Genomic DNA, 56285 nt, shown 5'->3' on the forward strand with positions numbered 1-56285 from the left:
GCGGTGGAGGTGAAGAGGGTGCCAATGGAGGGGCTGGATTGTAAAATGCGTCAAAATTGGAATGGGGGAATGGAGGGTGTTGGGTGAAAAGGGCTGATGCTCATTAATAGGCAAGTAATAGGCTGGTGATAGGTCAGTGATAGATTTGTGATAGATTTCAATGGGGCGGTTTATCGGAAGTTTGCTTGTTTTCTGTGAATTTGCAAAATCGTAAAAACGTGGAACTGTAATTGCTGGGATTTGTGGTTGGTGAAGAGCCGTGAGGGTTTTGAGGTGCTTGGGGTAAAGAGGGTGCCAATGGAGGGGCTGGATTGTAAAATGCGTCAAAATTGGAATGGGGGAATGGAGGGTGTTGGGTGAAAAGGGCTGATGCTCATTAATAGGCAAGTAATAGGCTGGTGATAGGTCAGTGATAGATTTGTGATAGATTTCAATGGGGCGGTTTATCGGAAGTTTGCTTGTTTTCTGTGAATTTGCAAAATCGTAAAAACGTGGAACTGTAATGTCTGGGATTTGTGGTTGGTGAAAAGCCGTGAGGGTTTTGGGCGCGGTTGGGGTAAAGGGGGGCGAAGTATGTTGAAGTGTTTTTTTAAGGAGGACGTTGAAATTTCTTTAAAAAAAGCTTGTCTGGTATAAGTATTAAGGGAAGACTATGGGCGGGAAGTCAACTCAAACCCGCTAAAATTTGGACTGTTGAAAGAGAAGATTTTCGTGGGAATCTTACGTTTTGTAGAAACCATTGTTCCGTAGAAACTGTCGTTCTTTGAGGTGTGGGGAGAAAGGTCAGTTTTAAAATAGACAAAAATTCTAAACACAATTTGCTGTTTTAAGTTTTATGCCATAACGCTCCATAAGATAACGCCCCATAAGATTATGCTTTATAAGTTGCGTGAGAGGGGGGGATAAGACATGTGAAGATCATAAACTGTGAGAGGGGGATAAGTCCGTGTGAGAAGGGTTAGAAATCGTTTGGTTCTGGAGCTGTTGATATAGGCATGCTGTTTAGAGGTGTAAGGGAGGGGGATTGTTTGTTCTCAAAGCCTATGATTTTAGAGAGTATGGGCTATTCAAGAGGGTGTTTCGAGTATGGGTAGAGATTGGAGGGGGCACGGCTTCTTGGCAAAGCCTAGGTATTGATCATAAGTTTTGTTTATTCATATGGTTTTTTATGGCATCTAGGACTTGTTGGCTTATCTCTTGGTGGGTTAGCCATCGTGAACCTTTTGGCGTTGTTTTTTGTCCTAATTGAATGGGGATAAAATCAACCTTGTTTTTGCGTGCGCAATCGATAATCATTTGATCATGCGTGTTGGAACCAAAAATATGAAGAATACATGGTGGTTTAGGCAAAAGAGCCAATCGTTCAATTAATGCGCAAGAAAATGCATGGGCGGGTGAATGAATCCATAATATGCAATATTTTAGATCATGCCATTGCTTCACAGCTTCTAAAAATTGTGCCTTTGATGCTGCACAATCATAATCCAATGGCATGCACATATGCTGTTTTTGCAATGCCTCAAGCTGGACTTTATGGGAAAGAAAGCGTGCAGCAATAATCACTTCTCGCGGCTCTAATGATTGACACAAAGGGGAAAGCATCCCTGTCCCCCCTACCACTAAATAACGATAGTGCGCATTCTTTTTTTTCATGCTCCCTCCCTTGTTGCTTTAAATCACACCGCGTTGCTTTAAAAATGTGTACATTTCATCAGCAAGCCTTTCACAACGTGTTTGTATCTCTTCACTTATAACTTTCCAAGTACGACCTTCATCATCGGAGGAAAAATCTTCAGTGGAAGAGGCGATTTGACATTGGAGTGCATAACCATAAAGCGTGCGCACCACCGGCAATAAATGCTCACACGGTTGTGCACATTTTTTGGCAGTACTCCCATGAGAGATAAGCCCAACTGGTTTATTTAAAAAGGCATTATAGCTCAAATTATCAAGAGCATTTTTTAAAACACCCGAATAAGACCCTTGATAAACGGGGCTTGCTAGAATAACGCCATCAGCCGCTGCAATGGTTTTTACAAACTGGCGAACCGCAGCACTTGGATTAGCCTCTACCTGCTGATGATAATCTGGATCTGTCATCGGTAAGGGCTGTTCACGCAAATCAACCCAATGAAGTGATGCACCCCGCTTCATGAGGCAATCTGCTAAATAACTGGCTAAAGTTCGTGTTAATGAAGGTTGACGCACAGACCCCAAAATAATTGCTATATTCAACAGGATTCTCCTTTTTCACGATAAGTCTTATGCAAGGCTTATAAAGAATTGTAAGTAAAATGACGCATACCATTATGCTGTCCATAAAGAGCAGTTGTGATGATACCGCATGGTCATAGAATCAAGTCATGCTAACAAGATTGTTGACAAAACAACACCTCAAAACCACATCTCAAACTTGCAAGCGAATGTCAGTGCTTTCATTAATATTAAAACGCGTGATCTTTAAAATAGTGGCTGTCTCGCTGTGTTAGAAGCGCTTTTATGAGTATATTCTAAGCGATTGGCTTGCAAGATCCCCAATGAAAAATGGAAGATATCGTCATATTTTGATTTATATATTTTGAATGATTATTGATCCTTTTTAATTGGAATAAGAGAGTTGTAAGATTTTCTCATTTCAAATGCTCTTATTGCGCGATCATTTGCACATCAATGGAAGTGACTTTTTTTATGTCTAAAGTGGGGGGGCGGAAAACAAGGGGGCGGAAAAAAATTGAGAAAAGAATAAAAATGTTTCTATCTTTTCAAGGGATAAGGGCTATCGTAGAAGCTAGGTATGGCTGTTGTAAGGGGGCAAGTGGGTAAGGTTGTTGTAGGGGAGTGGTATGGTGGTTGTAAGGGGGTAGCGGTAAGGTTGTTGTAGGGCGCGGGTATGGTGGTTGTAAGGGGTAGCGGTAAGGTTGTTGTAGGGCGCAGCGGTATGGCTGTTGTAGGGCGCAGCGGTAAGGTTGTTGTAGGGCGCGGGTATGGTGGTTGTAAGGGGGTAGCGGTAAGGTTGTTGTAGGGCGCAGCGGTAAGGTTGTTGTAGGGCGCGGGTATGGTGGTTGTAAGGGGGGTAGCGGTATGGCTGTTTGTAGGGCGCGCGGGTATGGCTGTTTGTAGGGCGTGCGGGTATGGTGGTTGTAAGGGCGCGGGGTATGGCTGTTGTAAGGGCGCGCGGTATGGTTGTTGTAGGGGTAGTGGGCGGCGCATGTGAATGGTGCTGGGTTATGCTTTTTATTGAAACAATAGGGGTGATAGAGTTTATATAAGAAAAGAATAAAAATGCTTCGATCTTTTCAAGAGATAGGGGTTGTTGTCGAAGCTAGATATGGCTGTTGTAGGGCGCGCGGGTATGGCTGTTGTAGGGGGCAGGTTTTGTTGTAGGAGCCGTGCGCCTAGGGTAAATGGGTCAATCGTAGGGGAACGAGTATGGCTTATCGCAAGGGGAGGGTATGGGTACCGTAGAGGCGGTGGGCGGCGCATGTGAATGGTGCTGGGTTATACTTTTTATTGAAACAATGGTGGTGATAGAGTTTATAGTAAGGGGGATATATTCATGGGGGCGCTATTGTTATCCCCTTCATGGGTGTTGTTCATGAAATGGGGTGGAGGCGCGTTGGTTTAGAAGTGTTGAGAGGTGTTTCTTTAAAACAAGCACGTGAATTGGCAAAAGTATTGGCAATATAAATATACAATACGAGTGTTCTCTTCGGTATTCTGTCTGACGATAATGGACGGAATTTTACTTGAGAGATTGTTTGTGTCCTTATAAAAGCCAAGGACAAACAGTTGTATAAAAGGGAAGAGCAAATGAAGGGGGAAAATTCCACATTTTATAACAAACGGTGCTCTGTTGTTTTTGGAAAATCATTTCGTTCTTATAAAGATCATATTATTATTTTTCTTATTTCTATCCTTATTGGGATAGGTCATAAAGCTCTTTTGATCCCCTTAGAATCCAAGTGGTCGTTGAGTGTATCGCAGGATAGCACTCTTTTAGCGCTCTTTGTGCTGCGTGAAGTCATCATGGTGTGTGTTGTTGCCTTGATGCCTGTTTTATTGGTGCTTTATCTCATCTTAACGTATTTGTTGAAAAAAAAGATTCAGCAGTTAAAAGAGGCTATCCAGCAACGGGGTCACACAACCGATCAACAAAATAATCCGTCAAAAAAGGATAGAGAAAAAATAAGCCGTTTTTTTATCGTATACTTTTGGTTGATATTTCTGCTAGACGTCTTTTTTCCTGCGGGTGTTGTCATGCTCATTTTAGAATTTTACTATTTTGTTTTCAAGCAGGTGAGAACGTATCGTAAAGTGAGACGGGCATTAAAACGCGTAAGATAAAGAGAGTGACAAGGCACTGTTGTAGCTATCGTGAGGGGGAAGAGGCAATGTTTGGAAGCTCGTGACATAGAGAAGAGGGGCTGAATGGTTGGAAAATCATCAGGCAAAGAGGAGAGCTTATTTTCGTTTGTAATGAGGAGGCTGCTCTTCATCATTTGGAAGAGCAACCGCGCTTTTAGAAAGTTTGGGTTTTTGTTGAAAATAAGGCAAGCGCCATACATCGCACTTTTAGTGGTTCTTAAAAGGGCGGGCATGAGATAAAAAATGCATTTTCATAAAAAAAAAGGAAGAGCAATGAAGGGGAAAAATTCAGCATTTTATAATGAACTACGCCATTTTTTCGAAAAAAGTGTTTTTTCTATGCGAGAGCGTGTTGTCATTTGTTTTCTCTCACTCATTATTGAGCTATGGAACAGGATTTTCTTTCTTGAGCTGTGGAACAGGATTCTCTCTCTCTCATCCTTGGATAGCAAAGAGTACAACATTTTCTCTCTTGAGCTGTGGAACAAGATTTTCTTTCTCCTATCCTTGGGTAGCAATGGAGAACGGACAGGGTGGTGGGATACACCTCTTTTTCTCTCTTTGTATGCGTTTTGGAAAGTTATTATAGTGTGTGTTTTGGTCTTGTTCCCAGTTATATTGATACTCGGCATCATATTGTGGTTTTTGTTGGTAAAAAATATTCGGAAATTGAAAGGAATAAACCAGCAACGGAGTAAAATAACCGATCAAAAGGATCGGTATAAAGAAAGTGTGAACTGGAAAATGGACGATATTCTTGTCATGATATTTGTTATCGTGCTTACGTTCGTAACGCTGTGGGTTGCTTGTATTCCCATGATGTTTTTGGAACTTTATTATGGTGTCTTTAAGCAGGTGAGAACGTATCGCTGTTTAAGAAAAGAACTTAAAAACGTCTTGCAAGAACAGGATACAGCGTTTGAGAAGTCATGAGAGGGAAAAATAATGAAGAAATTATGAGAAATTCAACATTTATAGGGATTGCTCTCTATACCATTTTGCCTCTGATATTTTTTGGTGCTCTTTCATGGGTTATCCGTAAATATTGCTCTAAGGAGCCGTGTTGAGGATGACATTGAGTGGAAGAAAAGCCGATTATGGACCATTATTGATTAAAGGGAATAAGAGCCCGTGGGATTTAGAGCCTAGGGTGAGCGCTTGTGATTTACTTCATTGTTTGAAATGTGAGGAAGGAACGGCTTTGGGAGCAGGTGGTCGCGGTATATGGGTTGTTTTCGTATTTTAGGTGCCTTGTTCATTCAAGCTTTGAAATGAATCCTATTGAAGTGGGGCTGCAGGGTGATTTTCTTGAAAATAGGAGAATTTTTTGGAAGAACAAAAGGACTGTGGAGTCTCATTGACTAAAGCACTTATGGGGAAGATCCGTCGACTAAAGCACTATGGGGAGGAGCTTAAGGAGAATGCCTTTGGGGTGAGCTTAAGAGGAGAGCCTTTGTCATTTGAGATGTGAGGAAGGGTGAAAATGTCATTTTTGGCAGTGTTAAGCTCTTTTACCTTTGAGATGTTTTTTTGTCTTTTTAAGCAGTCTTTGCCAATTAAGCAGCACTTGCTAAGCCTCAACAGCGTTTTAGTATGGTGATATTGATACAAAAATTTATGGTATTTTGTGTTTTTCAAGTCTGCTTCATGGATATTTGGAAGTAAATCCGATGACGTAGGGGCTGCAGGGTCATTTTCTTAAAAATAGGAGAATTTTCTTGCAGAAAAAGCTGAATTGTGACTATTTGGTGCGGTTTGAAAATCTTCACTGTTTGAGGTGTGAGGAAGGTAAGAGGGTAGCACAATACCACGAATATTATTATTTTTATTATGACGCAAACCATAATGGTCTGTGTACTTTTCTTGGTTCCGGTGATATTTCGGTTTCGCATCATCATAATGCGTAAATTGGAAAAAAATCCAGAAACGAGAAGAGGCAATCTCTGTGTGAGAGCAAACAAGATCTCTATTGCACGGGCTTTTTCAACGAGTGAGAGGGGAATACATGAAGAAGCAAAATTGGACATCAGAGCAAGAAGCGCATAAAGGAGCGCATTCTTTTTCGCTTCAGCAAGCGTTGCTTTCAGCAAAGGATTATAAAATTATCTTTGCTATTGCTGTTGTCATTATCATGTGGAGAATGGTTCTAGAAATACCAGGTGTATTAAATTGGCAGCTGACAGGATGGCAATATGTTGTGCATGCCGTTCTCTTTAAAACGACTCTCGTCATAACGGTCTGTGCCATTATTTTTATTCCCGTTATGTTACGGCTTCGCACCAAAGTGACGTGTGAGTTGCGAAAAAATATTCAGAAACTAGAAGAAGCAATCTCTGTACGAGAGCATATAAGCTCTCTGTCGCACGGGCTTTTTTAAAGACTGAGAGGGAAAAATGAACAGTGGTCCTATAGCAGTACTTCTATTAGATCCTGAGTTCTGGGTATTTATTGCTATTTTCATGATCATTATCATGCTTATTTTGGCTCTTTATATCTCTGTCTTTAAACGGATGAAAATGAATTTCCAAGTGAAAAGAGAGCTGGAAAGAGTGCTTAAAGAAAATGATCTTGCAACGCAGCAGTTTTGGAAAGATGAAGCCGTGGTGCAGGAGAGGCGTTTGCAACTAAAGGAAAAAGAGTTCTCTGTTGATTATGATGATGATGAAATTCTCACGATAGAAAGTGCAACAGGGCTTTTAAAAAGCTTGGGATGGTCGGTGGAAATCGAGGGCAAAGGAGATTATTTGGCAACCTTCTTTTTACCAGATCGCGAAGTGCAGTTTCTCTATAACGAGAAACCAGTGGAAGAATTTTCGCCTTTTGATCGCGGACTTTTAATTATGAGCGGTATTTTTGCTGCGGCTTGTCAGACGATTAATCCTCATAATTCTGGGGTTTTGCCAACGGTATTTATGAATTTTGTATCCAATGGATTGGAAATTTTTGAAGAAAAAGTGAGTGCCAAGCGTTTAAAGAAAGCACTCAATAAAACTTTAAAATGGACAATGGAAGATGATTCTTTGCATGAAATGTTTCGCTCTCAATATAGTCTTCCCCCTTGGGAAAAAGACTCTTTATCTTGGACATCGGATGATGACGTAGAGGACGTGGAGTTTGCACCTTATGCTTTGCTGCATCTTGCTGCTCTTGCCTTGCTGGGCGATGTTGAGACTTTAGCTTCTTATGATGAAAGTTTTACGGCAGGGGAGAAGCTTGGCTTTGATGAAACCATTGAAAAAGTTCATTTGGAACGCGCGATAGAGATCGCTCAAGAAGTGAAAGGGGCAGGAAATTTCAGTTACGATCTGCTGGAACGGGTTGCTGAGAAGTGGTCTATAGCCATAGACTATCAGCTTTTCAGAGTGAGATCTCCTAATACGTGTAATCAAAAACGAGATTTTCATAAAAAAATAGTCGAGGAGAAAAAACAAGAATTAAGGGAACAAGGATATATTGTGAGTGATGAACCGCTCGTCGCGCTTGAAGCAGAGGGGGTAAAACATGCTCCTGATATTACTTATATCAAAGATGGTAAAATCGCATTTATGGATATAAAAATTGATTAGTTTACTCTCCTGTTGAAGCCCCCCCTTATTTGAAAGATGTGAAAGCACTATGATTGAGGCGCTTTCACACCTTTCACACCAGAGCAAAATAAAGTGCTCGAAAAATCAAGAATAATAGCCAAGATTTAAAAAAATAGATTGAAAAGGGCTTGATCTTCAAAAATAGGGTTCTGGCCAATGTCCTGTGACTTTGGTGAAACCAGCCTCGAAGAAGCAGGAAATCAACAGTATATTTAATCAGAAATGATCATATTTACATCAGTTTGATAGAACGGAGAAAAATCGACTATAAATACTGCTATCTTTTTAAAGACGGTTCCTTTTTTGTTAGAAAATATTCATGAATTATCGCTTATTCAAGCACTATAGAGAAGGTCCATTAAGCTTATTCAAGCGCTATGGGGAAGACCATTGACTAAAGCGCTTATGGGAAAGGTTTGTTGACTAAAGCACTATGAGGGGCGAGCTTAAGAGAAGAGCCTTTGTCATTTGAGGTGTGAGGAAGGGTAAAAATGTCATTTTTGGCAGTGTTAAGCTCTTTTGCCTTTGAGATGTTTTGGTGCTCTTTCATGGGGTGTCTGTAAATATTGCTCTAAGGAGCCGTGTTGAGGATAACATTGAGTGGAAGAAAAGCCGATTATGGACCATTATTGATTAAAGGGAATAAGAGCCCGTGGGATTTAGAGCCTAGGGTGAGCGCTTGTGATTTACTTCATTGTTTGAAATGTGAGGAAGGAACGGCTTTGGGAGCAGGTGGTCGCGGTATATGGGTTGTTTTCGTATTTTAGGTGCCTTGTTCATTCAAGCTTTGAAATGAATCCTATTGAAGTGGGGCTGCAGGGTGATTTTCTTGAAAATAGGAGAATTTTTTGGAAGAACAAAAGGACTGTGGAGTCTCATTGACTAAAGCACTTATGGGGAAGATCCGTCGACTAAAGCACTATGGGGAGGAGCTTAAGGAGAATGCCTTTGGGGTGAGCTTAAGAGGAGAGCCTTTGTCATTTGAGATGTGAGGAAGGGTAAAAATGTCATTTTGAAGGCGGTGGTATTTAGCCAATAAAAATAAAAACACAATAAAAATTAAATTAAAACACTGGAAAAATTAAATTAAAACACTGGAAAAATTAAATTAAAACACTGGAAAAATTAAATTAAAACATCGGAACAGTTAAACTAAAAAGGCCCCATTTAAAAAGGGCCTTTTTATTTAAATTTTACAATATACACAAAATGTATATAACCTTATTTTAAGAACTTTTTGTATCTTATACTCTAGTGGAAACAAGTTGTATAAAATATATAATAATGGATCCTAAAAAACCAGCTATTGCATTCAATAAACTTTTTCCTTTCTCGTATATATCGTTTATTGATGCTTGTTCTGAGGCGCTTCTATTACTGACTTTCAGTATATTCAATGTATCCGATGTGTCCCTTACTTGTTTAACAAACTGTAAATTTGTTTTCTCAATAGTATAAGGTGCAACAATAGGAGAGGGTTCTTTATTGACTATACGATCAGATTTTTGAATCGCGAGAGCTAAACCACTTGTAATCGCCCCCGCTATGAAAAAATATCTGATATTCATAGTTTTTTCTCCTATATTTATTTCGATAAATAAATATCGATACGTATCATATATAAATTCGATTTAAATAACTATAGTAAAAATACAACAATCACAAAAAAGAATAAAGTTTGTCTATATTTTGACAAAATTTACCCTTAATTGCCTTAATGAATTCTTTCAGATTCGATTTTATGAAGGCGTAAAAAAGTTTGAAAGCTCTGTAGGCAAGTGGAAGCCCATAAGGTGGGTGATACAATAGTTGCTAGCAAACTTCTCTTTTGTGCTTTTGACCAAGGATTCATAAAAATGAGGGTTCATAAAAATGAGATGCGATGAAAGTTGATTAAAACCCGAGAAGGGAAGGGTGTACTCTTTTTTAAGGCGCGGAGTGCATCCTCTACAGTTTGGATACTTGCCTTTGAGGGTTCGGCGGTATCCGTTTGAGGGGAAGGGTGCACTCTATTTGAGGGCTGGAGTGCATCCTCTACAGTTTGGATACTTGCCTTTGAGGGTTCGGCAGTATCCGTTGAGGGGAAGGGTGCACTCTTTTTGAAGGCGGAGTGCATCCTCTACAGTTTGGATACTTGCCTTTGAGGGTTTGGCAGTATCCGTTGAGGGGAAGGGTGCACTCTATTTGAGGGCTTTGAGTGCATCCTCTACAGTTTGGATACTGCCTTTATTGAGGGTTTGGCAGTATCCGTTTGAGGGGAAGGGTGCACTCTTTTTGAGGGCTGGAGTGCACCCTCTACAGTTTGGATACTGCTTGATGAGGGTTTGACAGTATCCGTTGAGGGGAAGGGTGCACTCTTTTGAAGGCGGAGTGCATCCTCTACAGTTTGGATACTGCTTGAGGGTTTGGCAGTATCCGTTTGAGGGGAAGGGTGCACTCTTTTTTAAGGGCTTTGAGTGCACCCTCTACAGTTTGGATACTGCTTGATGAGGGTTTGGCGGTATCCGTTTGAGGGGAAGGGTGCACTCTTTTTTAAGGCGCGGAGTGCATCCTTTCCATGGATTGAATGCACTCTTTGGAGGCTAGAGTACATCCATAGGGAAAGGTATATTCTATAAGAAACAGAGATAACCAAAAGATTTGTTTTTATATTTTATATTGGTAGGTTGCTGTATTTGTGAGGGCTATTCATTTTTTATTCTCAATATTTAAGATGATTATGTGATCAGGGTTGTTCGTCAATACAATCGTAAAAGACGCTGGGTATTTTTATAAAAATTAAGATATTTTTGTGCCTTTTTTTTGTTTTTTTTGTGTTTACACAAGATTTGCACGGCTTTTCAACAGTTTGTTTTTTAGCTTCGCTAATGGCGGTGGCTAAACATTTCAATTATTTTAACTGTCTCAACACCGCCAAGAATAGTGCTTTATAATATGACAAAATAAGATGACAAAATGAGCAGTGTAACTTTTGATTCTTGAGGAATGTTGGAAAATGGGGAGGTTAGGAGAGATGTTGTGTATATTTTTAGTTTATCTCTTAAGGGAGGAAGATGAACATATTTGAGAAGAATATGAAGTGCTATAGATAAAACTCCGTCTTTTCGGATTTATTTTTTATTTGGCCGGATTTATTTTTTTTATTTGGTTTGACAGTTAAAGAGCAATAGCGGAATGGAATCACGCTTGCTTCATGTTTTTATCCTCGATGCTTTAGATTTTTCTCGTGGGGATTTCATTTTCTCATGGGGTTTTACGTGAGTCGCGTAAAACCAAATGTTTCAAACAGAATATACTTGTGTTGCACATTTACGTCCTTGTTTTAAAAACATCATGTTGTCTTATCATCACAATGTTGTTGGAGAATAGGGGTTGTTGGAGAATGGAGTGTTGGAGAATGGGGTGTTGGTGAATGGGGTGTTGGTGAATGGGGTGTTGGTGAATGGGGTGTTGGTGAATGGGGTGTTGGTGAATGGGGTAATGGAGAAATCTCTTGTGAAGTGGATCAGCCCTTTTTCAAAACGCATAAGGGGAAAGCCAGCACTATCATACTATGTTTAGCGCCGCATGGGATAACAGCATGGGATAACAGCTTTTGACTCTTGAGCCTGTTCATAGGAGGCATTTTGATTCTTTATATTCGAAATCTTCGAAGTGTGTTATTTCATATGTCTCTCATGTTTGTAACGTGGAAAAGACAGGTTTGTAACGTGTAAAAGATATGCTGTTGATTGATGCAACATGAAATAAATTCGAAATGAGAGAATCCCTATGATACTCGGGTCTCTTAATTTTAATATGAATAACGGGCGATGATAATTATAAATCAATATGTTGTCGTGATACATCAAGCGGTTGGTGGGGTATAGGATTTGGTGGGGTATAGGATAAAGAAAGTCATCAAATATAAGTCATTCTGTTATGGCGTAAAACATTGTCATTTGAGGTTTGCTGATATGAAGCAAGCCGGCGCTTTGGATATGTTTTAAGTGTTTTTTTAAGGGTGGGGTGGATCTTTAGGACAGAGCTTGCTCGTATTGCGCCTTGAGTTTAACTGAAAACCCCTAAATAGAAAACAAAGAGTGAATGGAAAGCCCAAAGTGACGTGTATCCAAGCTGTTTGTCGATCAGATTTGGGTTAAATCTTTGTTCCTTGAGGAGGGAACGGAAAGCCAATTTGACAAAAGAATGATCTATTTTTCGGGGAGATCTTATGGAGGAATATAACAAAGCTCGTAAGAGAGTGATTGAAGACAATACAGTCATAAAAAAAGTACAGTCATAAAAAAAAGTCCTCCATTGTAATCAGAGGACTAAAAGCAGGAGAATTTTAACATTGATGAGTAGGACATATAAAAAATAAATTTAAAAGGCTGTATTAAATATACAAATCCATATTTAAAAAGCCTACTACACTATAACTAGCAGAGAATTGAAAAGATATCAATATAAAAAATACTTTTACAAAAGAAAATTTTGTTATTTTGTATTTAAAGTTAATGAATACTTTTTTCAATTGAATATTTATTTTGATACTCGATATTAATTAAACTATATTTAAAGATGTTATGATGTATGCATGCGTCTTGAACAAAACTTATTCTTCAATAAAAATGAATAAAGAGTATCTCATGATGACAAGATTGATGCGGGGGAAGGATTTTTGTTCTTAAGGTTGCGAAGTATATCTTAAGTGTGTGTGGGGGGAAGTATTGTCCTTTTGGGTGTGGGGTGATAGAAAAGGTGGGTGGGGAAGCTGCTCGATGGTTGAGCCCGTGTGGTTGGGGGGCTTTAGAGAGGGTGGGCAACATAGGGGGCAGCTTAAAATGGTGAGGAGGGGATTATTCAGAATGTTTATGGTTTGCATATCCCCAATGAAATGCGAGCAAGTCTAAACAATCTCGTAAATGATCGGCAAGGGAATTTTGTTTGCGTTTTGAAGAACTTAATTCTTTGATTGCTTGTCCATGGCCGATAACGCGTTCAAGCAGTGAATAGCCAAGAATACCAAGTTGTACTTTGATTGTTTTTAAATGATTGGAGGCTTCTATTTGACGTTCAATGGGGTGTGTGTACCCTTGGCTACAGGAAACCTTTTCACGGGTATAGTCAAGGCTCATGTGGAGATCGGCTTGGCTTTGACGCCAGTAAAAATAAAAACGTTCTGCCGCTTTATATTGGGGTTTGCTGAGATGTCCTTTCGCATATAAAAGTGCAATGGGACTGCTTTGTGCATTGGCAATGGCATTGATGGTACGCGGGTTGCTGGAACTTTCTGGATGATGGGGTTGAAAATAAGGATTATGCGTTTCAACAGCAATTTCTTGCGTCTTTAAATGACCAATGTGCTTTCCTTGATTTTGATGATCAAGAGGGCAGGTTTGCGTATTTTTTTTCTCGTGATGGGTCATAGCATCTCCTTAAAAATTATCGTTTGCTTCTCGTTTTTAAAAAATGTTGCTTGCTTTAGGCAAAAGAGGGGGATGAGAGGAAGACATGTGTTGGAGTGTGCGTGTGGGTATGCGTTCTTGGGGGCGACTTGGACTGTTGCGCTTTGTGTGGGGGGAGCCCCATGGACTTGGCTCTTGAAAGGAGGGGTGTTTTGTTACAAGGTGGATTATCCTTGAATGGCTTGAGGGGGAAGTGGAATGATGTTGCGCGGTGTTTTGTCTTTGAAAAGACTGGTATTTTTCTGCATTGTGGTTGTTGTCTTTGTGTCTGTTTATATGGAAATGAAGGCGTTGGGGATGACGTGGGGAGTATTTTTACGGGCTGTGGTATTTTATGGCACTCCCGGCATTTTCCTTATGTTTGGTTATGAAGTCATGCAGCGGCGTGGTGTAAAAAAGGGTTTGTTCTTCAAGATGGTGTTGTTGAGCTTCATTTTGGCTGCTGTCACTGATTTTATTTATAAGCAAGCCGAGCATTTTGGTTTGGCTCAGGTGTGGTTCTCAAACAGTTGGGGCTTTCACATTCTTTTTGGCGTTGTCTTTGGTCTTATCATTGGGCTTATTGGTTTAGGGGCAAAGCGTCTTGGGTTTAGGCTTTCATTCTTTGAAAAGGATTGATCTTTTGCTGCATTTTTGGCATGGTCTCTGATTTTTGCTTAATAAAGGAGCGGGGCGTATGGTGGTTACGTGGGACATGTTTTTGAAGGGGCTGGTGTTTTGCATGATGGGCGTGACCTTTAATTTTACTGCTGTGAGGGGTATTTGATGTCGAACGATGTGATGGTTGTGCCGTGGTTGGCATTTTTCTGTCCTTTGGCTCTCGCCTTTGTTTCTATTTATGCGGGAATAAGGTTTTTCGGGTTTACAAGGAAGGACTTTTTTAAGGGTGGGGTGCTTGTATTCTTTGTTGGCGTGACCTCTAAGTTTGTTTATGCGCAAGCCAAGCATTTTGGTTTGACTTGGGTGTGGTTCTCAAACAGTTGGGGCTTTCACATTCTTTTTGGCGTTGTCTTTGGTCTTATCATTGGTCTTATTTATCGTGGGGCAAAGCGTTTTGGGTTTAGGCTTTCATTCTTTGAAAAGGATTGATCTTTTGCTGCATTTTTGGCATGGTCTCTGATTTTTACTTAATAAAGGAGCGGGGCGGATGGTGGTTACGCGGGATATGTTTTTGAAGGGACTGGCGTTTTTCTGCATTTTTGGCTTGGTCCTTGGTTTTGCTTATGAGGATGCGGGGCGGCCGGTTATGACGTGGGAGGTGTTTTGGCAGGGGGTGGAGCTTTCTTGCATTGCTGGAGCGACCCTTTGTTTTATTGTTGTGGGAGCAGACCGTAGGACTGTATCGTGGGGCGTGTGTTTGAAGGCTGTGGTGTTTTGCACCATTGCTGTCGTGGTTCTTGGCTTTGCTTATAAGGGAGTAAAGCGTTTTGATATATCGTGGGAGTTTTTAGTGATAGGAGCGGTGTTTGTTGCATTGCTAGAGCTGTCCTTGGTTTTGCTTATGAGGATGCGGGGTAAGGGGATATCGCGTGGGGTGTCTTTTTTGAAGTTTCTGGTGTTTTCCTGCGTTGTTGGAGCTGTTGTTGGGTTGGCGCATGTGGGCGCTAAGCATATGGGGGTTCGCTGGTTTGTGATCTCGAACAATGGGGTGTTTCTGGGCACTATTGGACTTGTTCCTCTTTTTGCTCTGGAGGGGGTAAGGTGTATGCGTGTTCTGTTGGGGTGGGGCTTAAAAAGAATGAGCATTTTTCTTTTCCACGGGCGTGGTCTTTGATGTTCTTTCTGTGAGGGGTATTTGATGTCGAACGATGTGATGTTTTGGCTGTTGTTGGGGTTTTTCTGCTTTTTTGCTCTGGCTTTGATTTTTATTTATAAGGGAGCAAAGCGTCGCTCTGTTACAGAGTGGGTGTTTTGGAGATGGGTGGTGTTTTATGGCGTTGTTGCCTCCTACCTTGGTTTTGTTTATGTGGGCGTGGGCAGGCGCGCTGTTGACGGGGAGCTGCTCTTGAAGGGGGCGGTGTTTTCTTGCATTTTTGCAACTGTCCTTGGTTTGGTGCATCTGGGGTTTGGTGCATCTGGGCGTCAAGAGTATGCCTGTTGCTTGGCAAGTGTTCTTAAAGGCGGTCATGTTTTGTTGCATGATGGGCTTTATCCTGTGGTTTGCTGCTGTGGGTGTCAGAGATATGGATAGCATAAGGGCGCTATTCTTAAAGGGATTGCTCTTGTCTGTATTGTTGAAAGTGCTCTTGGGGTTCTTTATACGCGAGCAAAGTGATACGGTGTTACAGAGGTCGTTGCGTGCTTTGAATTTTGTGCTGTTTTTCTGCATTTTGGCACTAATTCTTGTTTTTACCCGTCTGGGAGCAGAGAATCTAGGGTTAAGCTGGCTTTGGTTCTCGAATGAGAGGGTGTTTCTCTTTATTGTTGGATTTCTTTCTCCTTTGATTTATCAGGGTGTAAGGTCTGCGCGTGTTCTATGGGCTTGGTTCTTAAAGTAGGGGGTGTTTTCCTACCTTTTTATTGTTGTCGTTATTTGTACTTATAGGATTTCAAAGCGCTTCGATATTCCATGGTGGCGGGTGACGTTTTATTGTATTTGTGGTATTTCCCTCTTTTTGAAGGAAGTGCTGTTTTACGGCATTTTAGGAGTCGTCCTTTTTTTGGCTCTTTTAGGGGATGGAGAGTATGGACATACCGTGGGGACTATTGTCCTTGATAGGGATCGTTTTTGCTGCACTGTTGGAGTGGTTTTTGATTTTGCATATGAGGCGGCGGCAAGATGGGGTGGTGATGCGTTGTTTGTGGCTATTGAAGGGGTTGGTGTTTTGCGCCATTGTTGGAGCGATCTTTTTTTGTTTGCCTTTGGGAACAGAGAATATGGGGTTGGGTTGGCTTTGGTTCTCGAAGGATTGGGTGTTTTTTATCATTTGTGGATTTATCCTTCCTGTTGTTTATGTGGGAGCAAGGTGTTGCGCGTGTGAAGGCGGAGACGTTTTTTAAGAGAGTGGGGTTTATGGAGCATTAAAGATAACGTCGAGGGAATGATTGTTCAAAAGAACAGCGATAGCGGTAGGTTTGGGGATCAAACCAAAGCCCTACTTTGCCTTCAAAATCACCAGAACGTTGTTTGGCAATATTCATAATGACGCCGGGGCGTTTGGCTAAATCTGCTTTTTCTTGTGCTAGAGAGGCGGCAAAGATTTTATCTTCTAATGACCGATTGCGCCAAATGGTGATAATGTTAAAGGCATTGGCACCAATCTCTGAGGCGCCTTTAATGTCTTCTGTGCTGGGAATATCTTTATCCAGACCGCCTTTGCGGGCATGGGCTACAAGGTGAATATGTACACTGTTTAAAACAGCCCAATCAACCATTTTATAAACGGCTTGTTCTTGTTTTGCATAATCATCTGAGGCAATGCCAAGCCGCATCAAACTGTCGATGATAAATTGATCGCAGCCATAGCGCGCGCGGCAATAGTCAAACACATCCAGCAAGGTATCAACGTTTGATTTACCAACATGTTCATAAAGAATAAGCCCATCGTCTAAAAAATGAAGAATCCGTTCAATCGTCTCTTTTGTAGGCTGTTCTAAGCCGCCCGTTTGTTTGGTTAAACGGCGGAGCGATTGTTCTCCTTTCATTTCTAGAGACGCTAAGCAAAGGCGACTCTTTTGCGCAATCCAATGGGGAATACAGTCTGATAACAATTGGCTTTTGCCTGCACCACTCGCACCACTCCAGAGCGTTAATTCTGCTGGGCGGAAATGCAATTTGTCCTTCAGTTTAGGATAGGGAACCGTATAACCAAGATGTTTTTCAGGCTCTGGCCAAAAAAGCCCAATTACTTGATCTTTATAATCTGAGGCGCGCCGTAAACCTTCTGGTGCAAAGCTTTGTGCTGAGGAAAAGGCGGCTTTTATGGTGGCGCTATCAATCCCTGCGGTTAAACAGTCATTGGCATCTTTGCGGGGTAAACGTACACGGTAGCAACGGTGACGCCCAAGCCTGCTGGCAATTTCACGGGCTGCTTCTTCTCCGGGCTGGTCCATATCGGTGGCTAAAAAAATCGTTTCAAAAGATTCTAAATGATCAAATTCATTTTCAATCCAGTTGTGTTTGCCTCCACTTCCTCCCCCAAAGGGAACAGAAACCGCCGGATATCCATAGGCGGCTAAGGATAGCGCATCAATTTCTCCTTCAGTGATAACAATTGTACGGTTTGTTGAAGAAAGCGTGGGGAATGGCGCGCTCTCCATTAAGGGCGCCTGCTGGGATGCCTGCTGGGGCGCCTGCTGAGGTGTGTGCTGGGGTGCCTGCTGAGATGTGTGCTGAGGTGCCTGCTGAGATGCGTGCTGAGGTGCATGCTGAGGCGCCTGCTGAGGTGTGTGCTGAGATGCCTGCTGGGGTGTGTGCTGGGGTGTGTGCTGGGGTGCCTGCTGAGATGCGTGCTGAGATGCCTGCTGGGGTGTGTGCTGGGGCGCCTGCTGAGGTGTGTGCTGAGATGCCTGCTGAGGTGTGTGCTGAGGTGTGTGCTGGGATGCCTGTTGGGGCGCCTGCTGGGGTGTGTGTTGGGGTGCCTGCTGAGATGTGTGCTGAGGTGCCTGCTGAGATGCGTGCTGAGGTGTGTGCTGGGGTGCCTGCTGAGATGTGTGCTGGGGCGCCTGCTGAGGTGCCTGCTGAGGTGTGTGCTGGGTCGCCTGCTGAGGCGTGTGTTGGGGCGCTTGCTGGGGTGTGTGCTGGGGTGTGTGCTGAGGTGCATGCTGAGGCGTGTGCTGGGGTGTGTGCTGAGGTGCATGCTGAGGCGTGTGCTGGGGTGTGTGCTGGGGTGTGTGCTGAGATGTGTGCTGGGATGCCTGTTGGGGTGTGTGCTGAGATGTGTGCTGAGATGTGTGCTGAGGTGCGTGCTGAGGTGCGTGCTGAGGTGTGTGCTGAGATGCCTGTTGAGGTATGTGCGTGGCAGTGTGGTTGGTTGAGGGTGTGTGTTGGGGCGCTTGCTGGGATGTGTGCTGGGGCGCTTGCTGGGGTGTGTGTTGGGGCGCTTGCTGGGATGTGTGCTGGGGCGCTTGCTGGGGTGTGTGCTGAGGTGCATGCTGGGGTGTGTGTTGGGGTGCCTGCTGGGGTGTGTGCTGAGGTGCATGCTGAGGGGTGTGCTGAGGTGCATGCTGAGGTGCCTGCTGAGGTGTGTGATGAGATGTGTGCTGAGATGCTTGCTGGGATGCCTGCTGAGGTGTGTGCTGGGTCGCCTGCTGGGGTGTGTGCGTGGAGGGGTGGTTTGTGGGGTAAAGGGCTTGCCAACCAAATAAAATCGGTTCACATTGGGAAGCGGTTGGTTTGGTTTTTGCTCCCGCTTGTGCGAGCCGTTCTTTGACTAAAGCAAGGGTACCATTGGGTTTATAAAAGGGGAAAATGATTTTGTCACCATTTTCTCCTATGCGGTAACGCTTTATAACCTCTAGAGGAATGTGGCGTTCTTTGTGGAGATAGTTTTTTACGAGATTTTGCGGAGTCTGCCCTTTAGGAACCGGTGGACGGCGATAGGAACGATGAGGGACCATAAAGGGTTTGGGGCGTGTTAGATTGAGAGTTGCGCGTGCTTCTTCTAATGCTTGAGAGAGGCTAATGCCTTTGACTTCACACCAAAGGTCTAAAAGATCTCCTCCAGTGCCTTCTGCAAAGTCATACCAAAGTCCTGCTTTATTCCCGCTTAAGCAAATTGATAAACTTTGACCCGCTTCACCACGTGTGTTGCCTACAATCCAGTTGTTGCCTCGTTTGTGCCCTTGGGGAAGAAGCATTTCTGCTATTCTATCTGCTTGTGAGATAAGTTTTTGTTTGATTTCAAAAATTGTGCTCATGGTCATTCGTGATATTATTGCTGTTTTTCTCAAGATGTGGGGGGGACTCTATTTTTGCTGTTCTAGCTGTTTGATCTGATAGTGAAATCCCGTGGTGCTATTTGGAGGGCTTATTGGGGGCTATGGAGGGCTTATGGGCATTTGGGGGCTTATATGCCTTGCTAGTCTACTTTGAGCGCTTCTCTGTCGCTCTTGGCTTTCCAATGGGCTTGGCTTTCACTCAAACCTTCTGAAACTGCTGCCTTGATGTCTGCTTGCCAATGTTCAGGAAGACGATGCCCTTGGGGAAGGAGGAGGGGGGTGCAAAGAAGGGCGGGGTGGATATGCCTCTGAGGGGTTGTGCCCTGTTGTGGGGTGCTTGCTGGGGGGTGTGTTGGGGGGTGTGTGTGTTGGGGCGCTTGCTGAGGTGTGTGTTGGGGTGCTTGCTGGGATGTGTGTTGGGGGGTGTGTGTTGGGGCGCTTGCTGAGGTGTGTGCTGGGGTGCTTGCTGAGGTGTGTGTTGGGGGGCGTGCTGAGGCGTGTGTTGGGGTGCCTGCTGGGGTGTGTGTGTGTGGAGGAGTGGTTTGTTGCCAAAGAGTTTGCTCTTCATTGAAAATTTCTGAACCTGCTGCGTTGATAACTATTTGCTAAGGGCATGGAAAACGGTTGCCTTTGGGCAATCACTGAGGTAGTGGGGGGGGGAAGAAGGCGGAATGGATACAGAGAGGACGGAGAGCGTTTGTGTTCCTTTGCGTGCAAGAGATGAGGCGTGTAAGGCGAGCGCTTTTGTTATGAGAGCAAAATGGGTGATGTTGACTCGTTTTGCTGTATGAAGAGCTTATTTCATTGTTGTTTTGCCGCCCTTTGTTTTGTTCCGTGTTGGTTTTGTGGTTTCTTTTATGCTTTTGAAACATTTTTATCCCCTCGCGTGCTTGAAAAATACGTTGTTCTTGTGATGTCAAAAATTGTCGCTATAGTTGATCAAACTGCGGTAAAGCGTGTCGTTGTTCTCAGAGATGAAAGATGAGGGGCTCTTCTGTTTTTGCTGTTCTAGCCGTTCGATTTCACGGCGAAACCAGTTGCGCCATGTGGCTTGCCAGTTTACTTTGAGCGCTTCTTTGCCACTCTTGGCTTGCCAATAGTCGCGAAACTTCTTTTCTTGCCAATGGGCTTGGCTCTCACTCAAACCTTCTGAAACTGCCGCCTTGATGTCTGCTTGCCAATGTTCAGGAAGACGGTGCCCTTTGGCAACTGAGGCAGTGGTTTTTTTGTTGGAAGAAGGCGGGCTGGATACAGAGAGGCTGGAGGGGAGATTGGTGGCGGATTTTGTTTTTTCCTCCGTGACAATTTGTGCAATAGGGGCAGGGGCGAAATCGCCTTGGGAAGCGTTTGAGGGGGAAGCGTTTTTTTGCTCCGTTTCTTCTTGTGGTGGGGAAGGGAGAGCAGAATTAAGAGCTGATGAGGGTGACGGGTGATCGCTTTGTTCAAAGTTCTCTTCGCAGGAAAAACAAGGTTCTGTCTCATCAAACAAAATTTTCTTTTCTAAAACACCGTAAGGTGTTTTCTTTTCTTCTGTCTTTTGAGCTTCTGAGTTTTGTGTAGCATCTTTTGTATTTTCGTTGAGCAGTTGTTGAATCTCAGCATTGATTTTTTTGCGCTTTTTTGCCGAAGAACGACCCGCAAAAGATTTTTGTTCAAGCAATTTTTCACGCTCTTGAAAAACATTTTCGCAACGCTTGTTCCATAATCCATTGGCTAAATTTAAAATCTTACCCTCTTGGATGAGCATCTCTAAAACATTAACAAAAGTTCGCTTGTCACAACCACAAAGACGCGCTAAACGTTCTTCTGATATCTCTAGAGGACGACCGCGTGCATACATTTCATTGAGAAGAATCGTATAGATTCCAATTTCGTGTGCACGCATCCCACGAACGCCTCCTAGAAAGTCATTTTGATACCAACAAACATATGGAAGCCTAGACGATTCATAATGAGGAGTTTCTTGTTGATTAGCGTGTTTCATACTGCAATCTACTTTCTTCTTTTTTATACATTTTTATTGATGATAAAAGCTCAAATAGGGATTTAACTTGTGTTGCGTTTGGCTCTGTTCGATGATGACGAGAGGCTTCTTTACGACGCTTATAAATGATTGGCTGTGCTTGAAGCGCATGCAAACTTACGATTTAAGATTGCGGTGATGGAAAAAATAAAGAATACCACACATTCTCAATGTACTTGCTTTTGGGCAAAAGCTTTGGAGAGTGGTCTTTTGTATCCTGTAGGGTGGTTAAAGTGTTTTTATGATCCAAAAATAAAAAAAAATTCCCCCTAAAAAGTAAAATTTGTTTCCTTAATTTTATCCTTTTTAGAGGATAATGCAAGCTCGTTTTATAAAAAGGACGTGTTTTTTTAAAAAGACGCGCTATATGGTGAAATTATGAATATCGATGGTTGGCGTCAAAGATTAAGGATTGCTTTGGAAAAAAGTGGGCGGTCTAAAAGATCTATCTCACTTGCTGCCGGTAAAGGCGCAGGATACCTTCATTCTATTCTTTCTGAAGGAAAAGAACCAACAATCGAATCTCTCTCGCGAATTTGTCACGAAATTAATATCAGTATGAATTATATTCTTTACGGTAAAGGGGCTAGCCCTGAAGATAAAGAATTTATAGAGCTTATTTCAAAACTTTCTCCGCAAGAGAGACAGGCGATTTTGACTCTTTTGCGGCGACCCGTTGACGAAGCTGCAAAATAACTTCCTTCTGTGCTTTTGAATCAAGACGACTCCAGTATTTTATTAATATTATATCACTCATTTTATCTCTCCTGTGTGTTTATAATTGCAATTTAGTAAGAACAAATAGAGAACAACAAAGGGGCATGAGGGGAACAAAGAATAATAGATTTTTATTTACATATGTCATTTGAACCCCGTAGATATTTAAAATATATCTTTTATGAAGGATAAAATGGTTGACATCTCTCCTATAGAGGATATAAGACTAACGCTATATTTAGTCTTGTCAAGACAAGGCTATGCTTTATCAACTATCTAAAGGGGGAAATCATGAAAAATATTTCATTCGTTAAAGAGGATGAAATCATTATCGTGTTATGCGAAGAGGAAAATCCTAGTACTTATGAAGGACCAATCGACGAAATCGAAGAAGTGCTCGAACTGATTGAAGAATGTGAAACTGTTTATAGAGTTTTACGACTCGATCTGACAACTTCTCATGCTGAAGATGTTACGGAACAAATCGCTGATTTTTATGTCGAAAATCATGAAATAAATGAAGAAAATACGCCATTGCAGCCCTTCGTTTTGAATAGTGAAGCTTATCATGCTTGTTTAAATGAAAGAGCCGCTTGTGATTATGAAGATAATCTCTATGGCTCTTATGAAAAACAGCATCGTTTACGCCCATGTGATGTCTTGGCAGATTATTGGTGGTAAACATGCCAAGTTATCTCAAGACTTCTTATCAAGGGATTCCGCTTTATTATGCTGGAAATATGCGAAATTTAATCAGACTCGAACCACAAAAACACAACGCTATTCTTTTCATATCACCAGAGGTGGCTCAGTCTGTGGCAAAAAAATTGGGGGAAGAATATTGCCGCCATGATTTTTCCGTTGTGCAATAGCTAGATTGAAAAAGCGAGCCGCAATGATGGGGCCAAGGGCTTCTTTATGGCGGTGACCATGGTGCGCGGTATGCTTTCGTTCTTGGGGGGGGAGCTTGGGAGAAGCTTGTGGGGCAGAGCTTGCGGGGCTGATAAGAGGAAAGGAATGTAGGGACATGAGAAAAAATCTGTGTGGAGACAAGAGGGTTTGTTGGGGGAAATTTGGGGGCTGATATGAGACAGGGGGGGAGAAAAGAGCTTATGGATGAGAAACTTGCAGGCGCTTTGCGAGGGGAAAAGGTGTCTGCTGGTTCGTTGGGGGATTGAGGCAATGGAGGGGTGGCAGGTCGTTATCCAGTTTGGTGGGCTTGGAGTGACACGAAAAGCATGCTGGAGAACAAACATGAGGCTTAGGAGGGAGATCGTGTGCAGCGTTGAGGAGAGGCAAAGTTCTATAAAAAGGTACGTTCAAAGGGGAAAAGAGCAGTTTTTTGTGTTTTCGGGGGCACGCAAGTAAGGAGCTTGGAGGGGTACATAAAGCATGCTGGAAAATGGGGAAGATATTTGACGGGAGAAGTGAGACAGGAGACGTATGGGGGCGCGTGGGTTTTTAGCTGCTTTGATGTTGCGTATTAAGGGGGGCATTATTTTACGTAATGATGGGCCCAAGTGCTTCTTTATTGCGGTGACCATGGTGTGCGTTATGCTTTCGTTCTTGAGGGGGGAGCTTGGGAGAAGCTTGTGGGGCGGAGCTTGCGGGGCTGATAAGAGGAAAGGAATGTAGGGACATGAGAAAAAATCTGTGTGGAGACAAGAGGGTTTGTTGGGGGAAATTTGGGGGCTGATATGAGACAGGGGGTGTGAAGGAAAGAGCCTATGAATGAGAAACTTGTGGGCGCTTTGCGAGGGGAAATGGTGGCGGCTGGTTCATTGGGGGATTGAGGCAATGGAGGGGTGGGGCAGGTCGTTATCCAGCTTTTGGGCTTTTCGTGACACGAAAAGCATGCGGGAGAACAAACATGAGGCTTAGGAGGAAGAGAAGCAGCAGTACAGACAGGTTTCAACCTATAAAAAGGAAAAAGCAGAGGGGGAAAAGAGCAGAGGGGGAAAAGAGCAGTTTTTTGTGTTTTCGGGGCACAATATTGAAGGATGCATTGAAGGATGCTGTCATCTTTAGTTCGTGTGATGGACACAGCTTAAAAAAGGTGAATGTTTCAAAGAGGATATCTTGCAAAAAACACTTTAAAAATGAAGGGGAGAAAGATCATGCCAATCATTATCGATTGTATCCAGGGAACAGAAGAATGGCTGAAAGTGCGTAATGGTTTGATTACGGCTTCTTTGTTTGAGATGGTTATGGCACAAAAAAAACAGGGGCAAAAAACGTCACGATATCAGAATGTGATGATGAAATTGGCAGGAGAAAGAATTACAGGAAAAACCGTTGAGGAAGGAACAACGGTTTCTCAGCGACGCGGGACAGAATTAGAACCAATCGCACGACAGCTCTATGGGAAACTTACACATACAGAACCTGAATGTATTGGCTTTGTTTTGGCAGATGACCGCGGACAAGGATTTTCCCCTGATGCGTTTGTGGGAAAAAATGGCTTATTAGAAATTAAAACAAAAAAACCTGAAATTTTAATTCCTCATTTCATGCAAAAGAGTTTTCCAGCAGAACATAAAGCACAATGTCAAGGAGGATTATGGATTTCTCAACGCGAATGGGTGGATTTAATGCTCTATTGGCCGGATATGCCTCCTTTGATTAAACGTGCTTATCGTGATGAAGCGTATATTTGCAAGCTGGAAAATGAAATTAGCCGTTTTAATGAGGCTTTGGAGAAGATGGTACAGCAAATTAAGAGTATTGGGACAGATTTTCATATAAGGACAGAAATTGCTTTGAAGGAGGGGGAAAAAAGGGTGCTTGGAATGAAGACAAAGCGTCTGCTAGAGGGCAAAACAAGAATGAGGCGGACAAGAGGGGGATCGTGTGCAACGTTGAGGAGAGGCAAAGTTCTATAAAAAGGTACGTTCAAAGGGGAAAAGAGCAGAGGGGGGAAAGAGCCGGTTTTTGTGTTTTCTGGGCACGCAAGTAGGGAGCTTGGAGTGATAGGTAAAGCATGCTGGAAAATGGAAGGAGATGTTTGACGGGAGAAGTGAGACAGGAGACGTATGGGGGGCTGGGTGCTTTTGTGGTGCGTGTTAAGGGGGGCATTATTTTACGTAATGATGGCCCAAGTGCTTCTTTATGGCGGTGACCATGATGTGCGGTATGCTTTCGTTCTTGAGGGGGAAGCTTGGGGGGGGGAGATTAGGGGAATTGAGGGGTTGATATGAGACAGGGGGGCATGAGAAAAAATCTGTGTGGAGTCAAGTGGGCTTGTTGGGGAAAACGGGAGAATAGGGAAAAAACGGATAGAGACATTATAATCTTTATGTTTTTCTACAATCCCTTGTTATAAAAAATCAAAAATGACTACATTTTGTGAATTCACTGTGGGGGCGCTCTTAATATTCTTCAAAAGCATTTTCATGAGATAATTTTCAATATCAATCTGGTAAACAGTAAAAATTGTTGTATGAGTATGAGCCAGAATATCAATTTACCAATCTTTACTAAATATCCTTTTATACTGACGAGAATTAATAACCCTATACTTATTATCCCTAGTGGTATATTCCACGTAAAGAGTGAAATTGTTCCATAAATTAGAGGCGTTATTCCACAAATAATAAAAATGACACGCTTGATATTATTAATATTATCTTTTATTCTGTTCTTTTGGCTTCTACCTCTTTCAGAGGTCTTGTGAGTGTTTTCAGAGGTCTTGTGAGTGTTTTCAGAGGTCTTGTAATTGTTTTCAGAAGTCTTGTGAGTGTTTTCAGAGGTCTTGTGATAGAATTGATTGTAAGCAGCTCTCTTTCGAGGATCTTTAAGAACTTCATAGGCTTCAAGAATTTTTCTGAATTTTTGTTTAGCTTCGGTACTAGAATTATGATCAGGATGGTATTGTAGAGCTAATTTACGAAAAGCAGATTTTATTTGTTTATCGTTGCATTCGTAGCTTACACCAAGAATTCCATAATAATCGTCTTCATTTAATATCATTAAATACTGCTACTTGTGTATGGCTTTTATTTTTATAGGATAGTTTAACTGATTTTTGTTGAATATATCAATGGGTATTATCTTATGTTTAAAGTATGGTGAAGATCGTATTGAATGGCGGGGCTGTACTTGGGACCACTGTATCTAAATGAGGGGAGATACAGTTCAAAACGCTTGAAAAAGCAGGGTGTTTTTAATATTTTAGAAGTATTTTTTACAAAAATAGATTAAAAGAGAGACAATAAATCAAATATAAAGGGACAGTAATAATAGACAAGGTTGTCATTATTATAAATTGTAAATAAACAGGCAGGAACTTTAAATCTAAAACGCCAAAGTAAACTAATGGGAACGGACATTATCTTTGTTATGATGAATCCTATGATAAACCATTGCATGAATAATTTTATTATATTTATTTTATCTTTATTAAAACGATTTTGAGTTCTTTCTCTGGAATACAATCGATAATAGAAAAAACAGGGTAAACAGGAAACTCTCTAATTGGACAAGCACTAACAGAAAATTTTTCAAGCTCTAACCATTATCTTTCGCGTTCTTTTTCCAATATCTTCTTTTCTATTTTTTGTTTTATATATTCTTTGGAAATACAATTGATCGGAGAAGTATTCCCAACAAAAAATTCGTCTTTTGCACAACTGTGGGTTGTGTAATGCATGAATAAAACAGCGCTTATTGCTGTAGCAAATAAAATAAAGTGTTTAAACATAGGGTATTTATTGTCTTTTGTTTCTAACAAGCTTTTATAAAGTAATTTTTGTTGAATAAATCAATATGTGTTATTTTTATGTTGGTAAAATACAACAAATTGTATGTACTTTGGCACTTTGCATCTAAAGATGGCGATAGATAGTTCAAAATGCTTGAAAATGCAGGATACCCTTTGTTGAGAAGCACTTTTCATAAAGTTATGGAATGAATAGATCAAAGTTTATGGTAATTTTGTATACTCTATGATAACTCTGTATAAGATCTCAATTTCATGATCAAGTTTCTCAAGTTCTTTCTTGTTTTTAGCTATACGCTCTTGATATGTCTCTATGTGTTTCATACGGTTTGAGAGATGGGTATGCTCATTAGAGTGTTTTGCTTCATTCACATGTCGCATTGCATCTATTTCTAATTCTATAAGGCTACACAGAGTATTAAATACATGATGTCGTTTTTTGATTATATTCTGCCATTTTTTTATTATATTGACATGTTTTTCATAGAGCGGTTGCGATAACCGCCACTTGTTTTCCAAAAAAATGTTTTTTCTATCCAGAGAATTTGGTAGAATTTTTCTGACCACCAGCGACTTCCATTAACGAGGAAAATGCGAAACAATCTCTCTCTCTTTCTGTAATTTCTTTTGAAGAGAAGAGTTCATTCGAATGAGTATATCCCTTTGAAGAATAAAAAAGATGCGTTGTTAAAAGGGCGATAATTAAGACGTTTCTCAATAAAGACTGTTTAATTAACATTGTTTTTTATACCCTTTTTGTGCTTGATTATAGTCATTGTGAGAGGGCTTAATGGTTCTTTAGAAGTATTTTGAAAGGCGTTTTATTATCCGTTTAAAGGTTTTTTAGATACTGCGTCCATCTTTCAAAAGTGCTATATCTTACGGGTGGCTTTACATTTTCTTTGGGCATCATTGCAAGGTATACCTCTCTAGCCATAACGCACATTGTTGCTGTGTTTCTAAAACGCGTGAGTTCATTGCCTATTATGAGCAGTTCTGTCTGAAGAGTTTGTTCTTTTCGACTAATGCCATTAGGGGAATCCAAAAATTTTTCTGCGTACGCAAACATTGGATCATCAAAGTTTGTTTCAAACTTTGCGTCGCGGAAAAATCTTTCTACATAATTCCAATTTTTCATGTGTTTCATCCCGTCAGCTTTAAAAGCCCTAAGTCTTGTTGGTAAGTCGTTAAATGTAAGTGTGGGCATCGTTTTATCACCTTGCCATAAATCAAAAAAGCGTCCACAAAAAACAAGCAATATGTGATAATGTTTAAAAATATTGAATTCTGGAGGATTACTGGGCAATGTTATTAAATGCCTCCAAAATTGACTTTTGTCATGGGGTATGTCTACAGTCCATTCCATATACGCTTTTAAATATTCTACCTCTTTTTTTGCTTTTTCTAATTTCTGAGAATATGCCAAAGGAGTGTAATTTTCATGGACATATTTTTGGTAAAGCCTATCGTATTCAGAAAGGTCGCTTACTTGAGTACACCCCAATAATAGGGATACAGAAAAAAACGTTATAAATGTTATGACGTACGTTTTGAATAATAATTTCATCATTTTAATTTTTAATGATTTTTGTTGAATAAATCAATATGTGTTATTTTTGTGTTGAAAATATAGGCAAAAACGTATTTAATGAAAACCGCGATAGTGATTATACTGTATCTAAATAAGGGTGTGGTACAGGATAGAAACCCCGCACATGCGGGGTTTTTATTCTTTGGAGGAGACTTTTTATTCTTTGGAGGAGACAAGGACAGAGGAGACAAGGACAGCAGAAAATATAAGGGAGGTTCTGTCACCAAAATGGTTGTCCTAGGCGGGAATAGGGAATATCCAAAATGATTTCAATGAAATATACTTGTTGTGCATAGTTACGCGCTTGTTTTAAAGAAACATCTTGCTCTAAGCTCTTTTTATACTCGTTTCATGCCCATTTCATACCGGCGTTTGTGAGCTTCATGCTGGGGCGTGTAAATGGTATTGTGAGGGGTAACGATAAAGCCCCGTAAGTTATAAATGTAGATTATAAATATTGCACACCTCATCTTTGACTTTATGAAAAAGTAAGTTGGTACTATTTGGGGCTTGTTCTCAAGATTGCGGTATGGGCTTTAGCTCTTGGGATGATTCATAATCTCGTTTACTGGGGGGGGGATTTTGCATAAAAGGTAGGCTTTTCTTGGAATGTTTCACGCCATACGGATCTTTCTGCTTGTGAACTGTAAGCGAAGAAGGGTGGTTGATTTCAATAGAATAGAGGGGAAGAGAATTTTTCGCTCTTCTTGTTCTTCTGCAAGAGGAATAACGCTATCGGTATAAATTAAAGGATTCGTATAAAAAAGGTGCGTCTTGAAAGAGGAGTGGCTTAGAGAACGTGGAAAATATAGTGTATACAATTGGTAATGAGGGATCTTCTTTGAAAAGGTGGGCTATTGATTTTCTGGCATGTGGGGTGTTTGGCACATGTGGGGGGGGCATGTGGGGTGTTTGGCACATGGGGGGTGTTTGGCATATAGGAGCCGTGGGGTGGCTTATTGAAAGCTTTATTGAGGGGGGTGCTTTATCATTGTTTGGTTTTTGCTTTTGGTCATGAAAGGAGAGAATGGGGAAGGAATTGAGTTGAGAGGAGGTTCTGGAAATGGCTCTGTTAGATCTGTTGTAAATGACGAATAGGATCGATGAAGCTTATTCTAATTTTTAGAGGGAATGCTTATACTGTTTGAGGTGGATAGAGAGGCGAGAAAGATAAGATGATTGGTTTTTGGGGGGGCTTTAAGGATATCAATGGGATGTGTTCAAACAATGAGTTTATAATAATTTATTGTTGAGATTCAATTTGAATTTCAATGAGAGCCTGAAATAGTGCGAGATGTTCTTATACCTTCTTATTCAAATTCTCTTATATTGAATCAAGTAAAATCGTTTGTCTGCATATTACAAGCAGGGTGAGCTTGTGGGGGAAAAATATTCAAGAAATAAAAATGTTAAAAAGGGGTAAGGGTGTCAAGAGGGGGAATAGTGAGGCCTGGCAAAGAGAAGGAGTGTTCTTAAGGGAAGGAAAGAGGAGGATGCAAGAAAAAGGGAGAGGTAATGGGAGAGGACTATTCTTTGGGGTGGGGTAATTTCAAAAGCCGCTCATAAAGCATTTTGGAGATTAAGCGTGTCATTGAGGACATTGATTTGGAGTCATTGATTTTTAAGCCATTGAAGCGCATGGTTTAGGATAGGGGATTTGATGAAGCCGATGGAGGCTGGGGGAAAAGATTTAGGCTTATAGGGAAGGCTTATAGAGGCAAAAAGAGAGGGGAAAAAGAAGAATAAAATGGTGCTGCGAGAGAGGATTGAACTCTCGACCTCTCCCTTACCAAGGGAGTGCTCTACCACTGAGCTACCGCAGCCCCTTTTCAATCTTTGCGCTGTCTTGTGCCATATTGTCAGAAAATAGGCAAGAGAACATTTGTATATTCTTGCAAGAAAACGTATCTTATGTCATGACATATATTTCTTATATGCTTAAATATTTAAGGTTATGAGTTGCTTGGATAGAAGCTCAACACTGTTTAAAAGGTTGCGCAATGACACAAATGCATCAAAAACAAAAACAAAATGAAATGAATCATCAAGATGAAAAAGCAAAACGGCGTCAAGAAAGATTAGCGCAACAATTGCGTCAAAATCTAAAACGTCGAAAAGAGCAAAGCCGACAAAGAGCGCAAACAGAACTCTAAAATGCAAAAAAAGTTTTTTAGTGAAGCTTTGCAACCAAACTTCTCAATAATTTGTTCTCATATTTAGAATGCGTTCTAAAACGATTAATAAAGCATAACTTCCCGAAGGGGGAAAATCCTTTGGAAGGGTAGGCACAAAGGAAAAGAGGGAAAACACGATGGATTCTATTCAAATTGTTGGGGGAGAACAACTTAAAGGAACAATTCCTATATCAGGGGCAAAAAATGCTGCGTTGCCTCTTATGATTGCGGCGCTTTTGACAGAAGAAACGCTTACTTTAGAAAATATTCCTCATCTAGCCGATGTCGAATTGCTTATTCGTATTCTCAATAATCATGGTGTGGGATATGCCGTTGATGGACAAGAGTTTAACGATGAGTGTGTCAATTCAAGAACAATTCATTTTACTGCGCAAAAAATAGCGACAACACGGGCGCCGTACGAACTGGTGAAAAAAATGCGCGCAAGCTTTTGGGTTATCGGACCTCTCCTTGCACGATGTTTAGAGGCTTATGTTTCGCTTCCTGGAGGATGCGCTATCGGAACAAGACCTGTCGATTTTATCCTTGATGGACTTAAAACTTTAGGAGCACAGATTACGATCGAAAATGGATATGTTCATGCAAAAGCGCCAAGGGGGTTAAAAGGTGCTCATTATCGTTTCCCTAAGGTCACTGTTGGTGGAACCCATGTAATGCTTATGGCGGCGACATTGGCAAAGGGAACAACCGTTCTTGAGAATGCGGCTTGTGAACCAGAAGTGGCAAACCTTATTCGAACTTTGAATGCTATGGGGGCTCAAATAACTGGTGAGGGAACAACAACGCTTACAATTGAAGGGGTTAAAAAACTTAAAGGGACAAAAATACGCGTTATTGCTGATCGAATCGAAGCGGGGACATATGCAATGGCTGTTGCTATGACAGGAGGCGATGTCTTTCTTAAAAATGCAAATCCTAATCATCTCACAAAAGTGCTTAAGGTTCTCCAAAAAACAGGACTTGAGATTCAAATAGAACCTCAAGGAATTCATGTTAAGCGAAATCCAAAGAACACCAAAATTATGCCCGTTGATATTAAAACAGGACCTTATCCTGCTTTTCCAACCGATCTCCAAGCGCAATTCATGGCGCTTATGACACGGGCTGAAGGCATTGCGCATATTACAGAGACGATTTTCGAAAATCGTTTTATGCATGTTCAAGAACTCAATCGTTTAGGGGCTTCGATAAAGCTTGATGGGCAAATGGCAACTGTTTATGGAACAGAGAATTTGCAAGGGGCTCCTGTCATGGCGACGGATTTGCGCGCTTCTGTTTCTCTTGTGATTGCAGCTTTGGCGGCAAAGGGGGAAACAATCGTCAATCGTGTCTATCATCTTGATCGTGGATTTGAGAGATTAGAGGAAAAATTAGTCCGTTGTGGCGCAAAAATTCAACGCATCACAGTGTAATTCTCTTCAAGGGTATTCGGTCTCCCTTTAAGGGGCTTAATCTCAGACAACAAGGTTTGTTAATCCTCTCAATAAACGCGGGGCTTATCTCATGGTTTTTACGAGCGGGAATAAGCGTTTGAGAGGCGGGTGGGGCTCATAAAACAAACAAATAGAGACTTGTATCATTATTCCCAGTGTCGTTTATGGCGCTTATGACACGGGGTTTAGGCATTGCGCATATTACAGAGACGATTTTCGAAAATCGTTTTATGCATGTTCAAGAACTCAATCGTTTAGGGGCTTCGATAAAGCTTGATGGGCAAATGGCAACTGTTTATGGAACAGAGAATTTGCAAGGGGCTCCTGTCATGGCGACGGATTTGCGCGCTTCTGTTTCTCTTGTGATTGCAGCTTTGGCGGCAAAGGGGGAAACAATCGTCAATCGTGTCTATCATCTTGATCGTGGGTTTGAGAGGTTGGAGGAAAAATTAGTCCGTTGTGGCGCAAAAATCCAACGCATCAGCGTGTAAACCTTTCAAAGATATACTGAATGCTGTTTGTGTGTGCGGGCATGACTTAAGGTGTATGTCCATGTTTTGGGGTGTGCTTGAAGGGCATTTTGGAGGGGGATAGGATGATGCGTGTTTGTTTTAAATGGGTTGTTTTCTTTTGTGCTTGAATTTTGGGTGGGGAATGATTTTCTAGAGCACCCTTCAAGGTCTTCTTTTTCAAGGGGGGTGTTCTTGGAAAGGGTATGGGCGGGGCGGATTTTTATCGTGGATTTGAGAGGTTGGAGGAAAAATTAGTCCGTTGTGGCGCAAAAATCCAACGCATCAGCGTGTAAACCTTTCAAAGATATGCCCCAAAGAATGGCTTTGGAGAGGTTGCTTGGGGTGGATGTTGTTGGCGGCGTGCTTTCAGGTGTGCTTTGGGGGGCGTTTTAGCACAATGCTTTTTGGGGGGCTTGATCTCAAGGGTTAAGGGTTGTTCAGCCTCGCAATAAATGCGGGGCTTATCTCATAGTTCTGGAGTTTTTACGAGCGAGCATAAAAGAAGGGTGGGGCTCATAAAACAAAGACTGTTTTAAATTTTATTGCTAATTTCCTGAAATTATTTTATACCTTAAAGGGTAACTTTGGTCGTCTACGCAACGATCAGTAGGGTCTGAAAGCCCTAAAGTTCAGTACATAAAATTAGCCTACTTTTGTGGGTATCCCGGAATTCCGGGAGTTTTTGCTATGTCCAGGTGCTCTTTAGCACTAAAAGCAAAAAAAGCTGACTGAACTCAGTACTTTCAGACTCCCGGAATACCAATGCGAGGGCGCTCGCAACCGGCAGGGGAGCTTAAAGTGAAAGCTAAAAATCCACACTTTAACGATATTTCGATAGGTAGAAAAATTCGCTTTAAAAGAACAATGATCGGAATGTCGCAAAAGCAATTAGGCAGCCAGTTAGGTGTGACTTTTCAACAAATCCAAAAATATGAAAAAGGCTCTAATCGTATAGGGGCGGGGCGTTTACAAGAAATTGCTGATATTCTCAATGTTCCCATTTCCTTTTTTTACGCTGATCTCTCAACAAAAGAAAATGCCCTGGATCCTTGTGATGAAGGGATCGTAAGTAAAGAAGAGCACATCCTTTTGAAAAGTTTTAGAGAGCTCAAACCTAAGAAACAGAAGGCAATTTTGTGTTTGATTGTCTCATGAGATAAAAACACTATTTTAAATTTTATTGCTAATTTCCTGAAATTGCTTTATTGGTAAGAGAATGTTTTGGTCGTCTACGCAGCGATCAACAGGGAATGAAAGACCCGAAACTTGAGACACGTATTTATCCAGCTTTATGGATATCCCGGATTTCCGGGAGCTTTTGTTATGTCCAGGTGCTCTTTAGCACTAAAAGCAAAAGGCTGAGTCAAGTTTCAGCTCTTTCAACTCCCGGAATACCAATGCGAGGGCGCTCGCAACCGGCAGGGGAGCTTGAGGTGAAAGCTAAAAATCCACACTTTAACGATATTTCGATAGGCAGAAAAATTCGCTTTAAAAGAACAATGATCGGAATGTCACAAAAGCAATTAGGCAGCCAGTTAGGTGTGACTTTTCAACAAATCCAAAAATATGAAAAAGGCTCTAATCGTATAGGGGCGGGGCGTTTACAAGAAATTGCTGATATTCTCAATGTTCCCATTTCCTTTTTTTACGCTGATCTCTCAACAAAAGAAAATGCCCTGGATCCTTGTGATGAAGGGATCGTAAGTAAAGAAGAGCACATCCTTTTGAAAAGTTTTAGAGAGCTCAAACCTAAGAAACAGAAGGCAATTTTGTGTTTGATTGTCTCATGAGATAAAAACACTGTTTTAATTCTTATTGCTGGTCTCCTGAAATTATTTTATGAACAAGTACCAGGGTTCTCGTTGTACAGTGAGGTTGAATGGTGGAGCCCAAAGCCTGAAAATCCAAGCTGAGACATTAGCCTGCTTTATAAGTATCGCGAGATTCCGGGAGTTTTTGCCATGTCCAGGTGCTTACCAGCACTAAAAGCAAAAAAGCTGACTCGGATTCAGTGTTTTTGATTCCCGGAATACTAATGCGAGGGCGCTCGCAACCGGCAGGGAAGCTTGAAGTGAAAGCTAAAAATCCACACTTTAACGATATTTCGATAGGTAAAAAAATTCGCTTTAAAAGAACAATGATCGGAATGTCGCAAAAGCAATTAGGCGGCCAGTTAGGTGTGACTTTTCAACAAATCCAAAAATATGAAAAAGGCTCTAATCGTATAGGAGCGGGGCGTTTACAAGAAATTGCTGATATTCTCAATGTTCCCATTTCCTTTTTTTACGCTGATCTCTCAACAAAAGAAAATGCCCTGGATCCTTGTGATGAAGGGATCGGAAGTAAAGAAGAGCACATCCTTTTGAAAAGTTTTAGAGAGCTCAAACCTAAAAAACAGAAGGCAAAAGATTAAATTTTCGTTAGAATAAAGAAAAAAATAAAGAGGCTCTTGCTAAATAATAAATTATTCTATAAACCCTTTTTTAGAGAAGGGGGTTAACATTTCTCCTCCCCCCCCCCCGCAGAAATGTCCAAATAGAACCTCCTTCTCGTCATTTTAAAAATCATGAAAAATTTGGGCCTTTTTCCCTTTTTAAAAGAGTGACTTATTTGTGTTAGGAAAAGTTGCTGTGTTCGGCAAATTGGGGGTGTGGTGTTTTTAGGGATTTGGGAAGGGGTTGAAAAATCATCTTGCCAGAAAGAGTTCTCAAAAGGAAACATTGGAGAGTGATCATCCAAAGGACGCACAGTGGAGAGTTGTCATCAAAGGGGGTGGATTAAAAGAAGCTACCAAAAATCTGGAACTTCAGGCTTTAAGTGAGGGCCAATCCGTACAGCTGAGACCTTTTCTGCTAAACCTGTGCGATCTGAAATCTCAACCGCTAAACCACAAAGGGTGGCGGGACCACATGCCGGTTCAAAACGATCTTGCTTCGTTTTATAAAGAAAACGGTGTAAGGGTTCTTCTTTATCCATTCCTAGAGATGAGTTATAATCTCCACACATGCCTGCATCTGTTAAATAGGCGCTCCCACCTTCTAAGATCTGCGCGTCAGCCGTGGGAATATGCGTATGCGTGCCAACGATAACACTTACACGACCGTCAAGAAAATGACCAAAACATTGCTTCTCGCTTGTCGTTTCTGCGTGAAAGTCAAAAATAACCGTATCGGCTTGCTCCATCAACGAACAAGCAAGCAGAATATTTTCCGCTGTTTCAAATGGATCTTCTACTTTGCACGGCATAAAAACGTTGCCTAATAAATTGGCGACAAGAACACGGGCGCCATTTTTTGCCGTAAAAATACCAGCACCTCTTCCGGGAGTTTCTTTTGAAAAATTGGCAGGGCGTAAAAAACGATCACTCTCATGGGCATACTGCAATGCTTCTTTGTGAGAAAAAGCATGATTGCCTGTGGTGACAACATCAACACCGGTCATCAAAAGATCTTGATACGTTTCTTGTGTGAGACCAAAACCACCAGAGGCATTTTCACCATTTACCACAACAAAATCAAGCTGCCACTTCTTAATCAGTTGAGGAAGGTGTTCAAAAACAGCTTTACAGCCTGTGTTACCAACAATGTCACCTAAAAATAAAAAACGCATAGGCGCTTTAATCACATTTTAACATTTTAAGAAACCTTTTTCTGTAAAAATACCCTGGACCTGTAGATCATGTTCTGCTGCGGGAATAGAGGAAACCTCCTGACATGAAAATCCTATACCCCATAATGTCATTTGATGCCCTTGTTTTTCAAGAGCTTCAACCGCACGGTCATAATATCCACCTCCATAGCCAAGACGGTGACATTGACGATCAAACGCAGAAAGCGGAACAAGAATATTATTGGGGACAACAACGCCATTGTCGGCACTGGGACCAAAGGTGCCAAAGCGCATGGGCTCTAAAATCGTGCTGGGCGAAAATGCACGGAAAATCATGGTGGTGGAATCAAGTACTGCTGGTAAGGCTAAATGTCCACCGCGTAACGCTACAGCAGCCAGTAAAGGACGCGGGTCAATTTCCGATTTAATGGGCCAATAGCCTGCCAAAATGAGGCGTGAAAAATCTGTTCCCTTTTTTTCAAGGTATTCAATAAAGTGGCAACAAGCACGCTGCGAAAAGAGTGTGCGCTCTTCTATTAAAAGAGCATCACGACGCGACAAACCGCTTTTGCGCTGCTGTGTGCGAAGGGCTGAAGCAGATTCACAGAGGGGATTTTGTGTCATTGTCTCGCCAAGTTTTGCCAATTGTTTTATCAGATGCTGGCATTTTATCCATTATTGGCGTTTTGTAAATCTCTGTTAGGACAAGAGGTGCGCTCATGGAAAGAGTGTGCGCTCTTCTATTAAAAGAGCATCACGACGTGATAAACCGCTTTTGCGCTGCTTGTCCGTGCGAAGGGCTGAAGCAGATTCACAGAGGGGATTTTGTGTCATTGTCTCGCCAAGTCTTGCCAATTGTCTTATCAGATGTTGGCATTTTATCCATTATTGGCGTTTTGTAAATCTCTGTTAGGACAAGAGGTGCGCTCATGGAAAGAGTGTGCGCTCTTCTATTAAAAGAGCATCACGACGCGACAAACCGCTTTTGCGCTGCTTGTCATGCGAAGGGATGAAGCAGATTCACAGAGGGAATTTTGTGTCATTGTCTCGTCAGTTGTTTTATAAGATACTGGCATTTTATCCATTGTTGGCGTTTTGTAAATCTCTGTATGGACAAGAGCTGGCTCATGAAAAATGTGCGCGCTCTTATGTTAGGGCATCTTGGTGCGATAAACCGCTTTTGCGCTGCTTGTCATGCGAAGGGCTGAAGCAGATTCACAGAGGGGATTTTGTATCATTGTCTCGCCAAGTTTTGCCAATTGTCTTATCAGATGCTGGCATTTTATCCATTATTGGCGTTTTGTAAATCTCTGTTAGGACAAGAGCTGTGCTTCATGAAAAAATATGCATTCTTGTGTTAGGGTATCTTGGTGCGATAAACTGCTTTTGCGCTGCTTGCCCGTGCGAAGGGCTGAAGCAGATTCACAGAGGGGATTTTTTTGTAAGTGCTGTCTGTTTTATAAAATAAAGCCCCTCGTGATTTTTATTTCTTGCAAAGAGAGTATCGTCATTGGTCTTATGTAAAAGGACTTTCTCAATTTTTTTGGGGGGGAATTTTATGGGTAAAAAAAGGGTGATCCACAACAGCCGATGGAAAAAGTTGACCCCGGGAACCTATACAAATAGGTGGGCGCCATATGAAAAAGCCCACGGGCTTGATCAGGGACAGCTCCCTTGGAGATCATTAAGGTCTCAGGAATACGTTATTTCCTGTCGAGAAGCGCAGAACACCCTCCTTAATATAAAACAATTTCAGAGTTTCTGCTAGAGATAAAATAACCGCAATCTCTTCTTTTTCATAAAGTTTTTTCAAGAGAGTTTTTATAACCTTGCTGGTGGCTGCTTGAGATGGCTGTATGATATGCTTTATTCAAAGTAAAAAAGCAAAAAATATGAGTGGGGGGGTGTTTGAGTGACGCAGAACGGTTTATTGGCAATCGCTTGCTTTTTATGTTTCGGGGAATGCTTGGAGGAGCTTTGAAGGGGAAATATTTCTTATTCAAGAATGTTTGTTTAACTGATGTTGCGTCTTTGAAGTTTTTGTCTTGTGGGGAATATTTCAGTGCTGTTTTATCAACTTTGAGGGAGGAGGACGAGCTAATATGGTATGTGCTGCTTATGGGTTTCATAAAAATAAAAAAACAGATGATGATAGTTTATCAGAGGTGCTAAGCAATGTTTTAAGCTTTTTTCAAAAAATATTTTTTGAGGATCGTGTTTTATCATCTTTTTATCCATGATAGAGGGATAGTGAAAAGAAGAGGCGGTGTGAGAGGACCAAGGCGTGCAGCGTTTTCTTGCTATGAGAGAAATTCTGTAGGGGGTATATTGAAAGTGTTTGGACGCTACCTTTAATACAAAAAAGCTTCAAATTCAAAAAAGACACTGTCAATTGCTTGGGGGGGTAATTGCGTGGAGTAGGGTCAATTGCGTGGGGTGGGGGTTTGAGGGTGTGGTTATAAGCAAGGGGCTTGTGGAATGTGGAGAAGGCTTGCGTCTTAGCCAAGTTTGAAAGGATGCGTAAAGCCTCTCGTTTTTGAATGGGTTCAAAGAGATTGTGGTGATTGTTCATCTAACAGAGCTTGCACGCGCTTTTGAATTCTACGCATTTGTGGGTAATACTCTAATGCTGTTTCATAAGCTTTAAGAGCAAGTTTTGGACGCTCTGTTGCTTCCATGGTAACGCCAAGTTCAAAAAAAGCGATATAGTTGCGCGGCTCAAGTTCAAGTGCATGGTTGAGATCAAGCATGGCAAGCTTGAAATCGTTTAGTTGAATGTGAATCCAAGCGCGCCTTACCCAAGCTTCAGCGTGAGTAGGTAAAAGTGCAAGAGCATTATCAATATAATCAAGCGCAAGTCCATAATCATCACTGTTAATAGCATTTTCAGCCCATGACATTAAAAGATCAATCGTCTCACTGCCCGATTGGGACCACAAATGTTGAAGTTGTTGACTGATCTTTTTTGCTTGAGAAACATCAGCACAATATTTCAACTCTTTCAGTAAACGTAAAATTTCTGCTTCTTTGCGTTGCTTAACTCTGTCAACATGGGAAAGCTGATCTTTGTCAAGATCTTCAAGAATAACCGCCGAGGAATCAGAATCGGAGGGCGTTGAGGAAGGCGGAGGAGAATTGGGAATAAGATCATCTAACGGTAAAAGCGATTGTGGAGAAGGACGATCTTCAGGAAGCGAAGGAGGATTTTTCCCATAGCTAGAGGGAACAAAACAAAATATGCCAACAAAAAAAAGAAAAAAAACGCGCTGGAAAATACAAAAAAAACGCGACTGAAAAAATCGAAAGGCTTTTAAAAAAATAGAAGAATCCATAAAAACAAGCCCCCAAAAGATAAATCACCAAATATTATCAAATACTAGACTTGTAATCAACGGACTTATAACCAACGGACTCGTAACCAAAAAATCTTAAGGAAAAATTTTTAAGCCTACAAACAGTAGGCATAAAAATATTAACCAAAACAACTAGCCTTGACGCGCTCTAAAACGTGGATTCGTTTTATTAAGAATATAAATACGACCCTTACGACGCACCAAACGATTGTTACGGTGGCGCTCCTTTAGTGCTTTAAGCGAATTTTTAATTTTCATCATATTCACCGTTAAACAGTTTACGTAACACAATACTATAATACAACATTAAAACAACTGTGATATAACATTAAAACACAATATCACAACCCCAATACACTGCTCACTCAATGAACATTACATTGCGGAACATTACATTGCGATATCGTACTTGCATCATAACATCACGCGATACACTTTTTCACTGTGATCACAAAAAGAAAAACGCACCCTTAAGGTACGCATTAACACACTTCATTAGCACAACGAATAAGTGAAAATTGCAAAAAAAGTAAGCGAGATTTAACAAGAAGTCTTATTCTTGTCAAGGGTATATTATACATTTCTTATGGTGTGTTAATGGTTGCTTTGAAGATAAAAATATTCTCGTAAAAAGCAAAAAGAAGCACAAAAAGTGGAAATAAGGAAAAGCTTCTCATTTGTGAGAAAATAATCTTGTTTCTCCGTAAAATATCATCGTTTAGTAAGGGTCATGTAAAATTTATACCATGAGGTGTTTTTGTTAGTGGGTGTGATGATATTATTAAGACTTATTCTTAAAACCTAGAAAATAAACCGCATAATGAAGACAAATGGGATGAATTGTTAAGGATCAATTTCTATTGTTCAGAGCAAATAAGAGCCTCGCGTAGAGTTGAGATTTTCTCATTGCAAATCTTTATATCTCATAGCATTTGCTGCTTGCATATCACAAGCGGGATTGGTGTATGAGTGAAAATACTTGAAGGTCAAGAAATAAAACGGTCTTTTATAAATCCTTTCAAGTGCAAGAGAGTGTTGCAACATTGGGAGCTGGCAAGCGGGTGTGATGAGGCTGGCGTTTACGCTTCATAAGCTTGAAGAGGGTGGGGTGCTATGAATGTTTAAGCTATTACCCGAGAGCTTTTATGTTCTATGATGAGGGGGGGTGAAGTGGTGGCAATGTGCATTGGCCAAGTGTTTTTTTAAAATAAGCGTTTCTTTAAAATAAGTGCGTAAATTGGTAACACAAGCGTCTTCTGTTGGAGGCTTTTTATTTTATGTGAGGGGTGAGAGGATGTTTGGGAATGGATAAGCTTAGTGCTGTAATCATATCCTGTAATTATATCTTTGACGTGGAGATTAAGAACGGAGCGAAGCGCTTGGCTCTTTTAATGAGGGATTAAATCTGTGCTGTTAGAATGAAAGATTATGTATAAATTTCTCTTTGAAGGCAATAGCTTATGCTTCTTTGAAACCCCATTATTTCTACGTGGGGTGGATTGCTGGATATTGTCAAGCGGATGGGGAATTCAAATTATCCGGTGAGAGAGACAGTATACTGAGAATACACTTTGGCTCTTGAATGTGGATAGTTTGAATTCCTTTTAATATCCATGCTGTAGAAAAATTTGACCTTCCCAAGGGTGGTCTATGATGATGTTTATTGAAAGAGTGAAAGCTTCACATTTTCTGGGGATAGACGTAATAAAAGTATGTCATAATACCAATTTATATACATGTTGCAAATGCCAAAGAGAGCTGACGTAATGAGCATTGGTATCCCGATCAATAGGGGCAGGGACTCTCTTCCTACCGCGAGGTATACTAGACAAAGAATTCCTGTCATTAATAAAAAGCCTATTGCTAGGATTTTCGTTACGAAAACAATGGGTTTCCGAAAGGTTAGAAGAAAGAGGAACAACATATGTCTAAATGGACCCCCTTTACGTTTTTTGGGAGGAACAGACTGTGTCTCATTTAAAGTTGCTTCATTGTTTTTAGAAATGAAGTATTTTTTCGCACAATGAGCGTTTTAAAGGCAATAATAGTATTAAAATGATAGTATTAAAAAGTATAATTTAGCTTTATCAAGATCATAAAATAAACATTTATATTTAGTCAATTAAGGGTGCTGTTAGGTGCTCTTGAAAGAAGCTTGCAGCGCGAAAAATTGTGGGAACTGCGTGAAGTTGCGGGTCGGTTGGTCTTGACGAATGTCATTGCTGAGCAGGATAGAGAGTTACAGACAGTCTTTTTTGGTTGATTATAGAGTATGCGTAAACAAAGTGCGTTTACGATAAGGGAGTTCATAAAGAACTGCGGGATGCAATAAAGAGATGCCATAAAACCAATGAGCATTATACGGTGGTGATGCGCCTTATAATTTATTGTTTTAACAGGATTAAAAGGTGGGAAAATGGATGCGCTGAAAAGAGAGGGGGCGTGAGAGAAAAAAATTGATCTGTAAAAAAGCAATTTAAGCCGTTGGGGAGAAGTTCAGGGAAGCTTTTTCGAGAAAGATGTTGGGCGGATTAACGAAAGGAGAAGGTCCTCTATTCGTTAAGGAAAAAAGAGAGGAGAAAAAGAGGAAAGTTTCTATGCTGAAGAGGCTACCTTCTGGCTGATATTGGGCTGCGTTTGCGAGAGTTGTTTGGGTGGAGTCATACGTTTTACCTCTTTGCAGCGATTTTATGAGAAAACAAAACGATGCTTTTGTGAAAATGCTTTTGTGCAAAAATAAACATAAGAAGAGAGGCTAGAGACAATAAAAGCGCAATCGTTGGGATTGGTATCTAGGGGGGCAATAGATCAGTCTATTTCCTAAAGATTGAGATTAAAAGCAAAATGAAGGGGCTGCCTCTATCATGGAGGAATAATGATGCCTTGGAGGTAACATGTTGGAGAAGATGGTGTTGGATGAGGGGGGTGTTGGACCGAGGGGGGAAGGATCAGGGCTTGTAAGAGGGGGGCAGAGTTTTGGGTGGGGAAGAAGGGTTGAGAAGGGTTGGGGCGCACTTGTTGAGCCGTATGAATGGTTGATCTGTGTGGGGTGAGAGGTTGTGTTTGAGGGGGGCATGAGATGTTCGTGTAGGACGAAGCGATTTGGATGAGGGGGGGGTGAAAGATCAGGGCTTGTAGGAAGGGGGCAGAGCTTTGGGTGGGGAAGAAGGGGTGAGAAGGGTTGGGGCGCACTTGTTGAGCCGTATGAATGGTTGATCTGTGTGGGGTGAGAGGTTGTGTTTCAATTCATTGGGGGAAACGTGTGAAAAAGCGTTTTTATATGTGGGCGTTAAGATTTGTTGGCTGGTCCCATTAATTGGATGACATGCCCCATTTTGCGGTGGGGGTGAACAGTGCTTTTGCCATATAAATGGATCGAGGTGTGCTCTTGTGTGAGAAAATATTTTAACGTGCTTAAATTGTTACCAAGAAGATTTGTCATTTGGCAATCGCTATGGCGATAGGGACTGCCTAAGGGAAGGCCGCAAATAGCACGGATATGCTGTTCAAATTGTGAAGTTATGCATGCTTTTTGTGTCCAATGACCAGAATTATGGACACGCGGCGCGAGTTCATTCACTAAAAGGTGACCATTTGTTAGGACAAAAAACTCAATACAAAGAACACCAACGTAATCGAGGGCATTCATGACTGTTAGGCTAATGTCTTGAGCTGCTTTTTGCACATCAAGTGGAATATGGGAGGGAACAAAGGATTTATGAAGAATCCCGTTTTTGTGTTGGTTTTCTGGGCAATCATAAAAAATATGTTCCCCTTGTTTTGTGCGGGCAGAAAGAACCGAAATTTCCGATAAAAAAGGAACTATTTCTTCTAAAATACAAGGCTGTTCCTGAAAAGTCCTTAAGGCTTCGTCACGGGTTTGTTCATCGGGGTGGTCGAGCTTGATTTGGTTTTTTCCGTCATAACCAAAACGACGCGTCTTTAAAAGACCACGTCCCCCTAAGGCATCGAGAGCGGAAAGAAGAGAAGAAGAATTGTCAACAGCATACCATGAAGCGGTGCCAATCCCTTGATCACGCAAAAATTGCTTCTCAAAAAGCCGATCTTGCGTGATCTCTAATGCTTTGGAAGAAGGATAAACAGGCTTACTCTTCTCTACATATTGAACCGTTTGAAGCGAAAGATTTTCAAATTCATAGCTGACAACATCACACTGAGAAATAAAATGATCTAAAGCTGATATATCGTCATAAGAGGCAACAATATGGCTGTTTGCTGTTTGAGCGGCTGGGCAATCGGCTTCAGGACAAAAAATAACGGTTCGAAATCCTAATTCTGCGGCCGCTATGGCGAGCATCCGTGCTAACTGTCCGCCGCCGATTAAACCAATGACGCTTCCTGGAGGTAACAGGGTAGATGAGGTGGTGGCGTTGGTTGGGGTGGTGTTGGATAGGGCAGTGTTGGCTGGGGCGGTGTTGGCTGGGGTGGTGTTGGACGAGGTGGCGTTGGACGAGGTGGCGTTGGATAGGGTGGTGTTGGCTGGGGTGGTGTTGGCTGGGGTGGTGTTGGCTGGGGTGGCGTTGGATAGGGTGGTGTTGGCTGGGGTGGTGTTGGCTGGGGTGGCGTTGGTTGGGGTGGCGTTGGACGAGGAGGTGTTAGCTGGGGTGGCGTTGGACGAGGAGGCGTTGGTTGGGGTGGCGTTGGATAGGGTGGTGTTGGCTGGGGTGGCGTTGGATAGGGTGGCGTTGGCTGGGGTGGTGTTGGATAGGGTAGTGTTGGATAGGGCAGTGTTGGCTGGGGTGGTGTTGGATAGGGTGGTGTTGGCTAGGGTGGCGTTGGCTAGGGTGGTGTTGGATAGGGTGGTGTTGGACGAGGAGCTGTTGGAAAACGGTGCCATTTTAAACCTCCGTTACAGGTGTTTGGGCGACATTGGCTGTTTGTTGCTGACGCCAATTTTCTAATCGTTGGGCGAGATCATGATCATAAACGGCCATAACAGCTGCGGCTAAAAGTGCGGCATTAATTGCGCCTGCTTTGCCAATTGCTAATGTGCCAACGGGTATCCCTGCTGGCATTTGCACAATTGAAAGCAAAGAATCTTGACCAGAAAGAGAATGAGAATGCACTGGAACGCCAAAAACAGGAAGAGGCGTAAGGGCTGCTAGCATACCAGGAAGATGCGCTGCACCCCCTGCACCGGCAATTAAAACTTTAAACCCTACTTCTTTTGCTTCTTTGGCAAATTGATAAAGGCGTTCAGGGGTTCGGTGTGCTGAGACAATATGCGAACTATGAGAAATACCAAGATTCGTCAAAATATCTGCACTATGGCACATCGTTTGCCAATCCGATTGGCTTCCCATTAAAATCGCGACATCACATGATTTTTTCATCATTCTCCATCCTTTTGATTCAATGCGATTCTTTATCATTATTTTTTTTAAAGTTTTATAGTCTCTTTGCAAAGCCAATTGATGACAGAGAAACAGTTATTTTGCAAATAAGATGGAAAGCTAAAATTTAAAGGGAACTTTTAGAGTTGAAAAATTAAAGTATTGAAGGTTATGAAGCATTTCTTTTAAGGGGGGATCAATTTTGAGGAAGAGGTATGAAGGGGGCACCATGAGGCTGTTGAGCTTACGCGATTTTCTTTTATTTAAGATTAAGAGAAAAAAATACCATTAGGGAAAAGCCATTGGCTGTAAGGTTTTCAAAAAAATTATTCGTTTTTTATTTGCTAAAATAAATACTGTATCCATATTATGTAAAATATAGTGGTAATTTTTAAATATTGCTTACAATAAAGAAGAGATGTATATCTGTCAGTTTTAAAGCCTGCTTAATTCTGCTGTTAAGGCGATTTTTTATGTATGGGGGGATGATCTTTATAGTTACTGATATTGTTGATATAAGAGAAGATAGTGATCAGCTCTTTCGGTCTGATGTCTTTTTAGAATAATTATAGAGTTCTTTGTTTTTTCACTTAAATATAATGACAATATAAAAGTGAATGATGAATTGTGAATAATAAATCTATTGTCTCTTTTTTGCCCAATTTTCTAATATGGTGAACGCTGAAATAAATAAGAGTTAAACAACGGATGTAAAGGAGATTTAAAAGCTATGTTTCTTCCATTTTTAATCGCTTTAGGTACTGCAATAACGACTATGTGTGGTAAAAAAAATATAAGTTATGCTTTGTGGGCAATTTTATTCGTTGTCATTCTTCTCACTTTCAATCATCACGCAACTTCTACTTTAAATTTATCTTTTTGAGAGAATAGCCATGGAACACGTTGAACAAAAAAATCCTCACTTCGTTATCTTTATGAATACGCTAGGACTCTTTGGGTTATCCGTTGTCTTGGTGGTGGCTTTTTATTATCAATTGGTAAAGTTTGAGTTACCTTGTCCCCTTTGTTTACTCCAGCGTGTTGGATTGATGCTGGCAGGTTGTGGGTTCTTGCTCAATATTCACTATAAGGTAAAAAATACCCATTATGGTATGGTTATTCTTGGTTGTATGGTAACGAGTGCCGTTGCAGCACGGCAAGTGTTTTTGCATATAACGCCTGATGATTTGGGATATGGTTCAACGTTCTTTGGATTGCATTTTTATACTTGGGCCTTCATTATTTCTGTCCTTTGTATCTTTGCTGTTTCATTTGTCATGATTTTAGGCGAATTGGCACACAAGTTCAAAGAATTTTCTCCTTTTCCATTCTTGAGTAAAGCGGCAAGTTTCTTATTTGTGTTTTTGATTGCGGCAAATTTGATTTCTACCATACTGGAATGTGGTGGTGGACAATGTGCCGATGATCCTGTAAGGTATGAATTGTTATCAAATTGGTTCCCTTCATAGTCTTGAAATTTTTTAATAATCCCTCATCATAATTTTTATTGTTAAAGAGGCGGAAATATTTAAAAGTCCGCTTCTTTTTTATTGATTGGGAAGACATTTCAGCAAGAGTTTTGATAATTTGATCTTTTATGCCAACGCTGGCTTTTATGAGCGCTGGCGATTGATATTTTCTAGCGAAAACTTGCTCTGTGGACCTTTTAATACTGTCTTTTGAGAGAGATGAAAGCGATTGGTCGGAGGATGCTCGTAGAGCGGCCCCAAGATTGTTGAGCTGCGTGGGTTAAAAAGCCTCGTTTTTTAGGGGCATTAACTATAAAAGTTTTTTGTTCTTGATTTTTCGTAACATTGTGTTAAATAAGTTTTTGTATTCATTTTGGTGCTTCTAAGGCATCTTTGCTGCTTTTAGAGGGATTAATATAAAATTTTGAAAATTATCTGAATAATTTTCTGCAGAGGTTTGTTTATTACAGGCAAACCTTTTTTTTTATCTCATTTTTAGATGTTTTCTTTCAGTGTGAAGCCTTTTTTTAAAAAAGGTAAGTGTCTTGATGCTGACTCTATTTTTTATTAATATATTGATTTATAATGATAAATCATCATTTTTAACATGAAGCACAACGCTGAATATAATAAAAATTTCTCATTATAAGCTCTTTCATACTGGATCCATTAAAATCACTTGCTTGCATATCATAAGCGGGTGGACCATGTGGGTCAAAACTGTATCAGAAAGGCATACCTTTAATGAATTGTCTCTTAAACTGAAGACTGTGCGCAACATTAGGAGTGGGCAGAGTCTTTCTGATGGTGTTGGCCTTGTTCTTTTATAAACATAAAGATAGGGGCTGAATGGATATTATACCCTTCATGGGGGCTATTCCTTTACGGATAGTGTTCGCGAAATGGGTGTGTTGAGCGTTGTGAGAGCTGTCTTTAAAACAAGCGTGTGAATATGTGACGCAAGTATATTCCTTTTGGTGCGTTTTGTATTACGAAAAAATATTGATTTATAAGGATGAGTTATCGTTGCGGATGTTGAATGAGAAAAACGAAAAGATTCTCTCATTTTAAACTTTCTTATAGTCAATTAAATGTACTCTCGTCCGTTACAAGAAAGCACTGGATTTGGGGCAAGATTCTTTTAAAAGTCGTAAAATGCTTCTTATGAACCCTTTTGATCGCTAGAATTTGTCGAAAAATTTTATGCTGGTCAATGCAATGATAGGGCGGTTTATATCTATGATTTAGGTGAAAATAGGGGGATTTAAATGAAAATAAGGGGCAAGATTTTAATGACAGTTGTTGAAAACGTTATTGTATAATGCATTTTTTACAGATTTTCTGCTTTCTGTAAATATGTAAAAGCGTGAAAACGTATATTCGTAAAAGGGAATGGAGGATTTGTGCATTGTGTATGCTTTAGGCATGGCATGGCATGTGAAGAGAGGAGTGGAGAGAAGATTGGGGTGTGGGGTGAAGAGTCTGTGAAGGGGGGAAGTTTGGCTGAAGAGGTGGGTGCGTTGACGAGAGAGGAGAGTGTGGGGGTGGAATGGAAATGAACAGATTAGAGGGGGATAAGAGGCGGTGGTGCGAAGGGGATGCATGAAGGATGACGTTAAGGAGATAGGGCTTATTGTAGCGCCTTTTGAAGCGCTGTCGTTTGAGGGGTGGTGATCTGAAGTTTATAGGTGGTGTGGGGTATATTGGCAAATAATGTTAATTTGTTACTCTTTTGCTTAATCAGACATCAGCCACAAGATTGCTTTTTGTTTTTTCGGCTGGAGCTCTCTAAAATTTTTTAAAAGGGTGTGTTCTTTTTCGCTGTATGTTTCTTGATCACGGTGTGAGGCGTTTTCTTTTGTGGCAATATCTGCATAAAAAAAGCTTATGGGAACATCTAGTTTTTGGGCGATTTCGAGTAAACACCCTGCGCTTACACGATTAAAGCCTTTTCATATTTTTGGATTTGTTGGAAACTGACGCCTAAATGGCTTCCTAATGCTTTTTGGGAAAGTCCTATTGCAATGCGTCTGTGACGGATTCTTTTGCCTATCAGAATGTCGATAAAATTTGGATTTTTGGTTTGCACTTCAAGCCCCCCTCCGGTTGCGAGCGCCCTCGCATTGGTATTCCGGGAGTCTAAAAGTACTGAATCCGAGTCAGTTTTTTTGCTTTTAGTGCTGGTAAGCACCTGGACATAGCAAAAACTCCCGGAATTCCGGGATACCCACAAAAGCGGGCTCAATTGTACGCTCGGATTTAGGGCTTTTAGTTCCCTATTGGTCGTTGCGTATACGACCAAAATTACAGCATTCATTTATAAGGTAATTTCAGAAGATTGGCAAGAAAAATCAAAAATTTTCTATTCTATTATGTTGTAAAACACTGCTCTTTGAGAGGCGTGGTATGCTGGTTTGAATTTGACTTAAAGGAGGTGTATGAATGGAATAATGTCAATTGTTACGCTTTTGCTTAATCAGACATCAGCCACAAGATTGCTTTTTGTTTTTTCGGCTGGAGCTCTCTAAAATTTTTCAAAAGGGTGTGTTCTTTTTCGCTGTATGTTTCTTGATCATGGTGTGAGACATTTTCTTTTGTTGAGAGATTTTTTTTTGTAGTAATATCGGCATAAAAAAAGCTTATGGGAACATCTAGTTTTTGGGCGATTTCGAGTAAACACCCTGCGCTTACACGATTAAAGCCTTTTTCGTATTTTTGTATTTGTTGGAAACTGACGCCTAAATGGCTTCCTAATGCTTTTTGGGAAAGTCCTATTGAAATGCGTCTGTGACGGATTCTTTTGCCTATCAGAATATCGATAAAATTTGGATTTTTGGTTTGCATTTCAAGCCCCCCTCCGGTTGCGAGCGCCCTCGCATTGGTATTCCGGGAGGTTGAAAATACTGAGCTCAGTCAGCCTTTTGCTTTTAGTGCTCATCGCACTTGGACATAGCAAAATCTCCCGGAATTCCGGGATATTCGTAAAGCGGATTTGTTTTTACGCTAGAGCTTAGGGTTTGTCTTCCCTCTTGGTCGCTGCGTAGACGACCAAGATTATACTTTAAGTGATAAAGTAATTTCAGAAAATTGGCAAATAAAAATAGTTTTTATTTATAAACTTTATTTTTTAATGAGAGGCTTTCCGCCTCTCAAACTCTCCGGAACGCTCACCAAAATCATGAGATCAGACCCGCGTTTAATGAGAGGACTAACAAGCCTTGCTTCTTAGTGTCAAGGAGACCCTTACGGGCGCCTAACGGCGTCCTTGACAAAAAGAACCTAGGATTGTTTTGTCCCTCTCACGCGGCTCCGAAATCATGATTAGAAGGGGAGCTTATAGGGGTGGTGATATCAGGCATATCAATTTATCAAGGTGTTTTTTATTTAGAGTGTGTGATGAATATGTAGGCTGGATTTCCTTGTCTGGTCTGGTGAAACAGTCTCGTTTGAGGGGGTGATCTGAAGTGCGTGGGGGGGATCTGAAGTTTATAGGGGGGTTAGGCAAGAAGCTGAGTTGTAGAGCATTGTTTTTAGGGCAGCGCGGGGTGGGGTGGAAGTTTCATTTGGCTTCTTTCTGTGAATGTGTAAAAGCGTGAAAACGTATATTCGTGAAAAAGGAAAAGGGTTTATGTCGTTAGGGGCGTTGTGGTTAATGAGACGGAATGTATAGGGATCGCGTTTTCAAGGTGAAGAGTAACATAAATGGAAGGAATGGCTTAGAGGAAATGTGTGGAGAGAGGAAAAATGGGGCAGGCTGTATGGGAAATGCATAGAGGTGGCGTGTGGGGTGGTGAAGGATGTTGTGGATGGCCGCGTGAAGAATGGAGGATGTTTTTGAAAAAAGGAGGAGGCTTGTGGTGTGGGTGAGGTGTTTGCATTTATCTAAATGGCGTATGTTTAAGGTGTGGAGCGTATGTTTAGGATGTGGAAGGCGGAAGGTGAGAAAAAGTTGGAGGGATGATGATTGTTTGTAAGTGGTGGAGAGGGATCCGTCAGAGGCGTTGGGAAAAACGCTTGAGGGGGGAGAAAGGGAGAAAATTTAGCGTAATTTCTTGTCACTCTGAAACCAAGATCATCATAAAAATTGGAGAAAATTAGCGGGTAAAAGAGAAAATGGGCGGATAAAATTTGAAGAGAGAAAGTTTTCAGTCTCAATGGGTGGGGTGATGTTTTTTGAGAACATGAGAGAGTAAACTTGAAAAACCTTTCCCTTTTTGTTGAATTTTTATTCACAAACTTAAGAAAATAGGGTATGAACGCTGGAAATAACGCACAGCTTAACAAAAATGTGCACTGTAAAGGAAATGTTTGTTTATGTCAAAAGAAGAAGTTTTAGAATTTTCTGGTATCGTTACTGAACTCTTACCGAACGCAATGTTTCGTGTGAAACTGGAAAATGATCATGAAATTATTGCCCATACCGCTGGTAGAATGCGGAAAAATCGTATTCGGGTGTTGGCCGGTGATAAAATCATGGTGGAAATGACACCTTATGATTTGACAAAAGGGCGCATTACATATCGCTATAAGTAGCCTTAGGGGTGGCTTGTGCTTTTTTCTAAAAGCATCATATTATTTCTATTATTTTTTAACAGTTTTTAAGCTTGCTTTTCAATGAGTGAAAAAAGGGAACTGTTTGAATGGCCTTGAAAAACTGTAAAATCAATGCGGAAAAAATAAAGGAGATTAATGGCGTTTAAAAAGGGGGTGCTTCAAGGGGGTGAGAGGGAAGTCGATTGTGAAGGGGTGGAAATGAAAAATATAAGAGAGTGGGGGAAAAAACGTTTGGCAGATGCTCTTACAGAAGAAATTCATTTGGTGCTTGCTTCCGCTTCGCCAAGGCGTTTGGCGCTTTTGGCACAAATAGGGATTGATCCGCAGCAGGTTTGTGCAAGCGATATTGATGAAACGCCAAAATTAAAAGAACATCCTGCAAATCTTGCCAAACGTTTGGCAAAAGAAAAAGCGCTGAAAGCCCAAGAAATTTTGCGCTGGTACAATCAAAATAGTCAAGAAGAGTTGCAGAATGGTCAAGAAAAATTACCTCAACAGAAAATGATTATCTTGGCCGCTGATACGGTGGTGGCTGTGGGGCGCACCATTCTCCCTAAACCAGAGGGGGAAGACGAGGCTTATGAATGTTTGCGATATCTTTCTGGGCGGGCGCATAAGGTCTATGGCGCTATTTGTGCGCTTAATGAACGTGGAAAAATAACCGTAAAATTGGTTGAAAGTCGTGTCCGTTTTAGACGCTTAACCCCTGCCGTGATGAAGGCTTACCTTGCTTCTGGTGAATGGGAAGGGAAAGCTGGTGGCTACGCTATTCAGGGAAAAGCCGGTGCTTTCGTCGTCCATATGGTTGGTTCTTACTCCAATGTGGTTGGTTTACCGTTGGCTGAAACAGCCGATCTCTTGACTGCTTATCACTATCCACTTTTCACGCACTGGGCTGAAGAAACGCATTAGAAAAACTTTAAGGCAAGATCAATGCAAGGTGAAAAGCAACAAAAAGAGAAAAGCCAAAATGAAAAAAAAGGAACAGAAGAAAAATTAATGAAGGAGAAGATGACAAAGGGGCGCCAAGAAAAAAAAGAGCCAAATTTTCAAAAAGAGACTCGCCCTCCGCATCCTTGTCCTATTTGTGGTCAAATGTCACAAAAGTCTTCTTATCCTTTTTGTTCCACACGATGCCGAGCCATTGATCTTAATCGTTGGCTTTCAGGCGTTTATATTTTACCACCCCCACCACAAGTAAGTGATGAAGAAGAATAAAGAGTTCTCTTTAGGAGAGAACGCTCAGAGCGTTTTTTTGTGTTGGAGCTGAAGGGGAGGCACGCGGGATTATCATAAACGGATTCAAGGGTTGGATTATTAGTGGCTTGGTTATTGTCATCATTCGCAAAGACGCAGATTAAGTTCAATCAATGGTGTAAGTTTTAATACATATCTAGACTTAGCACCAGTGGTTTTGTTTACCATGGATCATTATAAATTTCTTTGTTGCGGGAAGGTCGTCGATGCCTTTAGGATACGAGGCAAGAATTGATCATTTCATCAATATTGCTAAAGTACTGCTAAGGAAAAAGAGGGGCGCGTGTTTTGGTGCAAATAGACGGGGCAACAAACAATCGCTTGCTGGTGCTTTGTTGCGGAAGGTTGTTAATGCTTTGAGGGTGTGAGGCAAGATTGATCATCTCATCAGTATTGCTAAAGTATTGCTAAGGAAAAAGAGGGGGGCGTGTTTTGGTGCAAATAGGCGGGGCAACAAACAATCGCTTGCTGGTGCTTTGTTGCGGAAAGGTCGATAATGCTTTGAGGGTGTGAGGCAAGATTGATCATCTCATCAGTATTGCTAAAGTACTGCTAAGGAAAAAGAGGGGGGCGTGTTTTGGTGCAAATAGACGGGGCAACAAACAATCGCTTGTTGGTGCTTTGTTGCAGAAAGGTCGATAATGCTTTGAGGGTGTGAGGCAAGATTGATCATCTCATCAGTCTTGCTAACACAGAAAAGTGATGAAGAAGAATAAAGAGTTCTCTTTAGGAGAGAACGCTCAGAGCGTTTTTTTGTGTTGGAGCTGAAGGGGAGGCACGCGGGATTATCATAAACGGATTCAAGGGTTGGATTATTAGTGGCTTGGTTATTGTCATCATTCGCAAAGACGCAGATTAAGTTCAATCAATGGTGTAAGTTTTAATACATATCTAGACTTAGCACCAGTGGTTTTGTTTACCATGGATCATTATAAATTTCTTTGTTGCGGGAAGGTCGTCGATGCCTTTAGGATACGAGGCAAGAATTGATCATTTCATCAATATTGCTAAAGTACTGCTAAGGAAAAAGAGGGGGACGTGTTTTGGTGCAAATAGACGGGGCAATAAAAAATCGCTTGTTGGTGCTTTTGCTGGGTAATGGCATGGTGTCATTTGGGGGCTGGATTGATTATATCGTGATTTTGACCGTATCTGTGTTCATCTGGAAAGCTAATCAATATGATGTCGCTTTTATTGGAGCGGCAACATTATTCCCTGGTATCGTTCTGTCTAAGCCAATAGGAATGTTGGTCGGTAGCCGTTATATGATACATTGGTTGCGTGCATCGTTGTTGTTACGGGCGTTATGCACTGTTGGTTTATTGATGGCGACGAGTCTGCAAGGATTTATTATACTGGCAGTTGTTCGAGCGATATTCAATAGTCTAGCTATTCCAGCAATTTCCGTTCTCAGTGCAAATTCTGTGCCTAAACACGAACGGACTCGTTACTATTCTGTTCTTAACATGATCAATAGCATGGCGAAGATGATAGGACCTGCTTTGGGTAGTGCTCTCTCTGCATTTTTGTCAGATACATATACTTTATTGTTTTCTGGATTTCTGACATTGCTAGGCTTTATCGTGTTTTGTTTTATTGGTGCACAACCTGTCTCGTCTCTTATGGTAAAAACAGCGAACACCATAAAATCACAACAGAGGCTTTATGGAACAACTTGGTATACTTATGTGGCGGTGATGTTTGTGTATTTTGCTATGATCTTTATGGTGAATAATCAGTTGCCTGTCATCCTTAATGCACTGAAAATGAATAAACAGGCTCTTGGGATGCTGGTATCCGCTTCAGGGATTGGTAATTTCCTCTATGGGTTTTGGAGAGTGAAACAATCAAAGCATAAACCCCTTACAGGAAAAATATCGGAATTGTTAATGCCTGCAATGTCAACAATGGTTTGTTTTGTCTTGATCTCTGTGTGCTTTTTTTACTTGGATTTACTCCGTATTGAGACTTTGTTGCTCTGTTTTTTTCTTATTGGAATGGTGAGTGCTTACTTTTCCATATCTTCTAATGTTTATCTGGTCACTAATTTCAATGAACAGATTGGGTTGGCTTCTGGATGGGTGCAGTCTATACAAAATTTAGCTATGTTGGTGGCGCCCTTTGTTGGAGCGTTTGTTTTAGGTCATACTTCGGCTGGGCAGTTGTTCCTTTTTTCTGGATTGAGTGGATTATTCTGTTTATTGGGTATCAGGATATTTGTGAACCGTTCTTTGTTCATTATTCATTCTGAATGATTGGCTCATCAACGAAACATGTGTTTTAAATCATTTTTCTGAGATTTAAGGGGCGTGGGAATAATCCAGCATCGGGCGTTTTTTCAACGTTATAAGCGCAATCTTTGATTTTTACTTAACCACTCATATGTTTTTTTCGGGGCTTTGCTTTCTCGATACTGTTCTACCGTTTCGTAAACGCAATCGGGGGCATGGTTTTGAGCAGCAATATCATTTTTGTTTGACTCTGCTTTGCTACGAATAGTCAAACTTTAAACCCCAGCCGCTGATCCTCAAGCAGCTTGACTTAAAGCAATAACGGAAACAGAAAACGAACTATCGCGTGAATTATCCTATCATGCTGTAAAACATCACTCTTTGGGGGGTGATATCAGGTATGGGAAATTTTAGGCAGGGGGGATATATTGATCGTTGCGTTTTTGCTTAATCAGAAATTAACCATAAGATTGCTTTTTGTTTTTTCGGCTGGAGGTCTCTAAAGTTTTTCAAAAGGGTGTGTTCTTTTTCGCTGTAGGTTTCTTGATCGTGGTATAAGAGGGTGTCTTTTGTTGAAAGATCCTCTTTTGTGGCAAGGTCTGCATAAAAAAAGCTCATGGGAACATCTAGTTTTTGGGCGATTTTTAGCAAACACCCTGCGCTTACACGATTAAAGCCTTTTTCGTATTTCTGGATTTGTTGGAAACTGACGCCTAAATAGCTTCCTAATTCTTTTTGGGAAACTCCCATTGCAATGCGTCTGTGACGGATTCTTTTGCCTATCAAAATGTCGATAAAATTTGGATTTTTGGTTTGCACTTCAAGCCCCCCTCCGGTTGCGAGCGCCCTCGCATTGGTATTCCGGGAGTCAAAATACTGAGCTCTAGTCAGTTTTTTTGCTTTTAGTGCTAAGAACACCTGGACATGGCAAAAACTCCCGGAATTCCGGGATACCCACAAGAGTGGGCTCATTTTACGCTAGAGCTTAGGGTTTTTGAATCCCTCTTGATCGGTGCGTAGACGATCAAAATTACACTTTAAGTGATAAAGTAATTTCAGAAGATTAGCAAGAAAAATCAAAAATTTCGATTCTATTGTGCCGTAAAACATTGCTTTTTGAGGGGGCGTGGTGTGCTAGAATATTTGAGGGCAGGGCTTGAGTTATTGAGCCTGATGAAGTGCTGTTGTTTGAGGGGAAGCTGGTTTGAATTTTACTTAAGGGGGGATATGAATGGAATAACGTTGATCGTTGCGCTTTTGCTTAATCAGAAATTAACCATAAGATTGCTTTTTGTTTTTTCGGCTGGAGGTCTCTAAAGTTTTTCAAAAGGGTGTGTTCTTTTTCGCTGTAGGTTTCTTGATCGTGGTATAAGAGGGTGTCTTTTGTTGAAAGATCCTCTTTTGTGGCAAGGTCTGCATAAAAAAAGCTCATGGGAACATCTAGTTTTTGGGCGATTTTTAGCAAACACCCTGCGCTTACACGATTAAAGCCTTTTTCGTATTTCTGGATTTGTTGGAAACTGACGCCTAAATAGCTTCCTAATTCTTTTTGGGAAACTCCCATTGCAATGCGTCTGTGACGGATTCTTTTGCCTATCAAAATGTCGATAAAATTTGGATTTTTGGTTTGCACTTCAAGCCCCCCTCCGGTTGCGAGCGCCCTCGCATTGGTATTCCGGGAGCCTGAAAGCACTGACCTCGAATCAGCATTTTGCTTTTAGTGCTCATCGCACCTGGACATAGCAAAATCTCCCGGAATCCCGGGACACCCACAAAAGTGGGTTCATTCTTATGTATCGAGGTTTCGGGCTTTCAGTTCCCTATTGATCGTCGCGTATACGACCAAACTCACCCTTTAAGTAATAAAGTAGTTTCAGAAAATTGGCAAGAAAAATCAAAATAATCTCAAAGACTATAAAATTGGGTACTTTTTAAAAAAGTGCGAAATATGGATTATAAATCGCGTTTTTTGCTTAATCAGAAATGTC

At 41.2% G+C, this 56285-nt stretch carries 58 protein-coding genes, 1 tRNA gene, 1 other RNA gene and 4 pseudogenes; 40 read left to right on the plus strand and 24 right to left on the minus strand.

The features are described from left to right. The 3 genes from ACFIK6_RS03005 to ACFIK6_RS03015 form a co-directional block, all read right to left on the minus strand. On the minus strand, positions 1-387 hold a 387-nt coding region (locus tag ACFIK6_RS03005; RefSeq protein ID WP_375677350.1), incomplete at its 3' end, for a hypothetical protein. 750 nt (positions 388-1137) lie between these two features. Then, positions 1138-1653 (minus strand): short-chain dehydrogenase, encoded by a 516-nt coding sequence (locus ACFIK6_RS03010; protein WP_375641728.1) that lies wholly within the window; start codon positions 1651-1653, stop codon positions 1138-1140. An 18-nt stretch (positions 1654-1671) separates the two neighbouring features. Further along, positions 1672-2235, minus strand: coding sequence for an NADPH-dependent FMN reductase (locus ACFIK6_RS03015; RefSeq protein WP_375641729.1), 564 nt, complete (start codon positions 2233-2235; stop codon positions 1672-1674). A 655-nt stretch (positions 2236-2890) separates the two neighbouring features. Here ACFIK6_RS03015 and ACFIK6_RS03020 point away from each other — a divergent pair. From ACFIK6_RS03020 to ACFIK6_RS03060, 9 genes are all read left to right on the plus strand, one after another. After that, positions 2891-3022, plus strand: a complete 132-nt coding sequence (locus tag ACFIK6_RS03020; protein WP_375677351.1) for a hypothetical protein — start codon at positions 2891-2893, stop codon at positions 3020-3022. Between the two features lie 109 nt (positions 3023-3131). Next, positions 3132-3269: a hypothetical protein gene (locus tag ACFIK6_RS03025; protein WP_375677352.1), complete on the plus strand. Its 138-nt coding sequence runs from the start codon at positions 3132-3134 to the stop codon at positions 3267-3269. A 44-nt stretch (positions 3270-3313) separates the two neighbouring features. Next, positions 3314-3487 carry a hypothetical protein gene (locus tag ACFIK6_RS03030; protein WP_375641731.1) on the plus strand — a complete coding sequence of 58 codons (174 nt, stop codon included), beginning with the start codon at positions 3314-3316 and terminating at the stop codon, positions 3485-3487. A 323-nt stretch (positions 3488-3810) separates the two neighbouring features. Further along, positions 3811-4344 carry a hypothetical protein gene (locus ACFIK6_RS03035; protein WP_375641732.1) on the plus strand — a complete coding sequence of 178 codons (534 nt, stop codon included), beginning with the start codon at positions 3811-3813 and terminating at the stop codon, positions 4342-4344. Between the two features lie 669 nt (positions 4345-5013). Next, positions 5014-5298 carry a hypothetical protein gene (locus ACFIK6_RS03040; RefSeq protein ID WP_375677353.1) on the plus strand — a complete coding sequence of 95 codons (285 nt, stop codon included), beginning with the start codon at positions 5014-5016 and terminating at the stop codon, positions 5296-5298. A 136-nt stretch (positions 5299-5434) separates the two neighbouring features. After that, positions 5435-5611 carry a hypothetical protein gene (locus ACFIK6_RS03045; protein WP_375641734.1) on the plus strand — a complete coding sequence of 59 codons (177 nt, stop codon included), beginning with the start codon at positions 5435-5437 and terminating at the stop codon, positions 5609-5611. A 759-nt stretch (positions 5612-6370) separates the two neighbouring features. After that, the gene (locus tag ACFIK6_RS03050; protein WP_375641735.1) at positions 6371-6742 is read left to right on the plus strand and encodes a hypothetical protein; all 372 of its coding nucleotides are present in this window, start codon (positions 6371-6373) and stop codon (positions 6740-6742) included. Between the two features lie 16 nt (positions 6743-6758). Then, on the plus strand, positions 6759-7931 hold the full coding sequence (locus ACFIK6_RS03055) for a DUF6990 domain-containing protein (RefSeq protein ID WP_375641736.1): 1173 nt from the start codon (positions 6759-6761) through the stop codon (positions 7929-7931). 605 nt (positions 7932-8536) lie between these two features. After that, entirely contained in the window at positions 8537-8719 is a 183-nt protein-coding gene (locus tag ACFIK6_RS03060) for a hypothetical protein (RefSeq protein WP_375641737.1), read from the plus strand. A gap of 477 nt (positions 8720-9196) precedes the next feature. On the opposite strand, the gene ACFIK6_RS03065 is transcribed toward ACFIK6_RS03060, so the two are convergent. After that, positions 9197-9520 carry a hypothetical protein gene (locus ACFIK6_RS03065; RefSeq protein WP_375641738.1) on the minus strand — a complete coding sequence of 108 codons (324 nt, stop codon included), beginning with the start codon at positions 9518-9520 and terminating at the stop codon, positions 9197-9199. A gap of 1819 nt (positions 9521-11339) precedes the next feature. Here ACFIK6_RS03065 and ACFIK6_RS03070 point away from each other — a divergent pair. Continuing rightward, a complete protein-coding gene (locus ACFIK6_RS03070) occupies positions 11340-11513 on the plus strand; it encodes a hypothetical protein (protein WP_375677354.1) in 174 nt (57 codons plus the stop codon). Between the two features lie 1280 nt (positions 11514-12793). On the opposite strand, the gene ACFIK6_RS03075 is transcribed toward ACFIK6_RS03070, so the two are convergent. Further along, a complete protein-coding gene (locus ACFIK6_RS03075; RefSeq protein ID WP_375641739.1) occupies positions 12794-13363 on the minus strand; it encodes a hypothetical protein in 570 nt (189 codons plus the stop codon). A gap of 237 nt (positions 13364-13600) precedes the next feature. On the opposite strand from ACFIK6_RS03075, the gene ACFIK6_RS03080 reads away from it, so the two are divergent. The 5 genes from ACFIK6_RS03080 to ACFIK6_RS03100 all read left to right on the plus strand — a co-directional run bounded on the left by ACFIK6_RS03080 (position 13601) and on the right by ACFIK6_RS03100 (position 16383). Further along, the gene (locus tag ACFIK6_RS03080; RefSeq protein WP_375641740.1) at positions 13601-14020 is read left to right on the plus strand and encodes a hypothetical protein; all 420 of its coding nucleotides are present in this window, start codon (positions 13601-13603) and stop codon (positions 14018-14020) included. A gap of 147 nt (positions 14021-14167) precedes the next feature. Then, complete coding sequence (locus tag ACFIK6_RS03085) at positions 14168-14491, plus strand: hypothetical protein (protein ID WP_375677355.1); 324 nt, start codon at positions 14168-14170, stop codon at positions 14489-14491. Between the two features lie 58 nt (positions 14492-14549). Beyond that, on the plus strand, positions 14550-15176 hold the full coding sequence (locus ACFIK6_RS03090) for a hypothetical protein (protein WP_375677356.1): 627 nt from the start codon (positions 14550-14552) through the stop codon (positions 15174-15176). 24 nt (positions 15177-15200) lie between these two features. Further along, positions 15201-15593: a hypothetical protein gene (locus ACFIK6_RS03095; RefSeq protein ID WP_375641743.1), complete on the plus strand. Its 393-nt coding sequence runs from the start codon at positions 15201-15203 to the stop codon at positions 15591-15593. A gap of 310 nt (positions 15594-15903) precedes the next feature. Further along, a complete protein-coding gene (locus ACFIK6_RS03100) occupies positions 15904-16383 on the plus strand; it encodes a hypothetical protein (RefSeq protein WP_375641744.1) in 480 nt (159 codons plus the stop codon). 40 nt (positions 16384-16423) lie between these two features. On the opposite strand, the pseudogene ACFIK6_RS03105 reads toward ACFIK6_RS03100, so the two are convergent. Together ACFIK6_RS03105 and ACFIK6_RS03110 are read right to left on the minus strand one after the other, a co-directional pair. Continuing rightward, positions 16424-17632 (minus strand): annotated as a pseudogene (locus tag ACFIK6_RS03105) (bifunctional DNA primase/helicase); the annotation flags it as partial. A gap of 990 nt (positions 17633-18622) precedes the next feature. Beyond that, a pseudogene (locus ACFIK6_RS03110) lies at positions 18623-19261 on the minus strand (DNA primase); the annotation flags it as partial. A gap of 408 nt (positions 19262-19669) precedes the next feature. Here ACFIK6_RS03110 and ACFIK6_RS03115 point away from each other — a divergent pair. Further along, positions 19670-19891, plus strand: coding sequence for a hypothetical protein (locus tag ACFIK6_RS03115; RefSeq protein ID WP_375677357.1), 222 nt, complete (start codon positions 19670-19672; stop codon positions 19889-19891). 307 nt (positions 19892-20198) lie between these two features. On the opposite strand, the gene ACFIK6_RS03120 is transcribed toward ACFIK6_RS03115, so the two are convergent. Then, positions 20199-21266, minus strand: a complete 1068-nt coding sequence (locus ACFIK6_RS03120) for a YdaU family protein (RefSeq protein ID WP_375677358.1) — start codon at positions 21264-21266, stop codon at positions 20199-20201. Positions 21267-21683: 417 nt separating this feature from the next. Here ACFIK6_RS03120 and ACFIK6_RS03125 point away from each other — a divergent pair, with 417 nt between their 5' ends. The 5 genes from ACFIK6_RS03125 to ACFIK6_RS03145 all read left to right on the plus strand — a co-directional run bounded on the left by ACFIK6_RS03125 (position 21684) and on the right by ACFIK6_RS03145 (position 24904). After that, complete coding sequence (locus ACFIK6_RS03125; RefSeq protein ID WP_273723488.1) at positions 21684-22001, plus strand: XRE family transcriptional regulator; 318 nt, start codon at positions 21684-21686, stop codon at positions 21999-22001. 312 nt (positions 22002-22313) lie between these two features. Further along, positions 22314-22703: a hypothetical protein gene (locus tag ACFIK6_RS03130; protein WP_375641747.1), complete on the plus strand. Its 390-nt coding sequence runs from the start codon at positions 22314-22316 to the stop codon at positions 22701-22703. 2 nt (positions 22704-22705) lie between these two features. Then, on the plus strand, positions 22706-22894 hold the full coding sequence (locus tag ACFIK6_RS03135) for a hypothetical protein (protein WP_375677359.1): 189 nt from the start codon (positions 22706-22708) through the stop codon (positions 22892-22894). 859 nt (positions 22895-23753) lie between these two features. Then, on the plus strand, positions 23754-23903 hold the full coding sequence (locus ACFIK6_RS03140; RefSeq protein ID WP_375677360.1) for a hypothetical protein: 150 nt from the start codon (positions 23754-23756) through the stop codon (positions 23901-23903). Positions 23904-24139: 236 nt separating this feature from the next. Next, entirely contained in the window at positions 24140-24904 is a 765-nt protein-coding gene (locus ACFIK6_RS03145; RefSeq protein ID WP_375641749.1) for a YqaJ viral recombinase family protein, read from the plus strand. 508 nt (positions 24905-25412) lie between these two features. On the opposite strand, the gene ACFIK6_RS03150 is transcribed toward ACFIK6_RS03145, so the two are convergent. The 3 genes from ACFIK6_RS03150 to ACFIK6_RS03160 all read right to left on the minus strand — a co-directional run bounded on the left by ACFIK6_RS03150 (position 25413) and on the right by ACFIK6_RS03160 (position 28165). Continuing rightward, on the minus strand, positions 25413-25991 hold the full coding sequence (locus ACFIK6_RS03150; RefSeq protein WP_375641750.1) for a J domain-containing protein: 579 nt from the start codon (positions 25989-25991) through the stop codon (positions 25413-25415). 952 nt (positions 25992-26943) lie between these two features. Continuing rightward, positions 26944-27306: a hypothetical protein gene (locus ACFIK6_RS03155; protein ID WP_375641751.1), complete on the minus strand. Its 363-nt coding sequence runs from the start codon at positions 27304-27306 to the stop codon at positions 26944-26946. A gap of 265 nt (positions 27307-27571) precedes the next feature. After that, positions 27572-28165 (minus strand): hypothetical protein, encoded by a 594-nt coding sequence (locus ACFIK6_RS03160; protein WP_375641752.1) that lies wholly within the window; start codon positions 28163-28165, stop codon positions 27572-27574. A 964-nt stretch (positions 28166-29129) separates the two neighbouring features. On the opposite strand from ACFIK6_RS03160, the gene ACFIK6_RS03165 reads away from it, so the two are divergent. After that, positions 29130-29348 (plus strand): hypothetical protein, encoded by a 219-nt coding sequence (locus tag ACFIK6_RS03165; protein WP_375677361.1) that lies wholly within the window; start codon positions 29130-29132, stop codon positions 29346-29348. A 730-nt stretch (positions 29349-30078) separates the two neighbouring features. Here the strand turns inward: ACFIK6_RS03165 and ACFIK6_RS03170 are convergent. Beyond that, positions 30079-30153 (minus strand) — tRNA-Thr (locus tag ACFIK6_RS03170). 177 nt (positions 30154-30330) lie between these two features. Between ACFIK6_RS03170 and ACFIK6_RS03175 the strand changes: the two genes are divergently transcribed. From ACFIK6_RS03175 to ACFIK6_RS03205, 7 genes and pseudogenes are all read left to right on the plus strand, one after another. Then, entirely contained in the window at positions 30331-30483 is a 153-nt protein-coding gene (locus ACFIK6_RS03175) for a hypothetical protein (protein ID WP_015856869.1), read from the plus strand. Between the two features lie 158 nt (positions 30484-30641). Next, positions 30642-31937, plus strand: coding sequence for a UDP-N-acetylglucosamine 1-carboxyvinyltransferase (murA, locus tag ACFIK6_RS03180; RefSeq protein WP_375677362.1), 1296 nt, complete (start codon positions 30642-30644; stop codon positions 31935-31937). A 182-nt stretch (positions 31938-32119) separates the two neighbouring features. Next, positions 32120-32449 (plus strand): annotated as a pseudogene (locus ACFIK6_RS03185) (UDP-N-acetylglucosamine 1-carboxyvinyltransferase); the annotation flags it as partial. A 282-nt stretch (positions 32450-32731) separates the two neighbouring features. Further along, the gene (locus ACFIK6_RS03190) at positions 32732-32863 is read left to right on the plus strand and encodes a hypothetical protein (protein WP_375677363.1); all 132 of its coding nucleotides are present in this window, start codon (positions 32732-32734) and stop codon (positions 32861-32863) included. A 405-nt stretch (positions 32864-33268) separates the two neighbouring features. After that, on the plus strand, positions 33269-33625 hold the full coding sequence (locus tag ACFIK6_RS03195; protein ID WP_375641757.1) for a helix-turn-helix domain-containing protein: 357 nt from the start codon (positions 33269-33271) through the stop codon (positions 33623-33625). A gap of 278 nt (positions 33626-33903) precedes the next feature. After that, entirely contained in the window at positions 33904-34260 is a 357-nt protein-coding gene (locus ACFIK6_RS03200) for a helix-turn-helix domain-containing protein (protein ID WP_375641757.1), read from the plus strand. A 179-nt stretch (positions 34261-34439) separates the two neighbouring features. After that, positions 34440-34883 (plus strand): helix-turn-helix domain-containing protein, encoded by a 444-nt coding sequence (locus ACFIK6_RS03205; protein WP_375641759.1) that lies wholly within the window; start codon positions 34440-34442, stop codon positions 34881-34883. Between the two features lie 374 nt (positions 34884-35257). Here ACFIK6_RS03205 and ACFIK6_RS03210 read toward each other — a convergent pair whose 3' ends face one another. Beyond that, positions 35258-36079, minus strand: a complete 822-nt coding sequence (locus ACFIK6_RS03210) for a TIGR00282 family metallophosphoesterase (RefSeq protein ID WP_273723502.1) — start codon at positions 36077-36079, stop codon at positions 35258-35260. A gap of 18 nt (positions 36080-36097) precedes the next feature. Further along, a complete protein-coding gene (locus ACFIK6_RS03215) occupies positions 36098-36703 on the minus strand; it encodes a 5-formyltetrahydrofolate cyclo-ligase (protein ID WP_375641760.1) in 606 nt (201 codons plus the stop codon). Positions 36704-37115: 412 nt separating this feature from the next. Here ACFIK6_RS03215 and ACFIK6_RS03220 point away from each other — a divergent pair, with 412 nt between their 5' ends. Next, a complete protein-coding gene (locus tag ACFIK6_RS03220) occupies positions 37116-37385 on the plus strand; it encodes a hypothetical protein (protein WP_375641761.1) in 270 nt (89 codons plus the stop codon). Positions 37386-37650: 265 nt separating this feature from the next. Here ACFIK6_RS03220 and ssrS read toward each other — a convergent pair. The 3 genes from ssrS to ykgO form a co-directional block, all read right to left on the minus strand. Continuing rightward, positions 37651-37811, minus strand: a non-coding RNA gene (ssrS, locus tag ACFIK6_RS03225) — 6S RNA. An 814-nt stretch (positions 37812-38625) separates the two neighbouring features. Next, the gene (locus tag ACFIK6_RS03230) at positions 38626-39411 is read right to left on the minus strand and encodes a tetratricopeptide repeat protein (RefSeq protein ID WP_375677364.1); all 786 of its coding nucleotides are present in this window, start codon (positions 39409-39411) and stop codon (positions 38626-38628) included. A gap of 153 nt (positions 39412-39564) precedes the next feature. Further along, complete coding sequence (gene ykgO / locus ACFIK6_RS03235) at positions 39565-39690, minus strand: type B 50S ribosomal protein L36 (protein ID WP_013545486.1); 126 nt, start codon at positions 39688-39690, stop codon at positions 39565-39567. A gap of 2636 nt (positions 39691-42326) precedes the next feature. Between ykgO and ACFIK6_RS03240 the strand changes: the two genes are divergently transcribed. Next, positions 42327-42485 (plus strand): hypothetical protein, encoded by a 159-nt coding sequence (locus ACFIK6_RS03240; protein ID WP_375677365.1) that lies wholly within the window; start codon positions 42327-42329, stop codon positions 42483-42485. Between the two features lie 236 nt (positions 42486-42721). Here the strand turns inward: ACFIK6_RS03240 and ACFIK6_RS03245 are convergent, their stop codons facing one another. Continuing rightward, positions 42722-43804 carry a 5-(carboxyamino)imidazole ribonucleotide synthase gene (locus tag ACFIK6_RS03245; protein ID WP_375641796.1) on the minus strand — a complete coding sequence of 361 codons (1083 nt, stop codon included), beginning with the start codon at positions 43802-43804 and terminating at the stop codon, positions 42722-42724. Here ACFIK6_RS03245 and ACFIK6_RS03250 point away from each other — a divergent pair. After that, the gene (locus ACFIK6_RS03250) at positions 43740-44354 is read left to right on the plus strand and encodes a pentapeptide repeat-containing protein (RefSeq protein WP_375677377.1); all 615 of its coding nucleotides are present in this window, start codon (positions 43740-43742) and stop codon (positions 44352-44354) included. The genes ACFIK6_RS03245 and ACFIK6_RS03250 overlap by 65 nt on opposite strands. Here ACFIK6_RS03250 and purE read toward each other — a convergent pair. Beyond that, entirely contained in the window at positions 44292-44789 is a 498-nt protein-coding gene (gene purE / locus ACFIK6_RS03255; protein ID WP_375641764.1) for a 5-(carboxyamino)imidazole ribonucleotide mutase, read from the minus strand. The two genes, ACFIK6_RS03250 and purE, sit on opposite strands and share 63 nt — an antisense overlap. A 727-nt stretch (positions 44790-45516) precedes the next feature. On the opposite strand from purE, the gene ACFIK6_RS03260 reads away from it, so the two are divergent. From ACFIK6_RS03260 to ACFIK6_RS03270, 3 genes are all read left to right on the plus strand, one after another. After that, positions 45517-45669, plus strand: coding sequence for a DUF5993 family protein (locus tag ACFIK6_RS03260; protein ID WP_375641765.1), 153 nt, complete (start codon positions 45517-45519; stop codon positions 45667-45669). A gap of 10 nt (positions 45670-45679) precedes the next feature. Beyond that, positions 45680-46255, plus strand: coding sequence for a disulfide bond formation protein B (locus tag ACFIK6_RS03265; RefSeq protein ID WP_375641766.1), 576 nt, complete (start codon positions 45680-45682; stop codon positions 46253-46255). 1430 nt (positions 46256-47685) lie between these two features. Continuing rightward, complete coding sequence (locus tag ACFIK6_RS03270) at positions 47686-47814, plus strand: hypothetical protein (RefSeq protein WP_375641767.1); 129 nt, start codon at positions 47686-47688, stop codon at positions 47812-47814. Positions 47815-47991: 177 nt separating this feature from the next. Here the strand turns inward: ACFIK6_RS03270 and ACFIK6_RS03275 are convergent. Then, positions 47992-48344: pseudogene (locus tag ACFIK6_RS03275) on the minus strand (helix-turn-helix domain-containing protein). Between the two features lie 383 nt (positions 48345-48727). Continuing rightward, positions 48728-49099, minus strand: coding sequence for a helix-turn-helix domain-containing protein (locus ACFIK6_RS03280; protein WP_375641768.1), 372 nt, complete (start codon positions 49097-49099; stop codon positions 48728-48730). Between the two features lie 885 nt (positions 49100-49984). Here ACFIK6_RS03280 and ACFIK6_RS03285 point away from each other — a divergent pair. The 4 genes from ACFIK6_RS03285 (at position 49985) to yacG (ending at position 52027) form a co-directional block, all read left to right on the plus strand. Beyond that, on the plus strand, positions 49985-50122 hold the full coding sequence (locus ACFIK6_RS03285) for a hypothetical protein (RefSeq protein ID WP_375677366.1): 138 nt from the start codon (positions 49985-49987) through the stop codon (positions 50120-50122). A gap of 447 nt (positions 50123-50569) precedes the next feature. Beyond that, positions 50570-50788 carry a translation initiation factor IF-1 gene (gene infA / locus ACFIK6_RS03290; RefSeq protein WP_004857577.1) on the plus strand — a complete coding sequence of 73 codons (219 nt, stop codon included), beginning with the start codon at positions 50570-50572 and terminating at the stop codon, positions 50786-50788. A 219-nt stretch (positions 50789-51007) separates the two neighbouring features. Beyond that, positions 51008-51721: a Maf family nucleotide pyrophosphatase gene (locus ACFIK6_RS03295; RefSeq protein ID WP_375641797.1), complete on the plus strand. Its 714-nt coding sequence runs from the start codon at positions 51008-51010 to the stop codon at positions 51719-51721. 21 nt (positions 51722-51742) lie between these two features. Continuing rightward, positions 51743-52027: a DNA gyrase inhibitor YacG gene (gene yacG, locus ACFIK6_RS03300; RefSeq protein ID WP_375641769.1), complete on the plus strand. Its 285-nt coding sequence runs from the start codon at positions 51743-51745 to the stop codon at positions 52025-52027. A 580-nt stretch (positions 52028-52607) separates the two neighbouring features. On the opposite strand, the gene ACFIK6_RS03305 is transcribed toward yacG, so the two are convergent. After that, complete coding sequence (locus ACFIK6_RS03305) at positions 52608-52739, minus strand: hypothetical protein (RefSeq protein ID WP_375641770.1); 132 nt, start codon at positions 52737-52739, stop codon at positions 52608-52610. A gap of 373 nt (positions 52740-53112) precedes the next feature. On the opposite strand from ACFIK6_RS03305, the gene ACFIK6_RS03310 reads away from it, so the two are divergent. Further along, complete coding sequence (locus ACFIK6_RS03310) at positions 53113-54321, plus strand: MFS transporter (RefSeq protein ID WP_375641798.1); 1209 nt, start codon at positions 53113-53115, stop codon at positions 54319-54321. Positions 54322-54744: 423 nt separating this feature from the next. On the opposite strand, the gene ACFIK6_RS03315 is transcribed toward ACFIK6_RS03310, so the two are convergent. Next, a complete protein-coding gene (locus tag ACFIK6_RS03315) occupies positions 54745-55116 on the minus strand; it encodes a helix-turn-helix domain-containing protein (RefSeq protein ID WP_375677367.1) in 372 nt (123 codons plus the stop codon). Between the two features lie 442 nt (positions 55117-55558). Continuing rightward, positions 55559-55930, minus strand: a complete 372-nt coding sequence (locus tag ACFIK6_RS03320; protein ID WP_375677367.1) for a helix-turn-helix domain-containing protein — start codon at positions 55928-55930, stop codon at positions 55559-55561. Between the last annotated feature and the right edge of the window lie 355 nt (positions 55931-56285).

Source organism: Bartonella sp. AS69XJJH (assembly GCF_042195585.1).
In the GTDB taxonomy this organism is placed as follows: domain Bacteria; phylum Pseudomonadota; class Alphaproteobacteria; order Rhizobiales; family Rhizobiaceae; genus Bartonella.

Excerpts from the sequence above, each read along its gene's own strand:
- ACFIK6_RS03250 (WP_375677377.1), top strand. The coding sequence starts at position 43,740 with ATGGCGAGCATCCGTGCTAACTGTCCGCCGCCGATTAAACCAATGACG.
- ACFIK6_RS03140 (WP_375677360.1), top strand. The coding sequence starts at position 23,754 with ATGAGAAACTTGTGGGCGCTTTGCGAGGGGAAATGGTGGCGGCTGGTT.
- ACFIK6_RS03135 (WP_375677359.1), top strand. The coding sequence starts at position 22,706 with ATGCCAAGTTATCTCAAGACTTCTTATCAAGGGATTCCGCTTTATTAT.
- ACFIK6_RS03095 (WP_375641743.1), top strand. The coding sequence starts at position 15,201 with ATGTCGAACGATGTGATGTTTTGGCTGTTGTTGGGGTTTTTCTGCTTT.
- ACFIK6_RS03295 (WP_375641797.1), top strand. The coding sequence starts at position 51,008 with ATGAAAAATATAAGAGAGTGGGGGAAAAAACGTTTGGCAGATGCTCTT.
- ACFIK6_RS03240 (WP_375677365.1), top strand. The coding sequence starts at position 42,327 with ATGTTGGAGAAGATGGTGTTGGATGAGGGGGGTGTTGGACCGAGGGGG.
- ACFIK6_RS03045 (WP_375641734.1), top strand. The coding sequence starts at position 5,435 with ATGACATTGAGTGGAAGAAAAGCCGATTATGGACCATTATTGATTAAA.
- ACFIK6_RS03130 (WP_375641747.1), top strand. The coding sequence starts at position 22,314 with ATGAAAAATATTTCATTCGTTAAAGAGGATGAAATCATTATCGTGTTA.
- ACFIK6_RS03010 (WP_375641728.1), bottom strand. The coding sequence starts at position 1,653 with ATGAAAAAAAAGAATGCGCACTATCGTTATTTAGTGGTAGGGGGGACA.
- ACFIK6_RS03080 (WP_375641740.1), top strand. The coding sequence starts at position 13,601 with ATGATGTTGCGCGGTGTTTTGTCTTTGAAAAGACTGGTATTTTTCTGC.
- yacG (WP_375641769.1), top strand. The coding sequence starts at position 51,743 with ATGCAAGGTGAAAAGCAACAAAAAGAGAAAAGCCAAAATGAAAAAAAA.
- ACFIK6_RS03145 (WP_375641749.1), top strand. The coding sequence starts at position 24,140 with ATGCCAATCATTATCGATTGTATCCAGGGAACAGAAGAATGGCTGAAA.
- ACFIK6_RS03055 (WP_375641736.1), top strand. The coding sequence starts at position 6,759 with ATGAACAGTGGTCCTATAGCAGTACTTCTATTAGATCCTGAGTTCTGG.
- ACFIK6_RS03050 (WP_375641735.1), top strand. The coding sequence starts at position 6,371 with ATGAAGAAGCAAAATTGGACATCAGAGCAAGAAGCGCATAAAGGAGCG.
- ACFIK6_RS03230 (WP_375677364.1), bottom strand. The coding sequence starts at position 39,411 with ATGGATTCTTCTATTTTTTTAAAAGCCTTTCGATTTTTTCAGTCGCGT.
- ACFIK6_RS03075 (WP_375641739.1), bottom strand. The coding sequence starts at position 13,363 with ATGACCCATCACGAGAAAAAAAATACGCAAACCTGCCCTCTTGATCAT.
- ACFIK6_RS03150 (WP_375641750.1), bottom strand. The coding sequence starts at position 25,991 with ATGATATTAAATGAAGACGATTATTATGGAATTCTTGGTGTAAGCTAC.
- ACFIK6_RS03270 (WP_375641767.1), top strand. The coding sequence starts at position 47,686 with ATGGCATGTGAAGAGAGGAGTGGAGAGAAGATTGGGGTGTGGGGTGAA.
- ACFIK6_RS03120 (WP_375677358.1), bottom strand. The coding sequence starts at position 21,266 with ATGAAACACGCTAATCAACAAGAAACTCCTCATTATGAATCGTCTAGG.
- ACFIK6_RS03065 (WP_375641738.1), bottom strand. The coding sequence starts at position 9,520 with ATGAATATCAGATATTTTTTCATAGCGGGGGCGATTACAAGTGGTTTA.
- ACFIK6_RS03125 (WP_273723488.1), top strand. The coding sequence starts at position 21,684 with ATGAATATCGATGGTTGGCGTCAAAGATTAAGGATTGCTTTGGAAAAA.
- ACFIK6_RS03090 (WP_375677356.1), top strand. The coding sequence starts at position 14,550 with ATGGTGGTTACGCGGGATATGTTTTTGAAGGGACTGGCGTTTTTCTGC.
- ACFIK6_RS03305 (WP_375641770.1), bottom strand. The coding sequence starts at position 52,739 with ATGATCAATCTTGCCTCACACCCTCAAAGCATTATCGACCTTTCTGCA.
- ACFIK6_RS03260 (WP_375641765.1), top strand. The coding sequence starts at position 45,517 with ATGTTTCTTCCATTTTTAATCGCTTTAGGTACTGCAATAACGACTATG.
- ACFIK6_RS03020 (WP_375677351.1), top strand. The coding sequence starts at position 2,891 with ATGGTGGTTGTAAGGGGTAGCGGTAAGGTTGTTGTAGGGCGCAGCGGT.
- ACFIK6_RS03265 (WP_375641766.1), top strand. The coding sequence starts at position 45,680 with ATGGAACACGTTGAACAAAAAAATCCTCACTTCGTTATCTTTATGAAT.
- ACFIK6_RS03280 (WP_375641768.1), bottom strand. The coding sequence starts at position 49,099 with ATGCAAACCAAAAATCCAAATTTTATCGATATTCTGATAGGCAAAAGA.
- purE (WP_375641764.1), bottom strand. The coding sequence starts at position 44,789 with ATGATGAAAAAATCATGTGATGTCGCGATTTTAATGGGAAGCCAATCG.
- ACFIK6_RS03035 (WP_375641732.1), top strand. The coding sequence starts at position 3,811 with ATGAAGGGGGAAAATTCCACATTTTATAACAAACGGTGCTCTGTTGTT.
- ACFIK6_RS03210 (WP_273723502.1), bottom strand. The coding sequence starts at position 36,079 with ATGCGTTTTTTATTTTTAGGTGACATTGTTGGTAACACAGGCTGTAAA.
- ACFIK6_RS03175 (WP_015856869.1), top strand. The coding sequence starts at position 30,331 with ATGACACAAATGCATCAAAAACAAAAACAAAATGAAATGAATCATCAA.
- ACFIK6_RS03085 (WP_375677355.1), top strand. The coding sequence starts at position 14,168 with ATGTCGAACGATGTGATGGTTGTGCCGTGGTTGGCATTTTTCTGTCCT.
- ACFIK6_RS03215 (WP_375641760.1), bottom strand. The coding sequence starts at position 36,703 with ATGACACAAAATCCCCTCTGTGAATCTGCTTCAGCCCTTCGCACACAG.
- ykgO (WP_013545486.1), bottom strand. The coding sequence starts at position 39,690 with ATGAAAATTAAAAATTCGCTTAAAGCACTAAAGGAGCGCCACCGTAAC.
- murA (WP_375677362.1), top strand. The coding sequence starts at position 30,642 with ATGGATTCTATTCAAATTGTTGGGGGAGAACAACTTAAAGGAACAATT.
- ACFIK6_RS03025 (WP_375677352.1), top strand. The coding sequence starts at position 3,132 with ATGGTGGTTGTAAGGGCGCGGGGTATGGCTGTTGTAAGGGCGCGCGGT.
- infA (WP_004857577.1), top strand. The coding sequence starts at position 50,570 with ATGTCAAAAGAAGAAGTTTTAGAATTTTCTGGTATCGTTACTGAACTC.